Below are 56,406 nucleotides of genomic sequence, written 5' to 3'. Positions count from 1 at the left end.
TAAGAAATCAGAATATATTTTAGGGTTTAGACGTATTAAATTAGATTTTATTATTGGTAAGTCTAAGTTCAAATACTCTTTCGAAAGACTTTTACCTTCATATGTTCCCTTCTTGATATTATCATTAAATTCTGGGTAATATAATTCGGCTTGAGCAAAACTTAAGGAGATTATAAAGGACAGCTTTAGAATAAGAATTTTTCTTTTCATAATTATTGACAACGTATTTGTGTATGATTTTTTGCGGGAAAAGGACGCAAGTTCTTTTCCGTTGTTGCGGAAAGATAATTAATAAGATTGAATTTCCGGCGAGGTCCCGAAACTTCGGGACAGCCGCAATTAATTATACACGGTGTTGTACTTTCGTTATTTTAAAATAAAATAAAATTTTTAAAATACTTACAATGATTAAAAAAAGTGCTAGAGATATTTATAATTATCTTTACGCCAAGCCAAAGTAGATACAAATTAAAGCTATAGTGTTAAAAAAACCGTGTACGGCAATAACAAACCACAAATCGTATTTGCGTAAGTAGAATATCAGAGCTATAAGTGCTCCGGTAATCCAAGTAACAAGTTGTCCTGTAATGCCTTGTTGACTGTGCATAAAGCCGAAAAATCCAGTAACTAGGACAATATTAAACACTATGCTAATTTTGCTTTCTCCAAAGAATTTGACAAATTGTCGCATAAAAAAACCTCTAAAAATAATTTCTTCTCCAAATCCTGCTGTAGCCCATACTAATAATAACCAGACGATGGTGAGTTGAAGGTTCCCTTTCAATTGGCTCATACTCGAATAATCAATAGGAATTCCTGTTAACATCTCGATTCCAGGAACTATTGCAATGACATAAAAAACAAAGAGTACTATAGCTACCAATGGGGCAAAAATAAGAAGATTTTTTGCGTTGAATTTTGCACGTTGAAAACCAAGTGCTGAAAATGGTTTTCCTTTGTATTCTATATAATTAGCTATAATGATGATTATAGAGATAATTATATTTTCAAAAGGTGTTCTGTTGATTGGTCCAAAGTATATGAAATAAATAATCGCCATTGTGATTAATGGAATTAATGTTTGTTGTAAGGTAATTTTATTCATCATTTTTAATTTTAAATTCTAAGCGAAATAATGAACAAAATCTCTGATAATCCCTTTAAATACTTTTGTTTTTACTGAATGGTAGTAAATTTATAACTGAATAGTTGCTAGTTTTTGTTATGTTTTATTGAAACCAATTCATAAATGCTTTTCGTTTGTAACGACTGATATTGATTTCAGCAATCGCATCGTTTTCAATGGAAGCTTTTAATCGAATACGCAACTTGCTATTTTCGATTTTTTCAATTTGGGCTATAGCATCTTTGTGAATAATAATTTGCCTATTGGCTCTAAAAAACAATTGATCGTTTATTTTTTCTTCGAGCTCATTCAATGTAAAATCGGTGCTGATTGTTGTGCCATTATTTTGAACCGTATATACAATTTTGTTTTCGCTGTAAAAGCACGCAATATTTTCATAGGTAAGCTTCGTCATTTTCGCGCCGCTTTCAATAGTAATTTCAGCATCTTTTATGGATAACTTATATAAATTGTATATGTCTTGTGCATACCATAAACCTATGAAAATAAAACTCACCAATAAGGAGATTAGCAAACCGATTAATAAATAATAGAACTCTGTCTGTCCATCTGCAACTTTATTGAAAATAATATTTACAGGAATATACATGATTGTAATATATCCTAGAGTAGAAGCCATAAACCATACGATGGTTATAATTTCTATCTTTTTAGAGAAATATTTTTTCTTGTAAAATTTAAAATTAAGATAAGCTATGATTCCAATGAGAATAAATAAAACAATAGACGACAGAAAACCTTCTATAGGGAATCTATACGATTCACTATCTGGAAAACTATCGCGCGTTGCTAAATGATTTACCACTAAAGAGAAAACCATCAATATAATTGCTTTCTGAATCCAACTCCATGCAGAACTACTGATAAATTTATGCCATGCTGTTTTTACTTTATTTTTGGTTTGTTGTGTAGTAATCATGAATTAGAAACTCTTTTCTTGTAAGATTCAAAAGTAAATAATAATTTCTCCAAGAATATGTTTAAAATATTTTTAAATTTTACCCGAGTGAGTGTATTTTGTATAATTTTTCTAAAGAACTTCATTATTGGTTAGCAGTTTGTCATAATGAAGCACAACGTATTTGTGTATGATTTTTTGCGTGAAAGGACGCGAGTCGTTTTCCAATGTTGCGGAAAGATAATTAATAAGATTGAATTTCCGCTGAGGTCCCGAAGCTTCGGGACAGCAGCAATTAATTACACGCTTTGTTGTGCACAGTTATTTGTTTTTCTTTCAGTTTAATCAAATCTTTCATTTTGAAGTATCTGTTTTCAGTGTAATTTTCCTCACAATACTTTAAATATTTCTTTCCAATTCTTTTCTTTACTTTATTTTCTAACGCAGTTTTTGCAATAAAGTAATTAAAAGAAAGTTTATGTTCGGGTAATCTTTTTTTGCACTTTTCTAAAAATTTAATTGCTCCATTTGGGTTATTTAGATGTAAATAGGCGTCAATAGCTTTTGTAAAATTAAAATAAAATACACGAGGCGAAATATCTTTGAATTCATCTACAGTCTTATTCCAAAACTCAATTGTTTTAGGATATTCCTCCATATAAAAGTATTGATTGGCTCTATCTAAAGTGTTAGAAAAAAACACACCTTTTTTTGAAGTATAGTCTATTAAGTATTCATACATTTCTATGTCCTTGTCATCAATGATTTTTCCAAAAAAGAAATCAATGTCATTCTCATTTAGATTTGGGCTAAAACCATAATTTATATAAATATCATTCTGATAATTTTCTACATAATCTTTAAAATTTTGATAATTCAAGCAGTTTCGATAATCTTGAAAAACAAACAATAATCCATCTAACAGTGATTTTGAAGGTACATTTTGGTGGTCGGCATTATAGGTTTTTTTTTATAAACTTAATTCTTTCATTTTTACTTTTTAGAAACAACTTTTCAATTGATTTTCCTGCATCAATTCTATCTTGTGTGTCATATTCTGCATTAGCAATAAAATAATAAAGCTTCTCACCTTTATAGTCTTTAAAATAAGTTGAAATGTTATTACTAACATCATTGTAAAGATTCTCACTAATGTTTATAAATCCTCTAAAAGGATTATCTTTTTCCATCATTAATAAGTGATTGTATTCGGCTCCGTCTGAATGTCCAATTATTGTATTAAAACCTGATGTTGCATATTCGCTATTAATTAACGGAATAACTTCATTAAAGATGAAATTTTTGAATCTAATTCCATTTTTGCTCCAAAAAATATCAAGTTCATTTCCTCTATCTTTTTGAGGGATACCTACCAATATAGTTTTTGGTATAGAATTGAATTTTATAAGTTGTGTTAAATAACTTGATGCAATCTCAAAATTATAATTAGCATCTGTAATATAGACAACTGGATATTTATTTTCTTTAGAATAATCTGTTGGTAATAAAACTTTAATTTCTCTTTTCTCATTTAAAACTTTTGAGACAATGTTTTTTATATCTCCCGAATTTTGAGTTTGACTATTAATTATTTGAAAAAATAAAATTGTAATTATTAGATGTTTAAAACTCATTTTCTTGTTTTATTAAATTGTGCACAACGTATTTGTGTATGATTTTTTGCGGGAAAAGGACGCGAGTTCTTTTCCGATGTTGCGGAAAGATAATTAATAAGATTGAATTTCCGGTGAGGTCCCGAAGCTTCGGGACAGCCGCAATTAATTATACACCGTGTTGTGCTACGTTTTACCAAAACAAAGGTCTTTTACAATAATAACATTTATCGATTCCAGATGTATTTATTTTACTTGATAAATTTTCGTAAGAAAGAGTTTCTATTGTTTTTTTAAATTCAGAAAGAGTCTTTTTATTTAATGTTTGAAGAGTTATTGTCAGGTAATTATTTTTGTAAGCGATGTAATTATTACTGAAATACTTTTCTCCAATTCTAAAGTCGTGTCTAAAGATATAATTATCACCAATTTTTTTTGATAATTTCTTTAAGGAATTTGAGTTAAGAATTTCATGTTTCAGAATTTCACACTCTTCTTGGAAAAATTTATTTAAACTTTCAAAAGATTGTCTTCCTGTTATAAGTCCATAATTACAGATTTTAAACTCTAAAGAGCTTTTATTCTCTAAATCAGTAAAGGATTGAACATTACTACAGGAGTCTAGTGTTTTTTGAGTTAGTGATGACGGAATCTTAATCCTCATGTTATGAAATTCTATAACTCGTGTTTCGTTAGATTTGTCATTACAGGAAAGTAATGTGAAAATAAATAAGATAAATGATAATTTTCTCATTAATCGTTTTAATGTTGCACAACGTATTTGTATAACTGTTGTTACGGGATTAAAGTTACGTATTTTGTTTAAAAACTAGTGTTAGTAATTACTGAGTGGATTCGGACGTAGTCGAATCCGCCGTTATTGCGGTAAGTGATATTTACGTTTTCCATGATTTTTGGAAAGGATACATAAAAAGTGTATTTTTTCCTTTATAATTAGGGGTTTTAAAAGGTTTTTATTTTCTGTTTTGTTTTTCATTTCCTGTTTTTTTGGAAAACAAATATACTTTTACTTTCCCTTTTTCATTCCCTTTTTTTGTTTATATTTGAAAATGTAAAAAGAAAAAATATGTATTTTTATTTAAAAAAGCCCAACGAAGAAAAAGTAACGGGAATAGACTTGATTCATTATGTAAAGGATGAGCCAAGTAGTAACAAAAACTTCAAGTATAGTACAAAACAAAAAATACTTCCAAGTGAGTGGGATTTCGAGAATAGATATCCAAAATCAAAGAGAGGAACTTCAGGAAAGAAGAATAAACAAATCGCTTTAGAGTTAGATAAGTTCAAAAGGTTGTTAGAAAATACTATTACAGATTTTCAACGAAACGATAGACCGCTTACAAAGGCGGATTTGAGAATGATTTTCGATAGGAGATTCAAACATAATTATCAGAAAAAAGATTGTCCTATAGTTTTAAAAGATGCTATTCAATTTTATATCGATACCAAGACAAAGAATGATAAACCGTCTAAGGCTTGGCTTACTATTAATAATAATTTACGAAAGAAAGTAACCTTATATGATATCTACAGAGAAAGGACAACTTTGTTTGGAGATTTAAACCAAGATTGGTTGGAGGGGTATTGTGGTTTTCTTCGCAATTTTAACTCTTTAGTTGATAAGAAAAAAGCAAAGGAGTTAAATGCTCAAGTACAAAGCAATAATAATTATAATGACAATACGCTGTATGGTCATTTGAAAATATTGTTTGGGTTTTTAGACTGGGCAAAAGAAAATTATGAAATCAAGGTTAAGAAGTTGAAGAATACAATTAAAACTTATCCTACGGGAAGAGTGCATTTAACGGATGAAGAAGTAGAACTTTTAGAAAATGTAGAGTTGGAAGATACGTTTCAAGATACTGTAAGAGATTTATTTTTAATTGGTATTTATTCAGGACAGCGTTTTTCTGATTATTCGGTTTTTGAAAAGGAAGATGTTGTTAAAACTCCTGACGGTGATATGATAATTAAAAAGTCTCAAAAAACCGTTCGAGAAAGTTTTATACCAATAACGCCTGACTTAGATAGTTTATTAGAAAAATACAATTGGAAGCTTCCTTGTGTTCACAAGGACGATTTTAATATCGAGATTAAACAGATTTGTAAGAAAGCAGGTATAAACAGCTCTCAAAAGAAGATGCGCAAAAAAGGAAGTGAGAAAAAAGTTACTTACTACGAGAAGTGGGAGGGAATAAGTACCCATACCGCAAGAAGAACCTTTATAACCTTATCCGCAGAGCGAGGGATGCCCGACCATATCATAATGGCGGTAACAGGGATTAGTAAACCTGAAACTTTACAGAAATATAAAAAGACAAGCCAAGAGAGTGTAAGTCGTTATATGTTCAAAGCATGGTCTAAAAAGTCCGCTTAATGACTTTAAAGATTTGTAATATATCATCAAGCTGTAATTCAAAATCTACATATTCAGGGCTATCATTTCTACTACTGCAAATGATAGTCTTTTTTTCTTTATTAAACTGAGTAATATCTTTATGAAAAATATTTTTTTCTGTCAAAATCACCCAACCGCTATCACTCGGTCTAAAACCATCTTCCCAATGATGTTTTCCAAGTTCACGACCTAATAGAGAAGCTCCGCTCGGTGTATCATATAACATTCCGCCATTCATACTCATACTATAGGTTTTAAACCCAAGGTAATTTCCTTTTCCAAACTGGTCAACACAAAAAGTAGTCTCATCCCAATCATAGGTAAAAGAATCATCTTTTAGTGATCTGAGATAAGAGTTATATCTGTTAAAAGATAAATACCTTACGGTAACATCAAAACTACCATCTTTTTTTTCTGTGAACTTATTACCGTTGGTATTGATATATACATTATCGGGGATAGGTTCAGATTGGTTTTTCGTAAGTGTTCCTATTCCTGTTAACAGATAGGTGTAGTTAATATCCTTGAATATATCAGTTATCTGCTGTGCAATTTTTTGGGTAATGTTATTTTTTCCGTTTTTGATATTGTACAGGAAAGAATTTGTAGAGTATCCAAGTTCTTGGGATAATTTATTGGCACTCATTCCGATATGGTCTAAGAGTTCTTTAAAAATGACTGCACTCTCTTTTCTTTTGTTCATGGCTTCAATGGTTTTAACACATTTTATATAGGTTTTTATAATTCAAAAAACTATATTTGAAATGTATAAATGAGGTTAAATACTCATCAAAAATAGGTAAAATGTTTATTTTTTCCTAATTTTTATACAAAAAGGCACAAAAAAAGAAAAAGTAGTACCAATTAAAAATAGACAAGCTATGACAAAATCGGATTTTTTTAAAGCAAATATTGAGGCTTTGAACATTTTTAAAGAAAATGACACCATGTTAAGCGTTGAACAGTGTGGAGATTTTTTAAAAGCTCATCCAAATACCATTAAAAGCCGTATTGAAAAAGAACGGATAAAAGCAGTATTTCAAGGAGGCAAATATCATATTCCAAAGATTCAGTTTTTAGAAAAGTTAACAACAGATTTAGATATGAGTACTCCTGTTAAATTATTAGTCATTGATAATGTAAAGGCATTTACAGTTTTCAACGCAAATGCAACCATTTTTACTGTTGAAGGATGCGCAAATTATTTACAGGTACACGCAAGAACAATAAAGAACCGTATCAAAACAGATACGATTACTTCAATAACCAAATCGGGTAAATTTTATATTCCCAAACTTCAATTTTTAGAAAGTCTAACCTACAGCTTTGAACATGATATGTTAGAGGCTAGTTAAACATACCACGGGAATAAGTGCTACTTATTCAAACTAAAGTAACCCACGTGAAGGTCGTGGGTTACTAACTAAACTAATCATTGAATAATCCCCACTATTCTAATGATGCGCGAATGTAAGAATATTTAGAATCAAAATTCTTTTAAAAATATCTGAAAAATAAAAACCCCAGCCAACGAGAACTGACTAGGGAAAATTGCTATGAAAAAGAAACTACCCGTCGGTAGTCTTATGAAAGTACTAAGTTATGGAAAAAAAGCAAGAAAATATAGGGAAAAAGACGGTACTAACGGTAATAGGGCAGTATAATACAAAGGTTCGAGCGTACTTGGCTCAAAACAAACTAGATGCTATTACCCAGTACACTATTAAAATTTTTAAAGATACTGCACAACGCAAAAAGTATAGTGATGCGCAATACAATAAAGCTGTTGAAGAGTTTAATAGTACACATGGTTTATTGCTACTCAAACGAGGCGCAGAGCAAACGCAAGCAAACGCAACAAGCTATAATTATATCAATTTTCCATACCTAAATAGAGAGGGTATGAAAAGTGCTATGGATAAGTACCGCAGGTATGTATATGAATATAATACCGAAGTTCAGAAAGAGAATAAAGAAATCACTAGGTACAATAAAGCTGTTGAGCTACCTAAGTGTATTGAGCTCAGAGATCTTAAAAAGATTACCCAGGTATATGAGAATAAACAGGGGTTATTTGCAAGAGAGTACAACAAAGCGGTTGAGGCACTAAGTAAAGAGTTGCAAGTAAGCTATCTTCCTAAAAAACGTATTCAAAAGGTAAAATATACCAGTGAACTAGTCTTTAATGTGCTAGTAGGATTTTATATCTCACAGCTGAAATCGCGCAATACTTATTTACAAGCAGTCGGCAGACCAACCCGAGTGCTTAAAAATGACTTACCAAAATTAAAGATAGATAACCGCAAATTAGCAACTCATACCATTTTAGGAATACCTAGATTAGATTTTTGTAAGAAAACGGCTCAAAACCATATAAAAAGACTTCGTGAAGCTGGAGTGTTAATCAATTATCATTACACGAATCAATACAAGCCAATTTCAGTACATTTTAATACCACTATTGTACAAGTTTTAGAGGGAAAATCTCCAAAAAAACAAAATTCACAAAATCAATTAGTTACTAGAGAGTGCGAGAAAAAGTTACCTTATAATAGTGATAGTAGTATATATATAAAAAGAAAAGAAATAAAAGACTATGAAAATTTCATAGCCAGAGAAAAATGTGGTTTGGAATCCAAGGGGAGTGTGTGTCCTGCGGACGGCTACAAGAACACCACAGAAATAAGTACTGCAAAAAGGCAAACTAGGGCGCGCGAGCATCGAAGTATGATGCGCAAATTACTACCTGATTTTTTACAAACCACGCCCGAAAATTCAGGAACAAGCTCGGTACTAACACGAAATTTCTTATCAAAGCTAATGGATGATAGGGAACTAGCGCAAGAACTTACTACAGGCAAGTATAATAGCTATACAGGGCTTTCCTATCACTATTTGCGCAAAATAGAGCAGTACGGGAATGTAAGTACGGATGAGTTTAGGGCTGTTTTGATACAGGATGTTATTAAATCTTCTGCTAAGATATGGAAGCATCACAGCTCTGTTCATGTAGGAAGTTGGAAAAATGCTATCAATGAGTTAAACGAGGTGTTATTTAGTGGAATAACCCAAAAGGAAACACTTATAGAAAAGCTGAAAGAGTATCGTTTTAAACTGGAGTTTGCTCGTAAGTGGTTTTTAAAGCATAATCACAACGCATTATATCCGTCCTTGTATTTTGATGTGAATCGTAAAAGCTCTAGTGGAGTAGGCTTTTTTGGATTGCATTCTGTATGGGTTTCGCACCAAAAATATAAAAGCAAAAAATCGCAAGAGCAAAACGCAAGCAGGCGCAATGAAAGCGCAAGAGTACGCAAAGCTAGCGCAAAACGTAGGCTAGACAATGCAATCAGGGCATATAGAAAGGGAAAATACACAGCCAAACAGCTTTATGATTATGTACAAGACAACTTGCCTTATGAGTATGTAACAGAACTAACCAATACACTTGGAAATACAATGACCGCTTAAAAAACAATATGAAAAAGAGAACCAACAAAAAATGTATCTGCGGAAAAAACCGCTCCATTATTTGTGCTACTTGTAGCAGGATAAAAATGGTGATACTCCTTAAGAAAGGGAATACAGCCTATAAATACAAGAGCAGTACCAAAGGTTATTCAAACCCTGTATGGTATAGTCCTGTAAGTAAGAATAACAAACCTGTGCGGCTTGTAATAAATAGTATGTACAAACGCTTTGAGAAATCCATCTACAAAGGAATAACAAACAAAGTGATGTTTTATGATAATTATACCAAAGAGTTAATTATCAGTATGTAATTGTTAAATGAATTAAATAATTGGGAGGATGAGACAAGAAAATTTAGAGAAAAACTTAAAATGCTTTTTAACGGCAGAAGTAAAAGATGGACAGAGGGTGTTTAAGATTGTGGATGGAACACACTACTCGATGCGTAATGCTCATGTTTTTTATCAAGGGGTTACTGCTAATAAAGGGGAGACTATTAGTGCTTATATGGCTATGGGTAGGGCTATTGAAAAACTATATCGCAATTGGTATGCAAGGAATCAGAATGTTGTTGTAATGTACTACAGTAACAAGAAAAAGAACAAAAAATAGAATAGCCTATGAATACTTACGAAAAATGGCAGGAACTAGAGGAAGATAGAGCCTTTTGGGAGGCAAAAAGAGAAACGCAAGAAAGCGCAAAAAAACGCAAGAATAACGCAGTAAAACGCAAAATCATTAAAAAAGTGAGGTATGAAAATTAAACAAGAAGAGAACGGTAATATAGTAATAACAGGAGCTAACGGAGATATATTATACATCTTACCGAGTATGTATGTGCATCAACACAAGCGCAAGAAAAACGCAATTTTACTGAATAATTCTCCTTCCTATGGGAGTGAACTTTCGGGAATTTCGATTCTGGCAAATAATGTAAATAGTGTAGGAGATGTTCATTTTAACGGCGATGTTAAGCAGTTAAAAGAGTTACTAAGTACACAAATTGCGGTTAGTGGTATTGTGTCTAACAAACAAGAACCGCTAACAAAAGAGAATGATCCTAATTATGTAGCATACCTTCAAGCAAACACCTTTGAAAAGCTACTAGCCTTTGTAAAAGCTAATAAATCAAATATAGGAGGAGTAACTGTAAGAGACGGTAAAATAGTAGAAGAAGAATATTTATGTCAATTTGAGACTTTTATTATCAGGGTAACGCTTAATTATATCTACAGAGTAGATAAGCCGAATTTAGTTAATGAAGTTTTAATGTTTGGTAGTACAACCTATGTGTTAAAACCTGTCAAAGTATATCAGTATGATGTTAATGATGAGATTGTAGAATATCAGTATAGAGAAGTTTAAAAGTCAATTTAAAAGAAGAACTTATGAAAGGAATTTACACTAAGAAAAAGCTTTTTGAGAAGTACTATTATTTACCAGAAAGAGAAATAAGAGCAACTATTAATGAGATTATTGCAGAGACAAGGAGTTTGCCTTTAGAAATAGCTAAGTTTAAAAAAAATCTTCGCCCTAGTGAGGTGCGAAGATTTTTAGAGGTTTATGATTTGGATTAGAGATGATATGAATAAATTTTGTCATCTAACTTATCAACTGTCCTACTTTGTTAACCACTTTGTATTCCATTTCGTCAAATTCATTAAAGTGTGCTTTTCCGCATTTAATTTTCAGTCGTTCGTCACCAGTTAATTTAGTTAAATCAACTTCTGGTGTTCCTGTTTCTTTAGTTTCAGCAACAAAATAAATTTTCTTATCATCTTCAAATATTAAAGCCCAATCAGGATTGTAATTCCCTATTGGTGTTGGAATTTTAAACCAATTTGGGAGTTTAAAATAGAACTTAATTTGGTCACTTGATTCACAATCTTTTGCAAATTTACTTTCAACACCTGAATCTAAAGGTATAAATTCCTCATAAATAGTTTTGGATGTATCCGTGACTTTAAATGAAAAATCGTTTAAATAAACTTCTAACTCTTGAGCTTTAAAAAGAGTCATTTCGTAATCGGCTCCTCCAATTTTATGATACTTAATCCCGTCTATCATTAAATCATATAAAGTTCTTTTTATGGCTTGTGTGGTTAAGTCTAAAAACAATTGTGGGTTAATTAAAATATCTCCAATTCTGTCAGACTTGCTCAAAATTTCTTGAATGGTTGAACGAGTTAACTCTGTTTTACTTTGGATATAACCTAAAACGTCTGGAATTTTCCAAGAGTAATTGTCAAATGAATCTACCTTTTCTCCTTTATATTCTGCTTCAATACCTTCGTCAGACATATTAATAGATACCTTTGTCGAACGAATAGAAGGTGCTTTGATTTCGGGTAAATCTTTTACCGCTTTTGAAGCAAAAGTGATTAGCTCATCTGTTTTATAGTCCACTCGATAAGTCGTTTTCTTTTTCAGGTTTTCCCATATCTCCAAGAATTTTGGATCAGCTTCAAATCCTTTTCTGTATTTGATTGTAGTTCGCTCTCGTTTGTTTTTTATTCTACCTTTAAACTCTACACCACAATCGTCTTCGATTTCTTTTTGTAAAGTTTTTGCAAAGTCATCATACGATTCATTGGCGATAACTGTTAATCGGTTGATGTTTTGGTCATAAGTTCTTTCCAACTTTCCGTCATCTGTTTTCCTCACCGCTAATCGTAAACCTCTTCCAATTTCTTGACGTTTTTTTATGTCGGATTTAGTTTCATTTAAAGTACAAATCTGAAATACATTCGGATTATCCCAACCTTCTCGAAGTGCTGAATGCGAGAATATAAAACGAAGCGAGTTATCAATATCCAACAACTTTTCTTTGTCTTTCATTATCAGACTGTAAGTGTCGTCATCTGCTTTTGTTTCGCCTGAAGTGTCTTTGAATTTTCCTTTTTTGTCTTGTGAGAAATAGCCATTGTGAACTTCATTGACAGGAAACCTGTTTAATTCCTTAAATGCAGGTTTTGAAATGTATTCCTGGTAGATTTCTTCAAACCATTCTGCAAATTTTCCTTTGTGCGGATTTCCTGCTGAATCGTAATGTCTGTAGTTGGCAACCTTGTCGATGAAGAACAGCGAAAGCACTTTTATTCCTAATTTGTTTAGGCGTTTCTCTTTCTTTAAATGTTCTTCAACCGTTTTGCGAATTTGAAATTCCATCACTTCATCATTCAATCCACCTTGACTGTCTCCTTTGTACAAAAGATTTCCGTTTGAAATAGAAATACAATTGTTTGTTGCGTCTATCTCTTCAATGATATAGCCATCTGAGTAAATTTCTCGTTCGTTGGATAGTTTGTATAAATCGTCTCCAACTTTCACGGAAACAGATTTCTTTTTTACGCCTCCTTTGTCGTTTACATTGATTGAAACTTTTGCTGTAACCTTTGTTTTAGTCGCTTTGATAGAATCTACCTGTACAAAAGCATCATTATATGCGTTTTCTTCAACTATTGAATCTACTTCAATCTGTTTAACCAAACCTAAATCGTAGGCTTTTACAGGATTTAAGCTGTAAGTAAGGTTGTATTGATTTCTGTGTGTTGCCGAATAGCGAAGTGTACAAAGTCCATTTAGGTTTTCAATAGCCGAAATACGTTTTTCGGTTTCCATATTTTGTGGCTCGTCAACAATAACTATTGGATTTACAGACTGAATAAATTCAATGGGTTTTCTTCCGTTGGCTCTGTAATGTGGTTGGTTGATAATATTTTGGTCTTTGGCAAACGAATCAATGTTAATTACCAAAACTTCAATGTTGTTATTGGTTGCAAAACCTCTTAAAGTTGAAACTTTTGAGCTATCATACACCTGAAAATTAAGTGGAATATTGTCGTACAGGTTTTGGAAATGCTCGTGAGTTATTTCCAAGTTTTTTAAAACACCTTCTCGAATTGCCACAGACGGAACAACAATCACAAACTTTTTAAAGCCATAGGCTTTATTGAGTTCATAAATGCTTCGCAAGTACACATAGGTCTTTCCCGTTCCTGTTTCCATTTCAATAGAAAAGTGCATTCCGTCTAAATTCTTACTTTGCTCAATATCGTTTTGCTCTTGAACCGATTGCAAGTTTTTTAAGATTTGCTCTTCTGACAAGATTAGGTTGTTACTTACGCCATTTATTAGGTCTAAAGTACCTTCTTCCTTTAGGTTAAATTCCATTATGGAATCCTCTAAAGGTTGCCCTTCAAACAAGTCTGTTATGGACTTTATGGCGTCTTGCTGATATTGTAGGTTGGAATCGAATGTTAACTTCATATTCTATTCTTTGTATTTCCAAATTTCATCTGATTCATTTCCATCTTTTTTATTTAATTCAATTTTTTTTGAATAACTACAGATGTAATTTACCCTATCCTCTGGAAGATTATTATGGCTGGCTATAACTCTAGTTGAACGCCATTCTTTTGAATGGTTCGGTTTGGTATTCTTTTTTAGCCAATTTTCAACTCTTTTTGTGTCACAATATTTTAAAATCCATTTTCTGCAAAGGTCAGCTATCCAAATTACTAATCCAGCGATTGCACCACCTACAGCGCCAATAATTATGCCATCAGAAATTGTTTCTTCGCACATTTTAAATTGTTTTAAATTCTACACCTGCATCTTTCATTTGTAAAGAAGCATTAGTTTTTAGTTGGTCATTACCTTGAAATAACTTGTCTAATGCTATTACTTTTTGTGGCTTACTTGCAATAACTGAATCAATGATTTCTTGATTGGCTTTTTCCAAAATCAATACGAGTTCCGTTTCATTAATGGCATAAAAACCCTCTTTTGATTCAATAGTGCTGTTTAAGTCTTTGCCACTTTTGAGCAAGAGTTCATACACCATATTTTCGGTGGTGGCATTTTTTGCAACTGGGTCAACAAACAGTTTCATTTGCTCCTCTAAAGCCTGTTTGTCTTTGCCTGTAATTTGTTGCCATTGCTTAAAGTTACTGTCTGAAAGTTTTAGGACTTTAAATCCTAAATCTCCCTTAAATTCAGGATTTTCCTCTTGTATTTTTTTTCCAGCTCTTCTTATTCTTTCTTTCGCTATATCAGCTATAGTTTTATAACCTGCTTTATAGGCTTCGGAATCTTCATAACATTTTTCGGCTAACTGAACAGAGATACATTTTCTGTTTCCATCATCCTCAGTATTTATTTGCATAACTGCATCTGCGGTGGTTCCTGAACCTGAAAAGAAATCAAGGACTAGGAAGTCCTTTTCGTTGTGAAAAAGTTGCATTACTCGCTTAACGAGTTGAGACGGTTTTGGTGTATCGAAAATCGTCAGTTCCTCGAATAATTGCTTAATTTCTGCATTTGCCATTCTTGTAGTTCCATACAATTCTCCTTGCCACAAGTTTTCAGGCACTCTTCCTTCTTGATTTGCCAAGTATATTTTTCGAATTATCTTGGTTTCATCCGAATTGAAAACTATTTCACCTGATTCAATTTTCTCATTTATTGTTTCTTCTTTCCATCTCCAACCTTTTTCTGGTGGCGGAATTACATTTCCATTTGGTGTTTTAATATCGAAGCATAAAGTCTTTCTGAAATTTGGGCTTCTTACATCTCCACTTCGCCAATCACCATTTGGGTCATTATCAGGATTAGAGTAGTTTTTATTATCTTCTCCCGTTCTTGGAAACCTGAAATTTGGTGTGTCATCTGATTTTATATAAACCAATTGATAATTAAACTGCCTTGAAAAGAATCGTTCATCATTTTTGCTTTGCTCTGTGTGTTTCCAAACAACATTTCCGACAAAATTCTCCTCTCCGAAAATTTCATTCATCAAAAGCCTAAGGTTATGCACTTCATTATCGTCAATGGATATAAAAATGACTCCATCTTGTTTAAGTAAGTTTTTTGCTAAGTAAAGTCGAGGCATCATCATATTGAGCCAATTGCTATGGTATTGTCCATTTTCTTTACTATTCTTTTTGAACATACCATCTTTAGTCATGTAGCCCTCTTCGTCCTTATCGCCAACACGTTTTTCGTATTCTTCTTTGGTTTCAGAGAATTTGTCTGGATAAATAAACGAGTCGTTTCCTGTATTGTATGGTGGGTCTATGTAAATCATTTTCACCTTACCGAAGTAGCTTTTTTGAAGCACTTTCAGCACTTCCAAGTTTTCTCCCTCAATAAAAATATGTTCCGTATCGTCAAAATTTACGCTTTCGTCTTTAGCAGGCACGAGTGTTTTTGTCGTAGGTGCTTGTAATACTTTAAAGGCTTCACTTTTTCCTGCCCAGTTTAAAACATAACGTTCGTTAGAGAAATTAATATCTTCTCCAAGTGTAGCTTTAAGTTTTTCCCAATCTACTTTACCTTCGGTAAATACCTCTGGTAATACTTGTTTAAGAGTGTTTAATTTTTCTTGTTCAGGAGTAAGACTTGTTCCGTCCATAAGGTTAAAATGTTTAGGTCTTATTTTCTATAGCTTAATTAAGCTACTAAAGTAAAATAATTATTTCTATTCAATACAGAGGTGCTGTAAAAAGAAGATGTTTTATTACTCCTAAGTTTCAAATCCTCACAAAAACTAACGAACCTTTACTAAACTTCACTAAACCTTTCCAATCCTAAAAGCACTCTTTATCATCACCTTACTTTAGCAGTAAGAAAAAGAAAATGGTGAATAGTAAAGCAATCAATACCATATTATACCGTCCACTAAAAAAGGGAAGGAAATACGATGATTTAATTCCGTTTAGTGATTGTAGCAGTACTAAAATTGCGAGTGGCAATACCAAGGTTGCTATTGATAGTATGGCAATGTGGTCAAAGAGATATAAGCACCACACGGCGTTACTTTCCAAAAAAGAGTTTGCGAGCCTACCTCTTGATAAATTATGTAAGAAGTTACACGGCTTTTTGTACGAGCATCTACAATATAAAATAGATGAGTACGACCAGTTATTACGAAGTCCTGCCTGTGCTTGGACAACACGAGCAGAGGGCTTGGATTGTAAGAGCTATAGCATTTTCGCTAGCTGTGTTTTACAGAATTGCGGTGTTTCACATTACCTGCGCAGGGTGGTCACCAACGAGGGGGAGGGATTTAGTCATGTGTACGTTATTGTTCCTAAAAATCAACACACATACGATTTAGAAAAGGGATATTATACTATTGACGGCACATTAAAAACATTTAAGGAGCAACACATATACAAGTCTGATGATGTTTTTATTGCTGCAAACACTACTGGATTATCGGGAGGTGTTGGCTCGTCTATTACCGAGGGAGTAGGCAAACTTGTAAGCTATGCAGTTGATGAGTTTATAGCTGAGATGAACTCATGTAGTGGTTCGGTGTATGATGCTTCTGTAGTGGAGCTTAAAATTCGTCGTGACCTAAGAGACAAATTACAGGTTAAGATAGATGATTTAGGCGATGCTATTCTTTACAGCAACAGGGCTAGAATCCAGCACTTGTTCAACGAGATTTTTAAGGAAGTTGATTTAGGAATTGCCCATTTGCGCAATGAGACGGCTTATAGTTCTTTTGAGCATTGCGACGCAGAGACTTTAGCAAATGCCTTAGCCTTTGCCGAGAAGTTAAAAATCTTTATTGATAATTTTTACAAGGAGTTTAAAAAGGTAAATACAAGATATACTATAGAGGAGTTTACCAAGAGAGCCAATGTAAATAGTCGCACCTTGTATTTTGTTGTTCCTAATGATACCAACCCTATTGTAGCAGACTACCGTTTTATTGTTTTAAGAGAAGAAGAAAACACCAAAAAGGTAGCCCCAATATTTCCATTTGAAGCAAACATACATACTTGGCTTCAAGGAAATCTAACACGCTTAGCACAGCTATATACAGACGGCAGGGAAAAGGCGTATGAAAAAGAAATTACCCCAATTATTAACAAGATTATTGACCTTAGAGAAAAGGCAACTTTAGGAGGGGAAATGCTCTATTATTTTGAACAACCACTACAACGAGAATTGTATCGTATTTGGCTTGCATACGATACGGATTATGTAGAGCAACTCAAAGAAAAGGCACAAGGAGAACTCACAGCCAATGAGCTTGCATTAAGGGATTATGAGGCTCGATTTGCCCAGACCATTGCAGAGGATAAAAGCGCAAAAAAGCGCAAGGCTTTAAAGATGCAATTGGGTATTGGAGGTTTGGTATCGGCTTTATTGTATGTGTATTTTAAAAAAAGGTAACAGTTATGAATGAAGAATTTGACACAATTAACAAAAGCCCTACACGAGGGCTGAATGGTTGGTTTGACGGTTTTTGCCCCTCTAATGGGATTGCAGATAGATTGAACAATCAGGCTAAGGGAGTTTGGGCAGAGAAAGCGGAGTGGGATAGAAAAATGGAGGCTCTTAAAAATGGAAAACAAGCGGCAGAGTGGGAGTCTTTAAAGAAAGAAGTGAGACGCTTGGAAGAAGAGATTAAGAGTGAACAGATAAAACTCAATCAAGAACAAGGGATTGCAGATGCTTTAGGACTAGGTGCATGGTGTAATGGAGCGGTTTCAAAACGCAAGAAAGCAGAGGAGAGTTTGCGAAGTGCTGAAAAGTCACTAGGAGAAATCAAAGGAGCGTTTGAGACACTAGAAGAGCAGCAACGAGCGGGTATCACAACAGCCAATCAGGTAATTGCAAGCAATCGCACCAAGTTAGAGGCTATTAAGGGGCAGATAGTTGTGTTACGAGAGAAAATAGCACGCTATAAAGCCGAGCGAGACAATAAGGTAGTAGCAACGTCAACGGACAATCCTATTTCCTTACAAAACGCCAAAACAAAATCGATTATCGGTAAGCTTAAAGAAAATGCTTTGCCTATTGCAGGAGGATTAGCACTAGTAGGCGCACTTGTGTATGTGCAGATGCGTAAGCCAAAAAGGAAAAGAAGAGTAGTACAAGTGTAATTAAAAAAAGAGCTATGGATTTAGTAAAGACACATTTTTTGTTGGCTGAACAAAAGGAGCAAGAGATACGAAAAAAAGATAGGCGACAAGCCCTAAGTGGGCTTCATGGAGACGGTAGTTTTTGGGATGGGGCAAATCTGATGGGTATTTTAAATACTATCGGAGGTACATGGACACAGATTGAACAGGCAAAAAATGGGAAGCCCGTTTATGTTCAAAATGCCAGTGGAGGACAACAAAACATCGCTCCTGAATTACTCGCTAAGTTAGAACAGCAGGCTGCGGCAAATCAGACCTCGGTTGAAAATCTAATGCGTGTTATGGAACTACAATTTAAAAACCAATCGCCACCAAAAAAGGATAATACCTTATTGTATTTAGGGATTGGTACGGCAGGGGTAATAGCCTTTGGAACAATCATTTATTTAATCAGTAAAAAGTAACATTATGAAGAAAGAGAAAGTTGTAAACTCCCTTGTGAGTTTGGCTAGTTTGACTGCTGGAGCTGCGGGTTCACGTTTGGCAGTAGAGCATCTACCTGTAAAGAACACTTCTTTAAAAAGATGGGGTTTGGTCTTGGGAGGTATTGCAGGTGCATCGGTTTTAGACAGAAAAAGTAGAGGCAGAAAAATCGGGCAGGATATTGCCATTTCGGTAGCTGTAACTCAAGCAGGATATTTGTTAAAAGATTGGTTGGGTGATAAGTTCAAGGATAACAAAATCATGGCGCAGGCTTTAGGAAACCCAACGAGTTCTTATATGGGATTAGACAGTAGTGATTTTTTAGCAAGTTATACGCGTCCAAACTATGATTTTATTGCCGAAGATGTGGCGTATGAGGACGTACAAGAATTTGCAGAATAGAGAAAAAGAAAAACAGTAAACAATTAATTAAAAAAGAAAAAGAAAGATGAATTTTTTAAGAAACGAAGAGCCGTATTTGAGAATTACCGAGTATTTAAAGTATAAAAACTCGATGCGTAAGGAGAATGAGAAGTGGAACATTAGTGCTATGAAACCGATGCCAAGCTTTTTATATGCCAATAAAAAGGTAGATATCGGAGGTACGGTTTCCTTACTAACGGGTTCGTCGGTTGCCAAGCGAGGCGTGACCAACTTTGACGGAAATAGTCTTGTAAAGGGGCGTGTTTTTGTGGCAAGTGGTATTACGATGAAATATGCTATCGCTGATGCAAATACTGGAGAGCAAGATGTGGCGTATAGTTTGTCTCAAATGCCGAATGTTCTGATGCAATCTACTTTAGTGGTAAAGCAAAAGAATGAGATTTTAATCGAGCTACCTATTAGCGATATGTTAGCCTCTACCGAGAATGGCAATCATTACTTTAAGTTAGGCTCTTTTGCCTTATTGGAAGATGATACCATTACCGAGATTGAGATTCAATACCCAGAGGGAGCGAGATTGGATTTAGAGACAGGAAAGGCACTGTTTGCCTCTGCGAGATTATCAGGTTTTGTGACCTATCAAAAACGATAAGTAGCTCTAGTAGTAAACCAAAACTTTGCGCCGATATAGGCGCAAGGTTTTAAAACAACAAACGCATGAAAAGGATATTTAAACGCATACAGGTAAACAAGGAGTTATTAAAGCTAAACCCACTAGTAAAAGATTTTAGTGAGTATTTGGAAAATGAAATACACGATACCATTCCTTCAGGAAAAGTAAAAGGAGCGTATTTTATTTCATACTTACCTGATACAATACCTACACTCAGTTCGGGAGAAGGTGGTGTTATCAATCCAAATTTTTCACTTACCAGTATGCTCTCACATACTAATATTACTTTAAAAGACAGTAGAGGGCATTTGCTAACAGAACCAACCGATATAAAGGATTATGAGCATAAAAAGGGCGGTTATGGTTTAGGATTTAAGGAACTAGATTTTCAAAGTAGCAATGAGCGCATCAGTATTGCTTGGGAGACTATTACGGGCAAGCCCATTTTAGGAGAGTTTGTGTTTATCATCGAATCGGATAACTGCGGATGTTAATTATGAATGTAGGATATGCTATAGAAACGTTTACCGATGATTTTCAAATTGACTTTGCTAAGAAAGAGAAGTGTAGAGGCATTGTAAAGTTAGAGGTATTTGTGATAAGCCCAAGTATTCCGCTATTGGTAAAGGACGGTTCAGGAATGCGTATAGTAGCAGACGATACTCCTTTTGTTATTGAATCGAATTACCCAATTGTAAAAGGAATCATTCGATTTGAATTTTCAGAGAATAGTGAGCTACTAGATATAAACGAGAAACAGGAAAAGAAAGCACTAGTAAGGTATTTGTATAGTGAGAAATGAATTATTGAACATACTAACAGATCATTTAACAGCATCTAGCACTCATGTTGTCAAGATTGAAAAGGACGGTAGTAAGCTTGTTAAGACAGGCAGTAAAAGACGTTATGCTTTTAGTCTTGAAGATATTGTACAAAAGTATGGTTCAATTGCTCATTTTTTAGAGGCATTACCCGAGAAAGGTTTTGATAAACAGGTGGTATTTACCTTACAAAAGGTATATGGTAGTGCTACAAAAACTACCTATCACTTAGTAAATAGAATTACAGAAGATTTAATTGTAAACGATATGAATGAGCAGGAATATATAGGAAGTGCAGTACCAATGAATAACAATACTTCTAATTTTTTAGGTACTCCCGAACTAGTGGCAAAAATGGTTGAGGCTGAACGCTCGGCAGATTATAAAGAGCAGGTACAGGAGTTAAAAGAACGAGTAAAGGATTTACGCTCTAAAAATCGCAGTTTAGAGGAGAAAAACAACTCACTCACCTTAAAACTAGATACGGCTAAGGAGCGAGAGGAACTACGAGTGGAGCGAGAACTATTGAAGAAAAAAAGTTTTTTAGAAACACCTGCCTTTGAAAAGACAATGGAGACATTAGGCGGAATGATACCTAAAGTTTTGGAAGTTGCAGGAGCAAATGGAGTTATTGCACAAACAGGGCTTTCAAGTCCAAACATTTCACAGGTACATAAAGCATTTATTCAAAAGCTTTCTACTATGGGAGTAAGTGATGAGCAAATCCTGTTTTTTAATTATTTGCTAGATAATTGGAAAGAAGATTTGATAGCCTATACTGCAAATTATATCGAAGAAAAAGAAAATAATTATGAAGATACAGAATAAACAAGAAGCCTTAAAGGTGTTGGGGAATTTGCCTGAGAAAGTACTGATTAGAATGGCAGAGCTTTCACAAAATGAAAAAGCAAAAAGTTATTTCACTTGTCCTATCAAATACGGAGCAGTTAAAGGCTTTTTAAAATAAAAGGAGCTATGAAAAAGAAAAAGGAAATCTCTAAAAGTGTTGGGAAGATTGTTAGTAAAGAGACTACTAAAAAGATAGGTTCAACAGCGCATAGTGTTAGTGATTTTATCCTTGAGTATAAAAAACCACTACTGATGGCAGGCGGTATTTTTTTAGGTTGGTATATCATTCGTAGTACGCGAAAAGGAATAGAGAAAGCCTTTGAGGACAAGTCAGAGCAGGTTACTATCAATCTACCTATCAATACTCAAAACACTACGATTACCAAAACACAATCACAGCAATTTGCCCAACAACTTTTAGATGCAAGTAATCAAATGGAACCGCTATGGGGAACAGATGAAGAGACGGTAAAAAAAGTGTTTTTACAGCTCAAGACTGCGGAGGATTTTAAACTGGTATATGAGGCTTTTGGATATAAAAATTATAACGGTTGGAACTCTCCACCTGTAGGCATTTTTAGGTATTTGGATACTTATGAGCCGAGAGATTTGGTGTACTGGTTAAAGAGTGAGATTAAGCCTTCCGATGGAGAGGTGTATGATATTGTCAAGGCTCGTATTGAGAGTGCGGGTTGGGTATTTTAAAAGAACAGAAAAAAAGAAAAAGGATTATGGAAGCGGATTTACCAATTTATGGCTTAGCCTGTCCTGAACTAAGACAAGCGCAAAGCGAATTTGATACACAAGAAACACAAAATTGCAGATGTATGAAAAGCACTAAAAAACCACCGATACTTTTATTACAGGGTATAATTACCGATTCAAAAACCAAAGCTCCCTTTGAGGCAGGACTAGTTAATGTATATAATGTTACCAGAGGTACAGGAACGCTCCCTGATGCAAAAGGAATGTATGAGTTACAGGCATCTTATAACGATGAGATTCGCATTTCTTTTGTAGGGTATAAAACAGTTACGCTCAAAGCTTCTGAGTTACCCAAAGCAATTGAACTGCAAGAACAAACCGAGAGTTTAGATGAAGTGATTATCACAGGAAAGAAAAAGAACTACATGGTAGCAGGATTAGGGCTTACGGCAATACTACTTATGTATGTTGTAGCGGAGGATGATAAAGGGAAAAAGAAAAAAGTTACAACCTGATGCGTATGGAGTTTATAATGGAACATTGGGAGAAGTTAGCAGGAGCAGTTGGGGTGGTGGTTTCTTTTTTAGCAGGGCTTAAAATGCGAAATGTGCAATTACAGCAAGCTAAAGAAGAAGCCTTAGAGAAGCGTTACAATGCAGAGCTTCAAAAACTGGAGAACTACAAACGAGCTTTTGAGATTAACTCAGAAATGATTGAGAGTGTAAAGAGTGATTTTTTGGCTCGTATTCAATCCTTGAGTGCTTATATCGAGCAGTTAGAACAGATGAACAAGAAACTACATCAGATAATTGCCGAACAACAAGAACGACTAGATAAGTACAGTAGTAAATATGGTGTAGATATTTAAAAATACTTGATATGAAAAACAGCACATTAATAGGTTTGGGAGTAGGTATGGTGGTGGTTTCATTAGTTGGGTTTGTGAGTTATAAGAAAATGCAACTAGAGGATTTAGTAAAGCAGTTAGAATTTAAGGTATCTAACATCAGTAACTTTAATTTAACCTTTAAGGATATTGCAATGGATCTGCATTTAAAAGCTTTAAACCCTACTAGCGAAACACTCTATATCAATACTGGTTTTATAAAAGCTAAAATACTAAGGGTATATCATAAGAAAACAAATAAACTATTAGCCTTTACAAATTTAGATACCAATACCATTGATATTCCAAGTGGCGGGGTATATAATTTCACGCCCATACATATAAAAATACCGCTACTTACATCAGGGGAGTTGTTACTCAATCAATTAATTACAAAAAGCGAATTGCAAAAGGATTTTACAAAGGATTTAGCCTTTGAGTTAGAGGTAACGGGATTAGGAAAAAGAAGTGTTATAAAATTTTAAAAAGAAAGAGAAAATGGCAAGCTATGAATTATTTAAACCCACTTTAGAAAGGGCAGAGGGAGGGTATCAAAATTTGGTAAATGACAAAGGGAATTACAACTCTAAAAAAGAACGAGTAGGAACAAAGTACGGTATTTCAGCAAAGTTTTATGAAAAGGTAATAGGCAGACCGCCAAGTGCGGAAGACATGAAAGGAATTACACGCTTTGAGGCTCATGTTTTATTTAAAAATGAGTTTTGGGATAAAATAAAGGCAGACCAAATACAAAGCCAAGGAGTTGCCGAAATGATTGCCGACCAAGCGATAAATGCCAATCCTAGTGTAGCTACTAAGATTGTGCAAACGAGTTTAAACAAACATTTTGGAAAACAGTTAGTAGTTGACGGAGTTGTAGGGGTAAAAACTATTGAAGCCATCAACTCGGTACACTGGGAGCAGTTGTTTATAAAAGTAGGGCAAGAACGATTGGAATATTATGAGAATTTAGAGGATTATAAATACTTCGCTAAGAGTTGGGATAGTCGTGTTTTTACTTTAGGTAGAAAGTTTGGTGTGATGATTAAAAAAAAAAGAAAGCGACGATGCTTTTAGGAGCAGTTGGAGCTGTACTGGTTAGTTATTGGTTGTATAAAGATTGGAAAAAGAAAAGAACATGATTAAAGAATTTAACGCCTTAAATGGCAAAGATGTTAGCAGAGAGGAGCTACAAAAAATGATTGCGAAAGCGAAGAAGAAAAACAACACAGAGGTTGTGTACCGATTGTCTAAAATCTTATTGGATAATCCGCAGTTTGACACTTTTACCATTAGTGTAAAAAAATATCCAACGGCTTTAAATGCTCCATATCATGTGGGGGCATATAAGGAAGCACTTACCGAGAATGGAAAACTTCGCAAGGGTTGGCGATTTGTAAAAGGGCGAATAGTAAAAACCGCTAAAATTCCAAAGCCATCTAAGAAAGAGGGGTTACAAAAAAGTGGAAGATTAAAAAAAGGCTATAAATATGCAAAGGGAGGTAAGATTGTAAAGATTACCTCAAAAAAAAAAGACTAGCTAGCCCGATAAAAACAAGTAAGGAGGCTTTAAATGATTTTCCAATAGAATTTTTAGCAGGATTAGATTATATAGAGGGAGATGTTCCTACAGGAAAAGGATTAGGTAAACCACAGCTATCTCCTAAAGAAATTTATGAGCATATCACCGATAAAATGGTTACGGCGGTTAAAAACGCTAAAGATGACTTTAAGGAGGTATGGGATGAGAACTATAGGAGTAAAGCAGGCTATTTAATCCCAAGAAATTTTAAAGGAGGCAATAGTTATCGAGGTGTAAATACCTTACTACTCAAAGGCGGAAATCTATTTCACATTTTCGACAATCCTTATTTCTTAACAGAAAAACAGATTGAGGACTTAAAAGGAAGTTTAAAGAAAGGTGCTAAAGGAGTGCTAGTTGTGTATTTCACAAGTTTATACAAATTCAACGGCAAAGCCAAAGATGAACCATTTACAAGTTATAGAAAAGAAGAAATGCTTGCACATTTAAAATCCATAGGCTATACAGCGCAACATTTTGATATACTAGTAAAGACCATACCGATTTTAAAACAGCATTTAGTGTTTAATGGTAGTGATATTAATGGTATCGATTTTAAGCTAGATAAATTAACTAAAGAGCAAAAGGCACGATTAGGTTATGTTGCTCCAAGTGATCCAAAGAACAAGGATGCTAAAAACCCTATTGCCGAGCTAATTATTAAAAACTTTCCAAAGGATAGTGCTAAGATAGTTCACGGACATAAAGGAGCGAGTTACAATATTATTAAGGATATTGTAAAGATGCCCGATTTTAAAGCCTTTGTTTCTTCAGAGGATTATTACAGCACTTTATTTCACGAAATGATTCATAGTACTGCTCATAACTCTAGGCTTAAAAGAACATTTGGACAACAATTTGGAGATTTGGATTACGCTAAGGAAGAACTTATAGCAGAGTTTGGAGCGGTTTTTTTATCAGCACAAGCAGGGATTTTATGGAAAACACAGAAAACTCATGCAGCGTATTTAAAGAATTGGCAACTCGCTACACAGCTGATGGGAGAGGATAGTAAGCTACTCATGCGAAGTGCTACAGAAGCACAAAAAGCAGTTGATTATCTCCTTCAAGTAAATGAAGATAAAGAGCCAAAGTTTTACGAGGATTTTAAAAAGGCTACAAAGGCTAATTTTAATGTTGAAGTAGAAAAAGTTAAGCCAAAAAGAAAGTCATTAGTTCCTGTTTCACTCTCAAGACCACAGGTGCAGAAAATTATCAAAGTACCAGGAGAAACGGTAGATAAAAATTCAGCAGCCTTTTTAAAGAAACAGCGTAAACACAAAGTTGTAAAGCGTTATGAAATAGCAGATAAAGACCTAGCCATATTCTTAGGAAACCTAGAGATAAAACCAAAGGAAAGTTTAGTGGCGACCATTGCAGGGAAACAAGGAAGCGGAAAAACACGATTTGCTTTTCGTTTTATTGATGCCCTTGCAAAGAGCTATAAAGTAGCGCATATTACAATGGAAGAACACAAAGACAGTGATTTGTATTGGGAGAAAGCAGATATGTATTTTAAAGGAGCAAATACCCTGCAAAATACCAATATCTTTAGTATGGAGAATATCTCAGAGCTTGATACCATAATAAAAACGCATGATGTTATTGTGATTGATAGTTTTGCTAAGCTGAAAGAACTGGATAGTAAACTTGAAATAGACACACATCTTAGAAAGAAATACGACGGAAAGCTGTTTTTAATTGTATTTCAACAAACCGCAGACGGGAAAATGAGAGGCGGTTCTAAAAGTGCTTTTGACGGAGACTGTATTTTTTACGTAGAGAAGTCTCCAGACTTTAAAAAGCATTATGTATATACCGATAAAAACCGTTATCAAAATAGGAATTTAGAAGAGCTACAGTATAATATTTATTCGGGGAAGTTAAACCAAATAGCTACAGAGAAGCAACCTAATTTACAAGAAGTGGAATTTTAAAGCTCCACTTATGGAGTATTATTTTAAATTAGCTAGATAAAATTAAAAAAAATATGAAGAAATTAGAAAGTTTAATAAAGTTTTTCCCACTTCTCTTACTATTGACAACGATTATGGGGTATTTAAGTTTACATACTTATTATGACTATTTTAATATTAGAATTTTAGATTATTTAATGTTGTCCGAAATTCCACTCTTATTCTTTGATAAAATAGTTATTGTAGGTGGGCTTATCCTATTTTTAATGATTGTTATGTTTTTTTTTGAATCTAGCTTAAAACTACCTGTATTTGAGGTGAATTTCAGAGTTGGTGAAAAAGAAAGAGTAAAAGTTTTAAGGGATAGAATACAAAAAGATGAAAAGAGTATTTCACAGAATAATAAACTATACATAGGTACTATGTTATTTTTAGTTGTATTCGATGTTATGACTGCATTTTTTACTGATAGAAAATTTTATTTTCCACCAGTATTATTCCTGTTTTTTGGGATAATTGTATATTACATGATAATTAAGATTATCACCGTAAATTTAATAAAAAAGGAAAGCGCCATTTCTGTAATTAGTAAATTACAACCAGTAATTACGATTCTTATTGTTTTTACAGTAGATACTTACAGTGCATCGTACAGAAAAGTTCAAAAAATAAAAAATGACAATGCTATAATTAAAGAAGTTTCTTTTAAATACAATAAAGAAAATATAAAAACAGATAGTCTTTTAGTTTATTTAGGAGAAACAAATCAGGCTTTATTTTTATATAGAAAGGATTCGATAAAGACCAAAATCTATAAAAAAAGTAATATTGATTATTTACAAATCAATTAGGAAGTTAGCGTTTTAATTATCTGCTTTAATTTGTACAATAGTTGAAATGTTTAAGAAATATACAATTATAATTTTCAATTTTTTTTTATAATAATAGGCTCTTCTAATGTTGAAATAAGAAGTTTATTTTCATTCATTCTGTTTACTAATTTCTCACTAAAATAAATCTCCTTTTCAGAATTATCAATATTGAAAATATCGTACTTAGGAAAGTCTTTTTTAAATACTAAGGTTTTAAAAGAGATTTCCTTTTTTAAGAATACTTCTTGGTTTTCATGTTGCTTTTGTAATTTCGATTTCTCCGTATCAACATAATCCCAAAAATCAAGCATCCAATGAAGCCAATAATATTGAATAATTTGCTCACCTTTTAAAACAGGAATAGGGTAGAACTGGTAAGCAGGAAGATGATGTTTTTTTAAGATGTTTTTTAGCTTGTTGCTTACCACATAACCAAACGGTAATTCTTTCAAAAACATAAGGTTTGGAACGCCTTTAGTTTCGTGTATTCGGATGCCATACTTAGCTTTTATATATCCGATTTCTTTGTTGTAAAAGAGAGTTATAGGTGTGCTTAGTGCTTCCAAATCTGAAATTTCAGATGGAATAACTTTATAGTATTTCATAGCTAGTGTTTTAGAAAATAGAAAGCCCATATTTAGACCTATTAAAGGGCTTTCTTTTATTCAACTAATTGTTATGAGAAATAATTAATTGATATTTAATGTTTTTAAGTAATGTTTAATCAAAAAAAGTTTATTAATTGAATAAATAATTTCATTAGCTTTTATTTTTAAAATAAGTACTGTAGCGAGAAATCCAACCGTTTTCAATTATTGGTTCAGCTTTCAACATTTCACTAATTTCTGTTAAGTCAATTTGATTATTTTTTTCTTTAAAAATAATTTTAAACCCATCATTTTCTTCAAAGATTCTTAAAATGTCAAATAAAAAACCTTTTAGAATTTCCGAAGTATAGTGTTCTATTTCGGTTTTTTGAGTTTCAGACATATTTTTAAATAAGTTCATATATCCCTCTGTCAAAGCTAAATCTTTAATATCATTCTTAATAAAGCTTAATTGATTATCGAAAGCTTCCTTAACAATTAACTTACCAAAAGTATCTAGTATTTCTTTATTTGATTTCATTTGTTTTTTATAAGAAGTTCAAAAAATCATTTAAGTTCATAGCTAATAAAAATAATATTATCAAAGGAAAAAGAAGGTTGAGAACTAAGCTCAAAATAAACTTAGTTATAGTAACTAAGTTCTTTTCTTTAAAAGAATAAAATAGTCCGAACGAACTCAAAATTAATCCTGTGAAAACGGATAGGGACAAAAAAGTTAATTTGATAAAACTCTCATTATGATTAAAAGAGAATAATAGTAAAAAGCTGATTAAAATGAGAGTTGCATTTGCAACTCCCATTTTTAATGATATATTTTTCATTCTATTACCAATTAACGGTGTATAAAATCATAAATAAATTATGTTTATAATAATCTAATTTATAATCTTTAGAGTTCATTTTTGAAAATGTATTGCGTAAAACTTCTTGGAATAACTTTTCAGGATCTTCCACATTGCTCAAATCTTTAGTTTCTTCATATTCCTCTTTATCAAAGAACCTAAGAAAATAATGTGCATAACTCTCATCGCGCATAGATTTATTAAAACATTTTTCATTTATAGGTAATATATTTATCTCTAAAGTATTTATAGAATCAATATAACTATATTTATAACTAGAGGGATATTTTTTTCCCTCAGTTAAAGTTCTAAACAACTCTAAATAGCTTTCTCCTTTTGAATTTTTAAGAATTTCAAGAGAAATCAAATGCTTTTCAAAACCATGAATATACCTTTTTAATCTTTCTCCTTTGTTAGGTAGAGATTCATAAACACAATCTTGATAATTTTTTTCAAATCTTAACTCTTGAGATTTTGCTTGTTTAATTATTACAAAAAAAATAACCAAAATTAAACCTAAAGGTTTTTGAGAAATTGATTTTATCATAATGGAGATTTCATAGGTGAGAGATAACCAAATTCGTATTTAATTATTTTGGCTTCCACTAAAAGTTTACAAAACTCTTTCGAAATGAGAATTCTCTTATAACCATTATCAAATTCTTCTTGTGTATAACAAATATTAAATTCAAAATTATTTTCAAAAGGAGGGAAAAAATCTAAAGTTTTACCAGAGTATTGTTTAACTCCACAATTAGGTTCATAAATATCAAATGCTGTACCATCAATAAGCAATTTACTTTTAGCTGTGGGTATATCTAGTTGAATTGTACATTCTAAAGGTTTTCCAGTCTTATGATCTAATACATCAATACATTTTAACCCTTGTGGAGCGAAGATCTCTTCATAAACTTCTCTTTTAAAAAACAAAATATCATGTTCCCAATGCAATGAAAAACTAAGTTGGTTTTTTTTCCATTTTGGCTTTTTGATTCTAAAGGGAGCTTTTTGTTTTCTTTTATTTCTAATAAAATTACATTCTTTAAAATCAAATACTTGTTTAGCATAACCCTGTTCAGGTTGAGGATATCCAATTGGGTCACCAACAGAATATAGTACATAATATTTAGCGTTGTCAATTTCTTCTTGTGTAAAAGTAACTCCAGTAAATATTACTTGAAATTCTTTTGGTTTTATTGACCTAAAAATATTTTTTTTATTATATCTCATCATAATTAGGTCATGCGTTTTTTCATCAACTGTAAAACCTTTAAAACCCTCTTGAATATTTCGACTTAATTTAAACTGTTTTAAGAATTCAACATCCTCTTTTCTCCAATATGCTGAAAATAAATATCTTTTTTCCATGTCACTAATTTAACCCTATTGCTTGTAAAAATTCTGGATAATCTGCATAAATTTCTTTTGCTGCAATTTTGATTTGTTCTAATGTAACATTATTTGTATTAGCCCCAGTCCAACCAGCACCATTTCCATAAGCGATTGCCTCTTTCCATAATTTTGTAAATTTTAAATAATGTTCATTACCTGAACCAGGTACAGAGCTTACGACTATACTTTTCCAATTGTTTGTATTAGAACCTAGCCATTGGGCAACTCCGGGTCTAGATAGAAACCTCTGTTCAATTAAGTGGTGAATTTGCATATAATTCTCAGTTCTATTAATCCCTAAGTTTCTTAAATGTAACTCGAGCTGAGAATAGGTTTGTATTCCATATTTACTTGCATGTAATAAAGATTTATATGCAGCAGAAAAAGTTGAGTTGGCAGCTGGTAAAAATACTGGGCTTAATCTAGTTAAGACTAAAGATAACTCTGTACTTACATATATAGTAGGAATAGATTGAAGTATCCTTACAGTTGCACCTCCGCCAACTGCAATAAGTGATGCTTGGATTACAGGTTTAAAACTTTCTACAGCAGTAAAAAGGATTGCTAAAACATAATCAAACTTTGCATTGAAATATTGTTGTCTAACTACTTTGTATAAATCCAGAACTTCTCCATATTTAAGATTTATTAATTGATCAGCAACATCTTCTACGAATTGCCCAAAAATTTTTTTATCCAAACTTCCAGCTCGTTTTAAGTATGATGACATTCTCAAAAATTCAGCTTTGTAGTCTAGAATATTATCTGAGTTTATTTCTGGTTCTGAATCGTTAATCAAATTATTAATTAAAGTAATTCTTTGTTCTTCAGTTATTAATGGGTTGCTGGCATGTGCTATTAAATTTTTAAATAAATCACTACTAATAACAGTTAATTCTACTTCAAACCTTGAGACATTTTTCGTATTCTGATACATCCATTTTTTCTGATTTATATCAGTAATATTCAGCTCTTTAATTAAACTAACTATTCTACCTCCATAATCAATTTCATTATTTATCTCATTTTTTTCAGTATTGTAATTTTCTCCAACTACAGAAATTATTTCATCGTCAGGAATAGGTTCAGAGTTTTCTTGTGCATCAAGAGCTTTTGCATCTGCAAGTCTAATTATGAATTCATCGGCTTTTTCAGGATTAGCATTTAACCATTCGTATTGGTTTTTATCTCTTATTTGAAATTGCTGAACAATTTTATCAACATTAAGTGATGCACCCATAGGTGTTCGGCTTTTCAGTCTATTTAATTCAGCATTCATTAATGCTTGATGCTCAGCCTTAGCTACAGAAGTATAAAATGGACTGTTATTGTATTTATCTTTTAAAATAATTTTCCAATGGTCAGCATGGAATAAATTGTATTCTGTGTAATTCTTTTCGACCTCATTTTCAATAAAATTTGGAGTTGCTATTTCTATTGTATTATGAAACTTTTCAAATACACCATCAGGAAGAAAATGTGGGTAGTTAACGTACTGAGTATGATCTTGAAAATAAAGTTGAAGTTGTATCATGTTTAATCTATCCCAATAATTATATCCATGATATAAACTGTTCTTTTTATTAAAAGCTAAATTTTCTAACTCGCTGTAGTTAGATGATGAAATCATTGAGTTGATTTCATTTAACATTGCATAGTATTGGTCAGATTGCCAAAGTCCTTTAACAGTCGAAGTATTAACTGTGGCTCTAATGTTATTTAATTCACTAATGGTGCGAATATCTTTTAGCGGAACACCATTAACTTTAAAGTCAGCATATAATGAATTGTCCAAATTGCCCTTATTAATTTCGCCTTCTCGATATGAAAGAGCTTTTAGTCCTTTTAATCCTGTTTTTTCAGCATTGTTAGCATTATAGTAAGTTGAAGCTATTTTTTGTTTAGCAGATGGTGCATTATTTCTAATATAACTGTTTTCAGTTTTTCTGTAGAAATAGTTTCTTGCTTCGTCATAAGTGCTAAAAGTCTTGTTGTTTTTATAACCGATATAGTCTTTCATTAAATCGGTTTGATGGTTATACCAGTCACTAGCCTGTCTTTTAGCCGCTTCAATAACTGCTCTGTCATTCGCTATTGCATTTAAAAAATCACTACTAAATGAGAAATTAAAATTAGGAATATCACTGTTTACACAATTACATTCTCCGCCTGTAAGAGGTTGTTTTCCTAAATACTCATCATTTGTTGTACCATCTACATTTTTTAATTGAGCGTTCAATGTTGCTGTTAACGAAAACAACATTATTGCTAGGATTTTATATATACTTTTCATCTTTTTCACTTTATTTTTTTACAATAATTCTTGTTTTTCTTTCATTATCTACTAAAACAGTAACGATGTATAAACCTTTGTTAAAAGAGCTTCCATCGAAGTAATAATGATATTCTCCTGCCTTTTGAAAAGTACTTGGTTTAATGATCTGTTCATTGCCTCCGTTAATACTTGCTATTTTTACTGTTGTAGTTGCTTTTTTATCTAAAGCATAAGAAATGATTAAATCGTTTTGAAATGGGTTAGGATATAGTTTTACAAACTGTGCTTCTTGTTGTGTAAGAGCCTCTAAAGCATCATCTGACAATTCAATATCTGTGTTTTCAAAAGTTGTCTTCTTTTGAAGTACTAGTTTAATAGGAGCAGCAGGCTCGTTCCAATTATTAATAAAACTCTCAATAGTTCCTATTAAATAATTTTTTTCTCCAATCGTATTTTTAGAAAACTCAACTGAAAGTATTGAGTGATTTAATTCATTAGCAATACTTTCTTTAAAAGAAGTATGTGGAAGTTTAATCTGTAAATCATCATAATACAATGAATTATCTATTCTTGTAAAGTCAAGGTTTTTGTTTTCATCGTTTACATTCCATAACACAGAAAAGTTGTTTCCTTCTTCATCGTAGTTTATTTCAAGTTCAAAAGGAAGTTTTTGCTCAATGTTTTCTCCTGACCAATCAAACACCAACAAATGACCTTTCCACACACCATTTAAGCTAGTATCTTCTCCTAAACTTAAATTTTGAGTACTAGCATTACTAGAATTTGTGAAGGAAGCTTCAATGTCAGAGCTTTCAGTTTCAGAAGTATTTTCATCAGTAGCTACTTCATTTGTAACGGAAAAATCAGTGCCTAATAATTCATTAGCCTTTGCAATATCTTTAGCTACTCCATAGCCATAATAATAACAAACACCTAACCAATACTTAGCCATTGGATGCTTACTTTTTTCAAACCACTCAATTGCCTTTGTGTAATCTTGTTTGATATTTCCATATCCTTTTAGATATAAGTACCCAAGACTATAACTTGCTGTGCTGTTTCCATTTTCACTAGCTATCTCAAACCAATGTCTTGCTTTGTTAAAGTTGAGTTTACAACCTTTTCCGTATTTATACAACACCCCAAGGTCGGCAGCAGCAATTGGGTTGCCTTTTTTAGCAATAGGTTCTAATAATTCAAAAGCTTCTTTGTGTTTGTTTTCATCCTCAGAGTTCATATAAACTCTACCTAAAAGTATTTGTGAAGTAGTATCTCCATTTTTAGCACATGGAGTTAAAAATTCGATACTTTTTTGAATATCCTCCTCAGATAGTTCTTCTTTTTGTAGTAATTGTAATGCACTGCTTAAATTAGCATTACAATCGATTTCTTCTTCTTGTTGTGCATTCATTTTAGGAATGAAGAAACACAACGCGATACACGCGATTTTAATTGTTTTCATTTATGTTAGTATTTGATTCTATTTAATGGCGAAATTACCTATTGGTAATAAGATTGAGGTATGGTTTTCCCTTACTTTTAGTATGTTAAAACCGTACTTTTATATTTAACTATATACTGGTTAATTTAATCCAGAAATGTTACCCAATTTTTAAGAAAAATATTGATTTCTTTTAAGGTGAGTTTATCCGTTTTCTTTCTCGTTTCATTTTTATTGTTTTTAATTTAATTGTAATAATCAACCTAAGTTGTATTTCAAACTTAGGTCGATATAATCCTAGGGAAAACAGGATTGTAGTTTATTGGAGAGAAGAGAGTCCCCCGAAACCAAAAACTCCAAAAACTACTTTCTGTTTAACTACTTTAAGGAACATTTTGATCTGGTCGCAGAAAACTTACATTATGCTATATTCATTTTAGTATTAATTTTAAAATAGAAATTTGTAGTTTTCTGCTTTAGCAAATTTTAATTCTAATTATTTAAACTTTATCTTACTTATATGCAATATCTTAACCTTTAACTAGACTTATCTATTATAGTTAGTAACTTAATTTGTCTATATTTGAAAGTATAGATAGTTCAAATATACACCCAAATTTCGTATAAACAAAAAAAATACACTCTTTTTTCGTTTTTTAAACTATGAATCTAAAAATTGATGGAGAATTTGTTAAGTGGCTAAGAAAAGAACTTAACCTAAAACAACAAGAGTTGGCAGATAAGCTTGGTGTATCGTCACGAACTATTCAAAATTGGGAAGGAGATAAAAGAAATATTCCAGAGTTGGCTCAAAATGTTTTAAAGAATATGGCTATTAGGAGTAACTTAGTTACTGTAGAACAATCAGAGGGGAGTGAAGAATTGACAGAAGATGAGATTAATTTCCTATCCGATATAATCTTACTTAAAGAGGAAAAGGTTTTACAATTGCCTTTTTTTCAAAAATGGCTTAAAGAAAAAGTTTTAGCGGCTCAAATTGAGGCTATAAATAAATATAAAAAAAGTTAACCTAAAAACTTTCTTTTAAATATAGGCTATTCAAAATGTGTTCTAGTTCTTCAATATTTTTATCTATTTTTTTAATTTTTTGAAGTTTATATATAGAGTTTTTAAAGTTATTGATTAAAAGTGCAAACTTTTGATTTTTAGTTTTATTTAAAACACTATAATCTTGTAATAATTTTTCAAAAGATATTAAACTCTCCTCAAGAGATAATCTGTCCTGCTCTAAATCAATAAATAGCTTGCTTATATCTTTTTCTAATTCAAAAATTGTTTTCATAGTTTTAATTTACATATTTCTTATTCAATAAATTCAGTATTTCAAATCCTTGATTTAAAAAGCTGTTATTAGCTGTTTGTTGTTGTTCTCTTTTAAATTCCTCATGTTGAATTAACTTAATAATTAACTTAATAATAACTACTGATGCTAAACTTAGAACACCAATTGAGATATAATACCAATGTTTTGGAAAATCAGCTCTATACCATAAAGCCCATATAAGAAAGTAAAAGGAAACAGCACTAGAACAGATTGAAATAATGTTGATTATTTTTCGTAAGAGAATCTTTTCTAGCTTAGAAGCAACATATAGTAATAAAGCAGAAACATAAGATAAAAGGAGTGGCATACCGATAGCATACCACAACATCCTTTTAGATCGATAACCAAAATAAGTATGTTCTTTTCTGATTACCTCATATTCAGACTTTGATATTTCTTTATTTTTAAACTTATCCTTTGCATCTAAATACACTTCACTTACATCATTGGATGCAACCATGTGTAACATAGGAGCAGTTAAAAAGAATAAGGTTACAATGAAAACGAGAAATAGTCCTAAAACTCTAATCCCTGTCGTCAGGGTGCTGAATATCGTCTTTTTCTGTTTGTTTAATGTCTCCATCAATTAGCTTTTCGTTTTGTGGTGTACAGCTTGAAAAAATTAAAACAGTCACTAAACACATTAAAATAAACAATGTTTTTTTCATAATTACTCTATTTAAAATTAATACTTGAGTAAATATAACAACAGCTTATTTTATGCTAGCGTGATTGTATATAAAAAATTTAGATAGATAACTATTAAATAATTAGAAGTAAAAAGTTCTAAATTATTTGGTTTTATTTCAGGGGTGAATCTAAATACCTAAATTTACTTTGTAAATATAAATAAAATCTTTTTTTGAAAAGATGAGTTTGTTTTTTTAGGAAGAAAATTAAAATAAAGTTGTAGTTTGCTTTACGATTTAAAAGCTCTTTAAAATCACACCTAAAAACGGATAAAAAAAGGTTTACTTTCCCTTATAGCTTCCCTTAAGTTTTTTAAATACCTGTAAAACAAAAATTTAGTTATTTATAAGTCTATACCGCCGTAATTGCGGTTATACTTTGTTGTACGTAGTTTTTATTCATTCACATTTTTATATTTTTCCAAAACTTTTCTCAAGTGAATTCCGAATTCTTGATTGAAGGAATGATGGTTGTAGGTCAAATTATTTTGATTGCAATATTTGACAAATTCCTTATATCTTTCGGAATTAAATTTAGAAATTTGATAAAAACCAGGTAAAGTATCTATCTTTTGATTCAGTATTTTATTGTTTCTAAAAGTGTAGATAATTTTAAATTTCCGACTTTTCCTTTTTAGAGCCACATCAAGATAATTAGTGTTTTCCTCTATTGTAATAATTTTATTGCCATCAGAATTCATACTCAATAATTTAATCTTAGAGTCAAGTTCCTTTCCCCATAAAATTCCATCTATCAATTGAGTTTTATTTTCTATTTCTTTACTTCCATCAATAAACGTTTCACTATAATCATTTTCAATTAAAGAACTCACTTTTTCAATGTTGTAGTTATTTCTAGCATTGATAAAAGAGTTAACTATTTCTTTATTTTTTGAGTTATTAATTTTTGTCGAAGAGCAACTAATAATAATCAAAAAAACTGTTAGTAAAGTTTGTCTTAAAAAACTGTTTGTCATTCTATGGTTAAATTACGTACAACGTATTTGTGTATGATTTTTTGCGGGAAAAGGACGCGAGTCATTTTCCGATGTTGCGGAAAGATAATTAATAAGATTGAATTTCCGATGAGGAAATTCAGCCGCAATTAATTATACACCTTGTTGGGTTTAGTACTATTTTATTCTATTCTTATTAATTCATATTTTTCAGATATTCCAGATAGATTCTTTTCTGAAATTATAATTTCCATAGGAAAAGTGTTTGATACAAGTTTGGTTAGATTTACAACAGAATGAATAGGTAATTCAATTCGGTTAGTAACATACATTTTGTAAATTGTATTTCCTATATCGCTATTGATATCTTTTTTAATCAAAGTTAGTTTGTAACAATCATATCCATTTATTTTTTTTCTGTCTTTTCTGTTTTCAATTATCTCATATTTTTGGTTTTTAGCAAATAAATCATACTTTTTATAATTCACTGTTTTTGATTTGTCATAATAGTTTAAAATTCCATTACTTTTTTGAACCATTAAATAATCCCCAATCATTTTTCCGTTGAGTGCGATATGACGCCAAATAGAATCATTTTTTATTTCAATATGAATTTCCGTCTCTGGTGTTTGAGTAAGGAATTCAGATTTTTGTAATTTCTTAGTTTCTTTATTTGTTAAAGAATCCGTTTTTGGTTTAAATTCAATAGTTCGGTTTATCGAGAAAAACATAGATTTCTTGAAGACAAATTTTGTAGGTCGAGAATTTACTTCAGTCAGTTTTTTTGAAGTAGAACAACTTGTTAAAATCAGTAATAATAAAATATAGTTAATATGTTTCATTCGTATTAAACCCAACGTATTTGTGTATGAAAAGTTGCGATAATTTTAGTAGCAATTTTTCATTGATTTTTCATGATTTAAAATTAGTTATAATTTTTGATTTATAGATAATGCAGCTATTTTTTATACACCATGTTAGCTAATGTTGGAGAACACTAGTCAAAGTAAAAGCGATTTGAAAATTTTATACTGAAAGCAAACGAGACAGAATGCAAATACGAGCTTTTACAAAAAGGAACAATTTTCAGCCAGAAGTGAATAAGTAATTACAAGCCTTAATTGCATTTAGTTTGCGTGATTTGAGTTTTGTATAAAGCCTTTTTTTAGAATAAGAACGGGACAGAACGTTAAGCGATCATTTTCTATAAACTCAAAAAGGTTCTTTCTAGAAGTTAAAAATAAGCGGAGTTATCGGAAAAAGCCAGAGACTTTTCAAATACAAAATAAGAACCGACAATCAAATAGGAGAGAAGCAGGCAAATTAGCCGACAGATAAAACGTTTAGTTCTCTAAAAAAAGGATAAAACTGGAATTACTATTAAAAACCAAAATTTTAAAACTGACTTTTATTAATCAAAAAGAAAGTCTCACATTATTTTCGACAGTGTTTGCTAACGGTCTGGCTATGAGCAGTTGGGGATTTTTTACCCTAATTTTTCAGTTTAGCACTCACCTTTATTTTATTTACTTTCTGTTCATTTAATCACCTAAACCCCAATTGCTTATAGCCTTTGTTGTGTTTTCGTACTTTTTATTCAATTTCTTTTATTCCGATTTCTTTCAAATATTCGAATGTCTGATCGTAAAATTTCTTTGGTCGAGTTTGATCAATTTCACTGCTTTTAGGAATGTATAATACCATACCTTGTCTAGCTCGGGTAAGAAGAACTCGATAAGTGTTTTTCAAATATTCTTTATCTAACTCTTTGTTCATGTTTTGCCATTTAGTCCCTTTGAAACTCTGGTATTTCCAAGACTTACTATTCATATAAAAATTGCCTCCCCATGCCACACAAGCCCAATCAATTTCAAGACCTTGAATATCAAACTCTGTCGCTACCTCTTCCAAAAAATAAGAAGAACGGATATCTTGATTATTGTTTAAAAACCAATTAGGTGCAGATATTTCATTTTTGACATCAATGCCAATTGGTCTAAGTCTTCTGGCACCTGATGAACTAATCAAACCTATTCGTTCACTACCTTTCGCTTGTTGTCGTAACCAACTTTTTGCCTTTTCTAGTTCTCTAGTCAAAACGATTGGATATGAGTTTTTTATTTCTGAATAAATCTGTTTAGAGTTGTCTATGTTGACATTTAATAACTCATGAATAAAGTTTGACAATTTTTCAGATCGAAAAGATCTAACTGAAACTGCAAGATGTAAATCAGGTTCACTAATTCCGTTGTTAACTAGCCATTGTTTGGACTCTTGGGATTTTAAATAATTATCACTATCTAAAATTGAGTTTGAATAGTGTACATTCCAATCTGTAAAATGATTTCGTAAAGAATTTATCCATTCTTCCAAGCCTGCTTCACCTGTATTAATTTCCTGGCCTCCACCAATTAAACAGACAATAGTGCACCAATCAAAATGGCGGTTCATAACCTCAATTAAAAATTCAGGTTCCGACATGTTAAAATCATCTATTCCTTTTTTTCTTCGCATAAAGGAACTTGCTTGTTCTTTTGTCCAAGCCCTTTGTGCTTCGTCAAATACTACAACTTTCTCGATTGGTGCTTTGTCTGAAAGTAAGTTGTCGTCTCGAAAGTGGTGGATGTTTTGAATGAAAGCGTTTGCTTTAATAGCTGCTTGTTTCTTAGTGATTTTATTTCCGTTTTGCTTTGCTGTAAAATATTCATCTCTGGTGAGCGCTTCTCTAAGTACATCAACTAAAGGTCCATTTCCTGATAGAAAAACAGCATGTTCATCTTCATCTGCTTTCATTCTTTCAACTGCTATATTCAATCCCGCTAAGGTTTTACCTGCTCCTGGTACTCCGGTTACAAAACAAATTGATTTTATTTTTTCTCGTTTAGATTTCTCAATAGTTGCGTTTATACTATTTGCCGTCTTTGAAAGATTTATGGCTCCTGAGTCAGATCGTGTGATATCCTGCACATTATGTCCTTTGTACAAGGCTTGCGCTGCTTCCACTATTGTCGGAGTAGGTTTGTAAATAGACTTTTCCCAATATTCTATATCAATTGGTATATTATCGCTATTAACGAAAATTTGAATAGTGTCTGAAAGATTGTCTTTGTTGGTTTTTGCGGCCGTCTTATAATTTAATATATCACTGTTTGTTTGATTTATAATTGACGCATTAGTAGCTACTAAAATAGGTATGAGTTTTGTATGATGACTGCCTTCGTGAAAATTTTTAAGGTCAATTGTATAGTCAATCACTTGTTCAATGGCGTGTTTTTCATATCCACCTTCTCCTACTTTGAATTCAACAACAAAAATTACATCATTAACTATTATGATATTATCTACTCGCTTACCCATTCTGGGTATGGCAAATTCAAAATATATTTTCCCCTTTAAGTCCTTGAGCTGATTCTTGAGTACCTCAATCTGCTTTCTCCAAGCATTTATTTGTAATTCTTCAAGAGTTCGATTGCTATGATTAGCAGTTAATTCACCTAAAATACTCGAATCATTGTCAAGTATAAATTTTTGTATGCTATTCGAGTAATAGGATCTTTTCATTGATGATTTTCTTTTTTCACTGCTGTTCTAGTATGAAACACAACGTATTTGTGTATGATTTTTTGCGGGAAAAGGACGCGAGTCATTTTCCGTTGTTGCGGAAAGATAATTAATAAGATTGAATTTCCGCCGAGGAAATTCAGCCGCAATTAATTATACACCTTGTTGTGCAACGTATTTTTATTCAACATATTGATTGTCAGATCCGAAAAAATAATCATTTGTTTGTACATTATTAAACTCCGTAATTTCTCCATTATTTGCATTCATTTTAAAGTGATATTTCACTTCTGGAAAACAACTTGGTCCCATTATACTTCCTTCTCGAATTAATGTACTCGTTGACCAAACAAACGATTCAGTTCTTTTGTCAAACCACAAATCAATATTCAGTTTTTTATATGGGATCTTTCTACGAATTAATTCTGAGTGTACAGAATCTATTGGTATTAATTTGTCTCTAAATTCAGCTTTGGGAAAATCAATATCCTTAATTGTTTTTCCATTTGTATCTAGCATTAAATTTAGTCCGAGTTTTTCAATTCCGATTTCAGGTAATTTTAATTCATAAATCATTGAGTAAACAGGAAAATCAATAATTGAATCGCAATTGGATTTTTCTTTGTTTTGTCCCAAAATTGCTAAAAATTCACTCTCGCTATTCGTTCTCTCTATATCAATTGGTTCGTCTGATAGAGCATAGCCATTCTTAAATTCCAGTTTTTGGAAGTCATTTTTTCCCAATCTATTTTTCAGATAAGAGGTAAATTGATTCTGTATATCAATTGGAATTTTATTGATGTTATCAAACTCGGCAGAATAACAACTGTTTACATATTTATAACTTTCAGTTTTAGTAGCAAATTGGGGATATTTTTCACGAGAATATTTATTACAAGATACAAGCGATATAATTATTAATAAACTTAATATTGTCTTTTTCATCTATTCTTCATGTATTGTTGCGTTATGTTGCACAACGTTTATGTATAAGAATAGTTGCGGGTTTGTATGCGAGGAATTTCCATCGGAAATTCAGAAGTTACAAACACGCAAGGACCTTTGATTAAGCACTAAACCGCAATTATTTTTATACGGTGTTAGGTGTAGTTTTTATTATCCGCCACCATTCATTTGATTAATTAATGTTCCGTGCATGATTAGAAATGCTGGGTAGTATGAATAAATAATTAATTCATTTAAATCAATCATTTCCTCTGGTTGTTTTATGATTTTACAGTTTATTTCAAAAATTGAAAAATCACCTTTAGTCTTTTTGTACTTTAATAAATGAATTTTATTGTCATCATACAGATTGAATTCCTGCTTAAAAGTATTTATTTTTAATATGTATTTTTTTTCTAGTCCTTTTTGATTAATCGTTATTATACTATCAAGAAGCCAATTAAAATTGATAGAGCCAATAGTTTTTGAATTCTTAATTATAGAATATTGATATCTTTCCCACCATTTATCTTTTGTTTTAAACTCAATAGAATCTCCTAAATAATTTGTTTTTCCGATTGAGTTAGAATCAGACGTTAATTTGCAAATTGAGTTTCCATTTTCAATAATTTCAAAATAGTATTTGTTAAAGTCTGTTTTTATATTCATAAATATTTGTTTTACTATTTGAAGAAAATAATAATGAATTGTTACATTTTTATGTAATTATTTTTTCAATGTGCAGTTCCGCTCTGCAATTACACCTAACGTTGTTGTATATGGTTTGTTGCGTGGTTTAAGCACCTAATTTAGTAAATAATTACCAACCAAGAAAGTCCGCGAGGACTTTCGTAAGTAGGCGAGAAGCCAGCAATAAATTATATACGGTGTTGTGCATAGTGTTTTTATTCAGCTTTAATTTCGTATGGTTTTTCTGGGAAACCAAATAGAACTGCCTTTTTCTCGTCAATTTCCTTTATTCCAATTAGTTTTTCTCGTTCATTGTTATCATAAATCGAAGCAAAATAGGTTCCTTGTAAATTTTCCAATACCAGTTTTCGTCCGCTTCTTTTCATTCTTTTGTTTATTTCTTGGATAACTGAACTGTCCAAAACCGTGTTGAATTTAAAGGGTATTTTTTCATTTTTCCATTCTGCTTTGAATTCTAGCGTTTCAATTTTTTCAGATTCAAGCTCCGTTTTGGTTGGTTCGATTCTTTCGTAGTCAGTCGAAAATTCAGTGTCCTCTGTTTTAGATTCAGTTTCGCTCAACACAGTGTGAGTTTTTCCCATTCTGAATATTCGTATTCGATTGTCATTTACGAATTCAAATTTTGATTCGGAAAGTTTTTCGCTCCATTCAGTTCGGACTTTTGATAATTCGTTTCCAGTTTTTAATTCAATTTCAAAATGGATGATTTGGTCATTAGTAAATTCAATAAATTCTGGCCGACAATAGTCGTCTCCTGTTTTAATTTTTAACCAAGTTCCATTCAGGTTTTTCATTGATTTCTGCGGTTTTGGGACATTATGCACAACGTATTTGTGTATGAAAAGTTGCGATAATTTTAGTAGCAATTTTTCATTGATTTTTCATGATTTAAAATTAGTTATAATTTTTGATTTATAGATAATGCAGCTATTTTTTATACACCATGTTAGCTAATGTTGGAGAACACTAGTCAAAGTAAAAGCGATTTGAAAATTTTATACTGAAAGCAAACGAGACAGAATGCAAATACGAGCTTTTACAAAAAGGAACAATTTTCAGCCAGAAGTGAATAAGTAATTACAAGCCTTAATTGCATTTAGTTTGCGTGATTTGAGTTTTGTATAAAGCCTTTTTTTAGAATAAGAACGGGACAGAACGTTAAGCGATCATTTTCTATAAACTCAAAAAGGTTCTTTCTAGAAGTTAAAAATAAGCGGAGTTATCGGAATCAAACAAAAACGTTTCAGACAGAAACTAAGAACCGACAATCAAATAGGAGAGAAGCGGGCAAAAAAGCCAACACATAAAACGTTTAGTTCTCTAAAAAAAGGATAAAACTAGAATTACTATTAAAAACTAAAATTTTTAAACTGACATTTATTAATCAACAAGAAAACTATACATCATTTTCGACAGTGTTTGCTAACGTATTTGTGTATGATTTTTTGCGGGAAAAGGACGCGAGTAGTTTTCCGATGTTGCGGAAAGATAATTAATAAGATTGAATTTCCGCCGAGGAAATTCAGCCGCAATTAATTATACACGGTGTTGTAAAACGTTTTTTTAGTTTAAATATTCAACATCAGATCGAACTTTCTTACGCCATATTTTTCCATACTTTTCATCCATGAGTTCAAATATTCGCTTGTTATATATTTTTATGCACTCCTCAGTTGGAGGTGTACAACCAAAGTCAAAATATTCTATTCCATATTTTTTCTCAAACCTTGTATCAGATAGAGAGTTTGCTCTTGGCGCAATCGATCCAACTAAAAGTAATTTTGCCCTATTATTATTCCAGTCTTCGTCTGCTTGTTCTTTGTTATATTCACAGTGAGCTTCTATGATTAGAGTCGTTTTGGTAATTCCGTCGTTGGTTTTTATTTTAAAAACTTGATTATCATATCCAAAAACTGAAAGTTGAACTTCATAAAGTTTATATGGTTTCAGATTTTTAATTCGAAAAAAACCTAAACTGTCTGCTATTGTCATTCTCTCCAAAAGAGGCTTTTTGCTGTTAAGTAGTTCAACATAAATTTCTGAAATTGGTTTTACACGTGTAATAGAAGATTTTACATATCCGTTAATCTCAACTTGAGAATATGAAATTCCATAAACTAATATAAAGGTCAGTTTGAGAAGTGTTTTCAATATATTGGTTTTCATGAGCAATGTTTTACAACGTATTTGTGTATGATTTTTTGCGGGAAAAGGACGCGAGTCATTTTCCGATGTTGCGGAAAGATAATTAATAAGATTGAATTTCCGTTGAGGAAATTCAGCCGCAATTAATTATACACTTGGTTGTAAGCTGTTTTATTTCTTACTTATTAAATAATTAACAAAAGCAGAACAAGTAATCAACATAAATCGAGCTTCTTCCATGTCAATTTTTACGTTTTTTTCAAGCAATGAATGTCTTATTCCACCTTCATCAGAGGTATAGCCATAGAGAGAGCTAAATGCGCTCTTAAGGCTTTTGGGAATATTATGTTTCTTCTCGATAATTTTTAATGCTTGACCTAATGTCGTTTTATTGTTTTGAACAATTATTTTAGATAATGACTCCACAGCGGAAATTGATTCCTTTATCGAATTTCGATAATCAGGATTCTTTTTGTCCGCATAAAGCTCAATTGCTCTTTTCAAATGGGTTTTTACAGAATTGAATTTCCCAGAGTTTTTAATTGCAGTTTCAATTTCAACAACTTCCTCTTTAGAATTAATTTCTACTAAACTTCCATCCACAAATCTATAGGCTGACATTTCTCTTTTTAGAATTGAATTGAACTGATCTGAATACATATTGGCGTCATAATTCACACAAAACTCAACAAAGTCTAAGGCTAAATCCCATTCAACTCCATAAAACCATTTTCTGATTTCATATTGAGCTTGTAAATATTCAACTTGTCCATAATAAATATCATGACTTATTGGAAGATTGTCAATCGGTCTTTTGAAAAAATGTATCCAAATACTCCTAAAAAAATTACTTCTTGGTGTCCATTTTTCTCTTTTAAATCTATCAGTATCTTCATTTTTGGATTCGATTACTAATTCAATAATCAATGTCCATAGAGAGTTTCTAAGCTCAGTACTTAGCTTTTCCTTTTCAAGTTCAACTTTTATTGGTCTTTTTCCTATTCTTTGTGAAAATCTCATTTCTAGGTTCTAATGGCTTACAACGTGATTATATATGGTTTGTTGCGTGGTTAAGCACCTAATTTAGTAAATAAAAACTGACAAAGAAAATCCGCGAGGATTTTCGCAAGTAAGCAATTTGCCAGCAATAAATTATATATGGTGTTGGGCATAGTTTTTATTTCGTTTCGTACCAGTTTTTATATTCCAAATGTTCATTAAATTCCTTTTCATTCTTTTTAAACAGAATTTTTGAGAAATTCCAACTTTCTGCGATATTCTTTTCTTGAAAAAAATCAGTTATCATAAAGTGAATGAATGGATTCTCAATATCTGCCATTTTTAAAGTTGAATACCTTTTTCGGGATTTAGGATATTGTTTCCAAAATCGCTTATAATCACTATAAATTCTGTCTGTTACTTTTAAAATTATTTCATTTAGTAATTCCAATGGGATTTGATTTTCAGCAATTCCAATATAATACTCTTTAATCTTTGAGTAAAATTCTTGTTTGGGTTCAATTCTATTTTTAGTTTTCCAGAATAGCATTTATGTTAATTGTAATTCTATATTTTCGTGTTCTTTTATTATTTCTATTATTCTGTCAAAATATTTCAATTCCGATTTACTTTTTTCGCTTCTATGCCATTTTAAAATATATTTTTCGTTCACTTCGTGAACTCCAAATCCGCCAGACAAAACGTCATTAAAAGCATCTAAATTTCGACCAATTTTCCAATTTAAACCTGAAGTCATTTTTGATTCCACTTCTCGATAAAAACCTTTTTGATTTGAAAATTTGTTCCCATTTATCTCGATAATTCTCATTCGTTTTTAATTATGCCCAACGTATTTGTGTATGAAAAGTTGCGGAAATATTAGTAGCAATTTTTCATTCATTTTTCATGATTTAAAATTAGTTATAATTTTTGATTTATAGATAATGTAGCTATTTTTTATACACCATGTTAGCTAATGTTGGAGAACACTAGCCAAAGTTAAAAGCGATTTGAAAATTTTATACGTTAAGCAAACGAGACAGAATGCAAATCCTAGCGTTTGTAAACAAGAACAACTTTCAGCCAAAAGTGAATAAGTAATTACAAGCCTTAATTGCATTTAGTTTGCGTGATTAGAGTTTTGTATAAAGCCTTTTTTTAGAAAAAGAACGGGACAGAACGTTAAGCGATAATTGGCTAAAAACTCAAAAAGGTTCTTTCAGGAAGTTAAAAAATAAGCGGAGTTATCGGAAAAAGCCAGAGACTTTTCAAATACAAAATAAGAACCGACACTCAAATAGGAGAGAAGTTGGCAAAAAAGCCAACACATAAAAACGTTTAGTTCTCTAAAAAAAGGATAAAACTGGAATTACTAATAAAAACCAAAATTTTGAAACTGACTTTTATTAATAAACAAGAAAACTAAACATCATTTTCGACAGTGTTTGCTAACGTGATTGTGTATGGTTAGTTGCGTGTTTAAGCAACTAATTTAGTAAACAAAAACGAACGCGAGAAAATTCCGAAGGAATTTTCCAAATAAGCAACGACCAAAGCAATTAATTATACACGGTGTTAGCACACGTATATTATTCCGTGTCTTCCTCTTAATTCCGCATTATCAGTAAAAGGAATGCCTAAAGTCCTCTCAAAATATTTGAACGAAAGATAAATTGAGTTATAGCAATACTGAAATCCTTCCTCAATTTTTAGAAGATTTATGGGATTCGGATTAGTTTCAAGATAAAATGAAGAGTTTGAATAATGTACAAATGATGAAAACTCTTTCCATAAATAAAAGGCTCTATCTTTAAATATCTCTATTTCTCTTGAGTGAGTGATGTTATCAGCGACCTGAGAAAGAGGAATAAAATTTTTAAATCTAAACTGAGGTTTATCGCTAAAATATTTATCGTTTTCCGCTTTTCCTGTAAAAGTATCTTTTAGCGCCTGAAATTGTTCATTGTTCAGATAAAACGTGTAGGCTCCATTAAAGTGATTGTGGTTAGATGCTGTTAAATCCTCGAGTGATTTGAATGATTGTTTATGAGTTTTTGCATTGATTTTTACTATTTCTTCTTCACTATCTGCGTGAAGTTCTAAATATAATAAATGCAAAAAATCATCCATTAGACTTCTAAGTAATATAAATGGTGTTGTTATCAATTCGGGATTTCTGTTATTCAGAATTTTTTCCATATCCAACAATAAAATCGCTTGTCTGCGAAGAATTCCTAAATAGTAATCTTGAACCTCTATTTTGTTTGGACAACGTCCTGCTAAATTTCCTAAATTTGAATTAGCCAATTCTGCTAATAATCTTGCTTCGTTTGTTAAATGTGCGATTGTTGTCATATGTGTGCTAACGTTTAGTATATGAAAAGTAGGCGATTTCGAAGCACTGAACTTTCGGTTAAGCAGGAAGTTTGATACGAGCCAAAAGCCTTGATTTTACTACTGTATCGCCTATTTTTTATATACATTGTTACCTACCGTTTTTTCTTGTTCAATCATTTGTGTTACAATCGATATTTTTTCTGCATAGTCTTTATTTATTTCGTCTGCTTTAAAGAATTCAATTTCTAATTTATCCAAAAGCTCAGGCTGATTTAGTAAATTCATGAACTCTTTATTATAAATCTTGTCTTTGATTTTCAGTCCTTTGTTTATTATTTCAGTTCCATTATAATAGAAGAATGCCACGAAATTTTTCAAGCTATTTTCATTTATAGTCAAGTCCCAAATACTCAAAAGGTCTTCTGGCTTAAAAAAGAAGGAATAATATTCAATATCATCTGTCCCAATTTCAGAGTGCTGTTTGTTAATAAAGCTATTCCAATCAGCAAAAATGAAGTCTTTAATAGCTTTAATTTCATTGCTATCCCAATTTTCCCATTCTGCGTATTCTAATTTTGAAGTAATTTCAAAAAGTCCAATAAGTCCTTTTCCGTTCTTTTCGTTATGAACTTCTAAAATTCTTGGTAAGAAATGCTTATAATGTTCAATATCACCCCAAGTATAAAGTGCACTTCCGTGATATGAACTAAAGTCGTCTTCTTCAAGTTCTCGCAGTTTCTTTGATGCCAATTTTTTTACGTCATTTTCGTCTATACAGCCACAGTCACAATAATGCATATCAGAGGTCGTGTATTTTGAAAATACTTTATACAAATTTTCTATGGCTTCTTCTATCTTCATTTAAATGGTAGGTAACGTATTTGTGTATGAAAAGTTGCGATAATTTTAGCAGCAATTTTTCATTCATTTTTCATGATTTAAAATTAGTTATAATTTTTGATTTATAGATAATGCAGCTATTTTTTATACACCATGTTAGCTAATGTTGGAGAACACTAGCCAAAGTTAAAAGCGATTTGAAAATAAAAAGTGTTAAGCAAACGAGACAGAATGCAAATCCTAGCATTCATAAACAAGAACAACTTTCAGCCAAAAGTGAATAAGTAATTACAAGCCTTAATTGCATTTAGTTTGCGTGATTTGAGTTTTGTATAAAGCCTTTTTTTAGAAAAAGAACGGGACAGAACGTTAAGCGATAATTTGCTAAAAACTCAAAAAGGTTCTATCAAAAAGTTAAAAAAAAAGCGGAGTTATCGGAATCAAACAAAAACGTTTCAGACAGAAACTAAGAACCGACAATCAAATAGGAGAGAAGCGGGCAAAAAAGCCAACACATAAAACGTTTAGTTCTCTAAAAAAAGGATAAAACTAGAATTACTATTAAAAACTAAAATTTTTAAACTGACATTTATTAATCAACAAGAAAACTATACATCATTTTCGACAGTGTTTGCTAACGTATTTGTGTATGAAAAGTTGCGATAATTTTAGTAGCAATTTTTCATTGATTTTTCATGATTTAAAATTAGTTATAATTTTTGATTTATAGATAATACAGCTATTTTTTATACACCATGTTAGCTAATGTTGGAGAACACTAGCCAAAGTTTAAAGCGGTTAGAAAATTTTATACTGAAAGCAAACGAGTCAGAATGCAAATACTAGCTTTTACAAAAAGGAACAATTTTCAGCCAATGGATTATAAGTAATTACAAGCCTCAATTGCATTTAGTTTGCGTGATTTGAGTTTTGTATAAAGCTTTTTTTTAGAAAAAGAACGGGACAGAACGTTAAGCGATCATTTTCTATAAACTCAAAGAGGTTCTTTCAAAAAGGTAAAAATAAGCGGAGTTATCGGAATCAAACAAAAGCGTATCAAACAGAAACTAAGAACCGACAATCAAGTAGGAGAGAAGCAGGCAAAAAAGCCAACACATAAAACGTTTAGTTCTCTAAAAAAAGGATAAAACTGGAATTACTAATAAAAACCAAAATTTTGAAACTGACTTTTATTAATAAACAAGAAAACTAAACATCATTTTCGACAGTGTTTGCTAACGTATTTGTGTATGATTTTTTGCGGGAAAAGGACGCGAGTCATTTTCCGTTGTTTCAGAAAGATAATTAATAAGATTGAATTTCCGCCGAGGAAATTCAGCCGCAATTAATTATACACCTTGTTAGGCACTGGTTTTTATTTTATAGTTATCCAATCTGCTTTTATATCCATATTTTTCAATTCTGACGGATTTTCTAAATCGGGGTAGTCTCCAACAGTTTTTTCGTTAGTCATAAATACAAAGTCCCAATTATTTGAAGTGTCACTTATTTCTTCCCAACTGTTCATTAAGTTTTGATATACCTTAACTTTAGGATATTGTTTAGATATCTCCTTAACCGTTGAATTTGGGTTGAGTCCATTTATTGTAGTCAAGCGTGGTGAAGCGACAATTATGAATAAAAGGATTTCCGTATCAAGAGCGGGAATTAGTCCAAATACCACGTCGTCTTTATCGTAATACAAATAAGCTGGACTGCCTCCACCAAAGCCAAAGTCAGTGGCTTGTCCAACTTCTTTTCTAAGTCCATCGAATTTTTGTTCCGCTTCTGATATGGTCATTCCGATTTTGATTTCACCTAGTTGGCCTTTCTTGATTTCAAATTTGTCATAATCGAAAGACAAGTCATTTGTGTGTTCTACAGATGTTGATTGCGATTTCGTCTGTGTGGGCTTTCCTTCTTTTTGACTTTTATTGTCAGTAGGTTGCTTACAAGACCAAAGTACTATCAAAAACATGAAATATATTAGATGTCGTATCATTATTTTAACTTGTGCCTAACGTATTTGTGTATGAAAAGTTGCGATAATTTTAGTAGCAATTTTTCATTGATTTTTCATGATTTAAAATTAGTTATAATTTTTGATTTATAGATAATGCAGCTATTTTTTATACACCATGTTAGCTAATGTTGGAGAACACTAGCCAAAGTTTAAAGCGATTAGAAAATTTTATGCTGAAAGCAAACGAGTCAGAATGCAAATACTTGCGTTTACAAAAAGGAGCAATTTTCAGCCAATAGATTAGAAATAATTACAAGCCTTAATTGCATTTAGTTTGCGTGATTAGAGTTTTTTATTAAGCCTTTTTTTAGAAAAAGAACGGGACAGAACGTTAAGCGAGAATTGGCTAAAACTCAAAGAGGTTCTTTCATAAAGTTAAAAATAAGCGGAGTTATCGGAATCAAACAAAAACGTTTCAAACAGAAACTAAGAACCGACAATCAAGTTGGAGAGAAGTTGGCAAAAAAGCCGACACATAAAACGTTTAGTTCTCTAAAAAAAGGATAGAACTGGAATTATTATTAGAAACCAAAATTTTGAAACTGACTTTTATTAATCAAAAAGAAAGCTTCACATCATTTTCGACAGTATTTGCTAACGGATTAGTGTATGATTTTTTGCGGGAAAAGGACGCGGGTTCTTTTCCGATGTTGCGGAAAGATAATTAATAAGATTGAATTTCCGCTGAGGAAATTCAGCCGCAATTAATTATACACGCTGTTGTAGCATGTTTTATTCACATTTATTTAATTCAGAATAGTATTTAATAGGATTACGATTTTTGTGTTTTATTTTACTCAATGAGTTGCAAAATTTTTCTTTGTCCGAATTTATGATTAATTCCAAATATTCTAAAAATTCCTCTGCATATTCTCCGTCTGCATAACTTGCGAGATTCAGACTAGGTAAGTAAAATTGCGGAATTTTTTCCGAAGTTACTTTTTCAAAAATCAGTCTTGTAGTTTCATAGAAAAAGTCTGTTTCACCCATTTTATGATCAGGTCCAGTTGTAGCATAATATGCTCCGAATTCACTATCATTTTCTGGAACTAACTTTATTAAAATAGATTTTGGAATTTTCTTTTTTTCTAAATATAATTCAGATGCAATATTTAAGTTTTTTTCATATTCCGTTTTATCCTGAGCTTTTAACTCTGATGAATTTCCAAAATTCAGAAAAGAAAGGAATATTAAAATTGATAATGTCAGAATCTTATTCATAGTTTTTTCTCAAATATGCTACAACGGTCTCGGCTATAAGTAGTTGCGTGGTTAGCACTTAACTTTGCAAGTACGCACCAAACTGAAAATCCGCGAGGTTTTTCAGAAGTGGGCGAGAACAAGCAATTACTTATAGCCATTGTTGTGCCCAGTATTTTTATTTCGTTATAGTTTTCAATTTATAATTTCCTAGTTTTAAAAATGCGCAAATCAGTAGCCACATAATTGCAGCAGAATAATCTTTTGATTTAAAAAAGCAATGAGCAATATTGTTCCTTAAATTCATTCCTTCTGAAGTGAACATAAATTTAAATAAAGCGATATCATCTTCTGGCACCAATTCTTTAAACTTTTCGTTTTCTAATAATTTTTCAAAGGAAATTCTTTCCTGTGTTCCGTTTTCCTTAATATCAATTGTTTGTGCTCCATTATATCTAGAAAACTCTCTTAATATACCTTCAAATTTTAAAACTAAAGAATCAATAGATAAAATATAACCAGATGAACTGTTTGTATTTGTTTTAATGTCGATTTCTGATTGCTTGAAATAACTATCTAGTGCAGGTGTTAAAAGTTGTAACCAATTATAAGTTTCTGTTTTACCTGCTGGATTTTTTATTGAAAATTCAACTCCATACCAAGTATTGTTTTTTAAAAAATCTTTTAATGAATCAAAACTGATTTTTCCGTTTTTCAATCCTTTAGAAAATACTAACCAAAGATGGCGTAATGTAAAATTTTGAATATGTATGTAGTATGAGTTAATTCCACCTTTATTGCCACTCACATTTCTATTAATATCAAAACTCATTGTACTCACTAAATCCATCATTACGGAATTAATTTTCTCATCGAGGACTTTAGCTTTCGGAAAAATTTTGTCAGAACACATTAAGTACTCGTAGATATCTTTGCTTTCTCCTTTTTCAACTAGGTTTGTCGTCATTTCATTTAGCGCGTCGTACCACTTTTGTAATTCAGGACTAGAATGTTCAGTCTTAATTGATTTAAAATTTAGATTATCTTTTGCTTTCTCAATTAGAACGGTTACTTCTTCAATCTTTTTTTTATTTCCAGCTTTTTGATATTCCTTAAGTGCTTTTAGATAAAAATCGTGTACTACAAAACTTTCTTTATGTTTTGAAGAATCAGCAATATGACAATCGCCCAATTTGTTATGAAAGTCTCTTTGTGATTTTCCTAGTTTTTTTGATATATCAATTAATAGTTGAAGATACTCCTTATTTAAATCTGTATATAAATCCTTTTCTATCACTTCTTTTGAATACGCAAAGAATCGATTAGTATACACTTTATCCAGTTTTTTACTATTCTTTGTGATAAAATCCATTAACAAGTATTTTTGAAAACCATTAATATCTTCTGTATCTAGCTTGTCAATTAGAAATTTTATTGAATCATCTTTTTTGTAATTTATTGTTTGTGACAACACAAACAGATTCTTAAACATTTCAGAAAATCCTCTGTTTGATAAATTGTTGTCTTTAGGTAAAAGAGCAGATTTAATAAATTTGAAATAATAATCTATTGCTTTTTTTGCGTAATCAATGTGTTTGTGAGAACTGTCCCAAAGTAAATGGTTATACTTCGCTAAATATTTTGGACTTATAGAATCATTTAAACCTGCTCGATATTTAATATATTCAAAATCTTCAAATAAAGATTGTGAAGGATAACTACTTTCACTATTTGAAAATAGAGGTACATAATTTCCTTGTTTAAAATTAAAATCTGAAAAGTAAATTTCGAAGGTGCATTTTTTCTTTTCATCAATATCTTCAATGCTATCTCGTAAAGAAGTTAAATTACTTGAAATTCCGAATTTTTGGTCAAAACCATTATCGTTTTTTAAGTAATCGTAATAGTCATTTAAACTCTTAAACATTCTTTGATTGACGGATTTTTATATTGGGCACAACGTATTTGTATAACTGTTGTTACGGGATTAAAGTTACATATTTTGTTTAAAAACTAGTGTTAGTAATTACCGAGAGGATTCAGACGAAGTCGAATCCGCCGTAATTGAGGTTATACATTGTTACCACACGTTTTTATCCGATTAAGTTTATAATTTCATACCTTAATAAATATAAAACTGTCAATATTAAAGCGGAAATTAAGTTCGCTTTTACTTTATCAAATTCTTTGTCTTTATAACGTTTGAATGTCTTAAACGATATAATACTCAAAATGATAAATAAAGGTAAATATTCTAAAATTAAACTAACATACCATAAATCTGCTATTCTCCCAGATTCAGTTCCTTCTCCATACATAAACCAAAAAATAAAGACTTGTAATATAACAAGTAGAAAGGCTAGGGCAGAAAATAGCAATATGTTCAGTATTATATTCTTTGTCATATTTCTGCTTTTATCTTTTCAGTTACAATATTAGTCAGCTCAATATATTCCTGTTCAGTGATTGACTTACTCGGAATTAGATAATTTTCTTTTTCGGATAATAGATAGATAAACAAGTCATTAATTTCGGAAGATTTAAAGTCAGTCCACTTTTCAATTGTCTTTTCATGTTCTTGTATTATTTCGAACGAAGTATCAGTTAATATTAATCTATGACTCTTAATTTTTTCTACACCATCTAAATATTTTTTTACTTTACTTCTTCTTTTAAAAATTTCATAAGCTTTAATCAAAAACAGAGTTATATTATAAACAAAAAAGATTCCAAGAACAATAGTTAAAATATGTCTAGAATTTTCTGTTATAGTATTATATAATAAGAGAGAAAATATAAGTCCAGAAATCAAACTATTTTGAAATGGTTTTTTCGTGGTCTGACTTTTGAAATAGTTCGCTTGATTTCCACTGAAATAGATCTCTTCAAAATCTTTTCTAACAAATGTTAATTCTATTTCGATTGGTTTTTTCAAATGTGTGGTAACGTATTTGTGTATGATTTTTTGCGGGAAAAGGACGCGAGTTCTTTTCCGATGTTGCGGAAAGATAATTAATAAGATTGAATTTCCGGAGAGGAAATTCAGCCGCAATTAATTATACACCATGTTGTAAGCTGTTTTATTGTTCTTGTTTTTTTAATAATCTTTCTTCAATTCTAAAAATTAAATTGAATACGTAATCAAAATAGTATTCTGCATTTTCATTTGCATAATCTTGCATTTGTAAAGCCTGCATGAATGGAATAATCTTTTGATTAATTTTCACTTCTTGAATATCTGAAGTGTTATCAAGAGTTGCTTGATGCATAATTGAATCGTCAGGAAGTCCAGCTAAGATTTCGGTAGAATCCGCGTGAGAGAATCCATTACGCATTAGAACTCTAATATGGTCAAACAGCATGATTTTTTCTTTTTCCGTTATTAGTTTCTTTTTTTTACAGAGTTCTATTGAATTTCCGAGTTTTATTTGGTTGTACTTTTTATTTGGCTCGGAAAATATATCATTCCAACTCTCAATAGGTTTTGGTCCAATACCAACTTCGTCATAAATGAGAGCTAGTTTCAATAATCGCTCTAGTAGGTTATTTGTCAAAGTAATTCCAGCTCGATTAAATTCTAACAATAGACATTTATTGATTTCAAAAAGCAGAGTGTTCAGTTCGTTAAACGCTTTTAAATTAAAATCAAAATATTTTGAGAATTTTGGGAAATTTTTATTCAATTTATCTGCAAATGCTTTTTCAAATATTTCCTTTTCCATTATTTCTTAATTGCTTACAACGTATTTGTGTATGATTTTTTGCGGGAAAAGGACGCGAGTACTTTTCCGATGTTTCGGAAAGATAATTAATAAGATTGAATTTCCGTTGAGGAAATTCAGCCGCAATTAATTATACACTTTGTTGTGCATAGTTTTAAATCAGATTTATTTCACAACCTGATAATTCAGATTTAATTTTTTCACTCTTGAAGAACCAAATTGAATGTTTAAGACTTTTTATTCCGTAAACGTTCCCCATGTTCCTTTTTTTAGCGTTAGTTTCAATACTCTTTAATTCAATAAAATTAGTGAATTCAGTAATGTTTGAACCATAAATGATTAGTTCTCCTTTAAACAGTTCCTTAGGTGAAAAATCGAATGATTCTTTTTTAAAATTGATTGTAATGTTATTGATTTTAAAAGTTTCAGGCTTTACATAAACCATAAAACCTAGCTTATCATAAGTCCATATGATATTATGTTTTAAAGTTATTCTGTCTGGTTTTCCGAACACTTTTTTTAATTCATCTGGAGTTAAATCCAAAGTCACTTTTTTTCCATTATAAGTTAGAATGTTTGTAGAATCAACTTCTATTTTTTGGGCGTTAGAAAAACTTATAACTAATAATAAAGTTAGGGTAAATAATATTCTTTTCATTCGTTTTTTTTGATTATGCACAACGTATTTGTGTATGAAAAGTTGCGATAATTTTAGCAGCAATTTTTCATTCATTTTTCATGATTTAAAATTAGTTATAATTTTTGATTTATAGA

General features: G+C 31.5%; 61 protein-coding genes. 25 read left to right on the top strand and 36 right to left on the bottom strand.

The annotated features are described in order from the left end of the window. Window positions 1–442: 442 nt before the first annotated feature. From EV195_RS15680 to EV195_RS15660, 5 genes are all read right to left on the bottom strand, one after another. Window positions 443–1,105: a CPBP family intramembrane glutamic endopeptidase gene (locus EV195_RS15680; RefSeq protein ID WP_132795923.1), complete on the bottom strand. Its 663-nt coding sequence runs from the start codon at window positions 1,103–1,105 to the stop codon at window positions 443–445. Between the two features lie 124 nt (window positions 1,106–1,229). After that, window positions 1,230–2,066 carry a LytR/AlgR family response regulator transcription factor gene (locus EV195_RS15675; RefSeq protein ID WP_132795922.1) on the bottom strand — a complete coding sequence of 279 codons (837 nt, stop codon included), beginning with the start codon at window positions 2,064–2,066 and terminating at the stop codon, window positions 1,230–1,232. 274 nt (window positions 2,067–2,340) lie between these two features. Then, on the bottom strand, window positions 2,341–2,925 hold the full coding sequence (locus EV195_RS15670) for a hypothetical protein (protein ID WP_132795921.1): 585 nt from the start codon (window positions 2,923–2,925) through the stop codon (window positions 2,341–2,343). A gap of 76 nt (window positions 2,926–3,001) precedes the next feature. Continuing rightward, window positions 3,002–3,679 carry an alpha/beta hydrolase-fold protein gene (locus EV195_RS15665; protein ID WP_132795920.1) on the bottom strand — a complete coding sequence of 226 codons (678 nt, stop codon included), beginning with the start codon at window positions 3,677–3,679 and terminating at the stop codon, window positions 3,002–3,004. Window positions 3,680–3,851: 172 nt separating this feature from the next. After that, entirely contained in the window at window positions 3,852–4,412 is a 561-nt protein-coding gene (locus EV195_RS15660) for a hypothetical protein (RefSeq protein WP_132795919.1), read from the bottom strand. A 333-nt stretch (window positions 4,413–4,745) separates the two neighbouring features. On the opposite strand from EV195_RS15660, the gene EV195_RS15655 reads away from it, so the two are divergent. After that, window positions 4,746–6,056, top strand: coding sequence for a tyrosine-type recombinase/integrase (locus EV195_RS15655; protein ID WP_132795918.1), 1,311 nt, complete (start codon window positions 4,746–4,748; stop codon window positions 6,054–6,056). On the opposite strand, the gene EV195_RS15650 is transcribed toward EV195_RS15655, so the two are convergent. Beyond that, window positions 6,040–6,723 (bottom strand): hypothetical protein, encoded by a 684-nt coding sequence (locus EV195_RS15650; RefSeq protein WP_132795917.1) that lies wholly within the window; start codon window positions 6,721–6,723, stop codon window positions 6,040–6,042. The two genes, EV195_RS15655 and EV195_RS15650, sit on opposite strands and share 17 nt — an antisense overlap. 235 nt (window positions 6,724–6,958) lie before the next feature. On the opposite strand from EV195_RS15650, the gene EV195_RS15645 reads away from it, so the two are divergent. From EV195_RS15645 to EV195_RS15620, 6 genes are all read left to right on the top strand, one after another. Further along, window positions 6,959–7,432: a MerR family transcriptional regulator gene (locus EV195_RS15645; RefSeq protein WP_132795916.1), complete on the top strand. Its 474-nt coding sequence runs from the start codon at window positions 6,959–6,961 to the stop codon at window positions 7,430–7,432. Window positions 7,433–7,760: 328 nt separating this feature from the next. Next, complete coding sequence (locus EV195_RS15640; protein WP_165915754.1) at window positions 7,761–9,548, top strand: hypothetical protein; 1,788 nt, start codon at window positions 7,761–7,763, stop codon at window positions 9,546–9,548. A 339-nt stretch (window positions 9,549–9,887) separates the two neighbouring features. Next, on the top strand, window positions 9,888–10,160 hold the full coding sequence (locus EV195_RS15630) for a hypothetical protein (RefSeq protein ID WP_132795913.1): 273 nt from the start codon (window positions 9,888–9,890) through the stop codon (window positions 10,158–10,160). A gap of 8 nt (window positions 10,161–10,168) precedes the next feature. Continuing rightward, a complete protein-coding gene (locus EV195_RS16770; RefSeq protein WP_165915753.1) occupies window positions 10,169–10,312 on the top strand; it encodes a hypothetical protein in 144 nt (47 codons plus the stop codon). After that, a complete protein-coding gene (locus tag EV195_RS15625) occupies window positions 10,302–10,913 on the top strand; it encodes a hypothetical protein (RefSeq protein ID WP_132795912.1) in 612 nt (203 codons plus the stop codon). Before EV195_RS16770 ends, EV195_RS15625 begins: the two co-directional genes overlap by 11 nt. A gap of 23 nt (window positions 10,914–10,936) precedes the next feature. Then, the gene (locus EV195_RS15620) at window positions 10,937–11,125 is read left to right on the top strand and encodes a hypothetical protein (protein ID WP_132795911.1); all 189 of its coding nucleotides are present in this window, start codon (window positions 10,937–10,939) and stop codon (window positions 11,123–11,125) included. A 25-nt stretch (window positions 11,126–11,150) separates the two neighbouring features. Here EV195_RS15620 and EV195_RS15615 read toward each other — a convergent pair whose 3' ends face one another. From EV195_RS15615 to EV195_RS15605, 3 genes are read right to left on the bottom strand one after another with little or no spacing between them, the layout of a single operon-like run. After that, window positions 11,151–13,817, bottom strand: a complete 2,667-nt coding sequence (locus tag EV195_RS15615) for a restriction endonuclease (RefSeq protein WP_132795910.1) — start codon at window positions 13,815–13,817, stop codon at window positions 11,151–11,153. Window positions 13,818–13,820: 3 nt separating this feature from the next. After that, window positions 13,821–14,135: a hypothetical protein gene (locus EV195_RS15610; protein ID WP_132795909.1), complete on the bottom strand. Its 315-nt coding sequence runs from the start codon at window positions 14,133–14,135 to the stop codon at window positions 13,821–13,823. A gap of 1 nt (window position 14,136) precedes the next feature. Further along, window positions 14,137–15,963, bottom strand: coding sequence for a site-specific DNA-methyltransferase (locus EV195_RS15605; protein WP_132795908.1), 1,827 nt, complete (start codon window positions 15,961–15,963; stop codon window positions 14,137–14,139). 629 nt (window positions 15,964–16,592) lie between these two features. Here EV195_RS15605 and EV195_RS15600 point away from each other — a divergent pair. The 17 genes from EV195_RS15600 to EV195_RS15525 all read left to right on the top strand — a co-directional run bounded on the left by EV195_RS15600 (window position 16,593) and on the right by EV195_RS15525 (window position 27,580). Next, window positions 16,593–17,738 (top strand): hypothetical protein, encoded by a 1,146-nt coding sequence (locus EV195_RS15600; RefSeq protein WP_132795907.1) that lies wholly within the window; start codon window positions 16,593–16,595, stop codon window positions 17,736–17,738. A 5-nt stretch (window positions 17,739–17,743) separates the two neighbouring features. Then, a complete protein-coding gene (locus EV195_RS15595; protein WP_132795906.1) occupies window positions 17,744–18,451 on the top strand; it encodes a hypothetical protein in 708 nt (235 codons plus the stop codon). Window positions 18,452–18,465: 14 nt separating this feature from the next. Next, complete coding sequence (locus EV195_RS15590) at window positions 18,466–18,894, top strand: hypothetical protein (RefSeq protein ID WP_132795905.1); 429 nt, start codon at window positions 18,466–18,468, stop codon at window positions 18,892–18,894. A gap of 4 nt (window positions 18,895–18,898) precedes the next feature. Beyond that, the gene (locus tag EV195_RS15585; RefSeq protein WP_132795904.1) at window positions 18,899–19,315 is read left to right on the top strand and encodes a hypothetical protein; all 417 of its coding nucleotides are present in this window, start codon (window positions 18,899–18,901) and stop codon (window positions 19,313–19,315) included. A 46-nt stretch (window positions 19,316–19,361) separates the two neighbouring features. Further along, on the top strand, window positions 19,362–19,949 hold the full coding sequence (locus EV195_RS15580; RefSeq protein ID WP_165915752.1) for a hypothetical protein: 588 nt from the start codon (window positions 19,362–19,364) through the stop codon (window positions 19,947–19,949). A gap of 65 nt (window positions 19,950–20,014) precedes the next feature. Then, window positions 20,015–20,464 carry a hypothetical protein gene (locus tag EV195_RS15575; protein WP_132795902.1) on the top strand — a complete coding sequence of 150 codons (450 nt, stop codon included), beginning with the start codon at window positions 20,015–20,017 and terminating at the stop codon, window positions 20,462–20,464. Between the two features lie 2 nt (window positions 20,465–20,466). Beyond that, a complete protein-coding gene (locus tag EV195_RS15570; RefSeq protein WP_132795901.1) occupies window positions 20,467–20,772 on the top strand; it encodes a hypothetical protein in 306 nt (101 codons plus the stop codon). A gap of 4 nt (window positions 20,773–20,776) precedes the next feature. After that, window positions 20,777–21,619: a bZIP transcription factor gene (locus EV195_RS15565; RefSeq protein ID WP_132795900.1), complete on the top strand. Its 843-nt coding sequence runs from the start codon at window positions 20,777–20,779 to the stop codon at window positions 21,617–21,619. After that, the gene (locus EV195_RS16765; RefSeq protein WP_165915751.1) at window positions 21,603–21,758 is read left to right on the top strand and encodes a hypothetical protein; all 156 of its coding nucleotides are present in this window, start codon (window positions 21,603–21,605) and stop codon (window positions 21,756–21,758) included. Before EV195_RS15565 ends, EV195_RS16765 begins: the two co-directional genes overlap by 17 nt. An 8-nt stretch (window positions 21,759–21,766) precedes the next feature. Continuing rightward, window positions 21,767–22,345 (top strand): hypothetical protein, encoded by a 579-nt coding sequence (locus tag EV195_RS15560; protein WP_132795899.1) that lies wholly within the window; start codon window positions 21,767–21,769, stop codon window positions 22,343–22,345. A 26-nt stretch (window positions 22,346–22,371) separates the two neighbouring features. Then, entirely contained in the window at window positions 22,372–22,860 is a 489-nt protein-coding gene (locus EV195_RS15555) for a carboxypeptidase-like regulatory domain-containing protein (RefSeq protein WP_132795898.1), read from the top strand. Between the two features lie 5 nt (window positions 22,861–22,865). Continuing rightward, the gene (locus tag EV195_RS15550; RefSeq protein ID WP_132795897.1) at window positions 22,866–23,213 is read left to right on the top strand and encodes a hypothetical protein; all 348 of its coding nucleotides are present in this window, start codon (window positions 22,866–22,868) and stop codon (window positions 23,211–23,213) included. A gap of 11 nt (window positions 23,214–23,224) precedes the next feature. Continuing rightward, window positions 23,225–23,716, top strand: a complete 492-nt coding sequence (locus EV195_RS15545) for a hypothetical protein (RefSeq protein ID WP_132795896.1) — start codon at window positions 23,225–23,227, stop codon at window positions 23,714–23,716. Window positions 23,717–23,729: 13 nt separating this feature from the next. Continuing rightward, window positions 23,730–24,308, top strand: coding sequence for a glycoside hydrolase family 108 protein (locus tag EV195_RS15540; protein ID WP_132795895.1), 579 nt, complete (start codon window positions 23,730–23,732; stop codon window positions 24,306–24,308). A gap of 61 nt (window positions 24,309–24,369) precedes the next feature. Beyond that, window positions 24,370–24,771: a hypothetical protein gene (locus EV195_RS15535; RefSeq protein ID WP_132795894.1), complete on the top strand. Its 402-nt coding sequence runs from the start codon at window positions 24,370–24,372 to the stop codon at window positions 24,769–24,771. An 8-nt stretch (window positions 24,772–24,779) separates the two neighbouring features. Next, on the top strand, window positions 24,780–26,750 hold the full coding sequence (locus tag EV195_RS15530; protein WP_317128237.1) for a zincin-like metallopeptidase domain-containing protein: 1,971 nt from the start codon (window positions 24,780–24,782) through the stop codon (window positions 26,748–26,750). A 53-nt stretch (window positions 26,751–26,803) separates the two neighbouring features. Beyond that, window positions 26,804–27,580, top strand: a complete 777-nt coding sequence (locus EV195_RS15525) for a hypothetical protein (protein WP_132795892.1) — start codon at window positions 26,804–26,806, stop codon at window positions 27,578–27,580. 74 nt (window positions 27,581–27,654) lie between these two features. Here the strand turns inward: EV195_RS15525 and EV195_RS15520 are convergent, their stop codons facing one another. The 6 genes from EV195_RS15520 to EV195_RS15495 all read right to left on the bottom strand — a co-directional run bounded on the left by EV195_RS15520 (window position 27,655) and on the right by EV195_RS15495 (window position 34,180). Beyond that, a complete protein-coding gene (locus tag EV195_RS15520; protein WP_132795891.1) occupies window positions 27,655–28,206 on the bottom strand; it encodes an imm11 family protein in 552 nt (183 codons plus the stop codon). Window positions 28,207–28,360: 154 nt separating this feature from the next. Then, window positions 28,361–28,729, bottom strand: coding sequence for a hypothetical protein (locus tag EV195_RS15515; protein ID WP_132795890.1), 369 nt, complete (start codon window positions 28,727–28,729; stop codon window positions 28,361–28,363). Window positions 28,730–29,034: 305 nt separating this feature from the next. Continuing rightward, entirely contained in the window at window positions 29,035–29,598 is a 564-nt protein-coding gene (locus tag EV195_RS15510; RefSeq protein ID WP_132795889.1) for a hypothetical protein, read from the bottom strand. Beyond that, window positions 29,595–30,419: a hypothetical protein gene (locus tag EV195_RS15505; protein WP_132795888.1), complete on the bottom strand. Its 825-nt coding sequence runs from the start codon at window positions 30,417–30,419 to the stop codon at window positions 29,595–29,597. Before EV195_RS15505 ends, EV195_RS15510 begins: the two co-directional genes overlap by 4 nt. 4 nt (window positions 30,420–30,423) lie before the next feature. Then, a complete protein-coding gene (locus EV195_RS15500; RefSeq protein WP_132795887.1) occupies window positions 30,424–32,736 on the bottom strand; it encodes a hypothetical protein in 2,313 nt (770 codons plus the stop codon). Between the two features lie 10 nt (window positions 32,737–32,746). Continuing rightward, entirely contained in the window at window positions 32,747–34,180 is a 1,434-nt protein-coding gene (locus tag EV195_RS15495; RefSeq protein ID WP_132795886.1) for a T9SS type A sorting domain-containing protein, read from the bottom strand. 642 nt (window positions 34,181–34,822) lie between these two features. On the opposite strand from EV195_RS15495, the gene EV195_RS15490 reads away from it, so the two are divergent. Beyond that, a complete protein-coding gene (locus EV195_RS15490) occupies window positions 34,823–35,188 on the top strand; it encodes a helix-turn-helix domain-containing protein (protein WP_132795885.1) in 366 nt (121 codons plus the stop codon). A 1-nt stretch (window position 35,189) separates the two neighbouring features. On the opposite strand, the gene EV195_RS15485 is transcribed toward EV195_RS15490, so the two are convergent. From EV195_RS15485 to EV195_RS15385, 21 genes are all read right to left on the bottom strand, one after another. Continuing rightward, entirely contained in the window at window positions 35,190–35,462 is a 273-nt protein-coding gene (locus EV195_RS15485) for a hypothetical protein (protein ID WP_132795884.1), read from the bottom strand. Between the two features lie 4 nt (window positions 35,463–35,466). Next, a complete protein-coding gene (locus EV195_RS15480) occupies window positions 35,467–36,087 on the bottom strand; it encodes a hypothetical protein (RefSeq protein WP_132795883.1) in 621 nt (206 codons plus the stop codon). Window positions 36,088–36,588: 501 nt separating this feature from the next. Beyond that, a complete protein-coding gene (locus EV195_RS15475; RefSeq protein WP_132795882.1) occupies window positions 36,589–37,128 on the bottom strand; it encodes a hypothetical protein in 540 nt (179 codons plus the stop codon). Window positions 37,129–37,331: 203 nt separating this feature from the next. Further along, window positions 37,332–37,991: a hypothetical protein gene (locus EV195_RS15470; RefSeq protein ID WP_132795881.1), complete on the bottom strand. Its 660-nt coding sequence runs from the start codon at window positions 37,989–37,991 to the stop codon at window positions 37,332–37,334. A gap of 751 nt (window positions 37,992–38,742) precedes the next feature. Further along, window positions 38,743–40,710 (bottom strand): DUF2075 domain-containing protein, encoded by a 1,968-nt coding sequence (locus EV195_RS15465; RefSeq protein WP_132795880.1) that lies wholly within the window; start codon window positions 40,708–40,710, stop codon window positions 38,743–38,745. A gap of 180 nt (window positions 40,711–40,890) precedes the next feature. Continuing rightward, window positions 40,891–41,655 (bottom strand): hypothetical protein, encoded by a 765-nt coding sequence (locus tag EV195_RS15460; protein ID WP_132795879.1) that lies wholly within the window; start codon window positions 41,653–41,655, stop codon window positions 40,891–40,893. Window positions 41,656–41,826: 171 nt separating this feature from the next. Then, window positions 41,827–42,324, bottom strand: a complete 498-nt coding sequence (locus EV195_RS15455) for a hypothetical protein (protein WP_132795878.1) — start codon at window positions 42,322–42,324, stop codon at window positions 41,827–41,829. Between the two features lie 236 nt (window positions 42,325–42,560). Continuing rightward, complete coding sequence (locus EV195_RS15450) at window positions 42,561–43,160, bottom strand: hypothetical protein (protein ID WP_132795877.1); 600 nt, start codon at window positions 43,158–43,160, stop codon at window positions 42,561–42,563. 769 nt (window positions 43,161–43,929) lie between these two features. After that, the gene (locus EV195_RS15445; RefSeq protein ID WP_132795876.1) at window positions 43,930–44,532 is read right to left on the bottom strand and encodes an FEKKY domain-containing protein; all 603 of its coding nucleotides are present in this window, start codon (window positions 44,530–44,532) and stop codon (window positions 43,930–43,932) included. 150 nt (window positions 44,533–44,682) lie between these two features. Next, complete coding sequence (locus tag EV195_RS15440; protein ID WP_132795875.1) at window positions 44,683–45,531, bottom strand: AbiJ-NTD4 domain-containing protein; 849 nt, start codon at window positions 45,529–45,531, stop codon at window positions 44,683–44,685. A 157-nt stretch (window positions 45,532–45,688) separates the two neighbouring features. After that, window positions 45,689–46,060: a hypothetical protein gene (locus EV195_RS15435; RefSeq protein WP_132795874.1), complete on the bottom strand. Its 372-nt coding sequence runs from the start codon at window positions 46,058–46,060 to the stop codon at window positions 45,689–45,691. Further along, window positions 46,061–46,339, bottom strand: a complete 279-nt coding sequence (locus EV195_RS15430; protein WP_132795873.1) for a barstar family protein — start codon at window positions 46,337–46,339, stop codon at window positions 46,061–46,063. It abuts the gene before it with no gap. A 746-nt stretch (window positions 46,340–47,085) separates the two neighbouring features. After that, window positions 47,086–47,865 carry a DUF5677 domain-containing protein gene (locus EV195_RS15425; RefSeq protein WP_132795872.1) on the bottom strand — a complete coding sequence of 260 codons (780 nt, stop codon included), beginning with the start codon at window positions 47,863–47,865 and terminating at the stop codon, window positions 47,086–47,088. Between the two features lie 111 nt (window positions 47,866–47,976). Beyond that, window positions 47,977–48,708 (bottom strand): hypothetical protein, encoded by a 732-nt coding sequence (locus EV195_RS15420; RefSeq protein WP_132795871.1) that lies wholly within the window; start codon window positions 48,706–48,708, stop codon window positions 47,977–47,979. Between the two features lie 1,354 nt (window positions 48,709–50,062). Continuing rightward, a complete protein-coding gene (locus EV195_RS15415; RefSeq protein ID WP_132795870.1) occupies window positions 50,063–50,689 on the bottom strand; it encodes a hypothetical protein in 627 nt (208 codons plus the stop codon). Between the two features lie 753 nt (window positions 50,690–51,442). After that, entirely contained in the window at window positions 51,443–51,931 is a 489-nt protein-coding gene (locus EV195_RS15410) for a hypothetical protein (RefSeq protein ID WP_132795869.1), read from the bottom strand. Window positions 51,932–52,088: 157 nt separating this feature from the next. Then, window positions 52,089–53,837 (bottom strand): DUF4209 domain-containing protein, encoded by a 1,749-nt coding sequence (locus EV195_RS15405; RefSeq protein ID WP_132795868.1) that lies wholly within the window; start codon window positions 53,835–53,837, stop codon window positions 52,089–52,091. A 166-nt stretch (window positions 53,838–54,003) separates the two neighbouring features. After that, window positions 54,004–54,315, bottom strand: coding sequence for a hypothetical protein (locus tag EV195_RS15400; RefSeq protein ID WP_132795867.1), 312 nt, complete (start codon window positions 54,313–54,315; stop codon window positions 54,004–54,006). Next, window positions 54,312–54,845, bottom strand: a complete 534-nt coding sequence (locus EV195_RS15395; protein WP_132795866.1) for a hypothetical protein — start codon at window positions 54,843–54,845, stop codon at window positions 54,312–54,314. Before EV195_RS15395 ends, EV195_RS15400 begins: the two co-directional genes overlap by 4 nt. Before the next feature lie 145 nt (window positions 54,846–54,990). Next, complete coding sequence (locus EV195_RS15390; protein ID WP_132795865.1) at window positions 54,991–55,632, bottom strand: hypothetical protein; 642 nt, start codon at window positions 55,630–55,632, stop codon at window positions 54,991–54,993. A 154-nt stretch (window positions 55,633–55,786) separates the two neighbouring features. Continuing rightward, a complete protein-coding gene (locus EV195_RS15385; protein WP_132795864.1) occupies window positions 55,787–56,290 on the bottom strand; it encodes a DUF7738 domain-containing protein in 504 nt (167 codons plus the stop codon). Window positions 56,291–56,406 lie beyond the last annotated feature (116 nt).

The sequence above is a fragment of the Tenacibaculum skagerrakense genome (assembly GCF_004345825.1).
In the GTDB taxonomy this organism is placed as follows: domain Bacteria; phylum Bacteroidota; class Bacteroidia; order Flavobacteriales; family Flavobacteriaceae; genus Polaribacter; species Polaribacter skagerrakensis.
Note: the sequence above shows the minus strand (reverse complement) of the source record. Positions and strands in the feature narration are given on the sequence as shown.

Bases quoted from the DNA above. Each gene is read 5' to 3' on its own strand.
- EV195_RS15680 (WP_132795923.1), bottom strand. From the start codon at position 1,105: ATGAATAAAATTACCTTACAACAAACATTAATTCCATTAATCACAATG.
- EV195_RS15675 (WP_132795922.1), bottom strand. From the start codon at position 2,066: ATGATTACTACACAACAAACCAAAAATAAAGTAAAAACAGCATGGCAT.
- EV195_RS15665 (WP_132795920.1), bottom strand. From the start codon at position 3,679: ATGAGTTTTAAACATCTAATAATTACAATTTTATTTTTTCAAATAATT.
- EV195_RS15660 (WP_132795919.1), bottom strand. From the start codon at position 4,412: ATGAGAAAATTATCATTTATCTTATTTATTTTCACATTACTTTCCTGT.
- EV195_RS15655 (WP_132795918.1), top strand. From the start codon at position 4,746: ATGTATTTTTATTTAAAAAAGCCCAACGAAGAAAAAGTAACGGGAATA.
- EV195_RS15650 (WP_132795917.1), bottom strand. From the start codon at position 6,723: ATGAGTGCCAATAAATTATCCCAAGAACTTGGATACTCTACAAATTCT.
- EV195_RS15645 (WP_132795916.1), top strand. From the start codon at position 6,959: ATGACAAAATCGGATTTTTTTAAAGCAAATATTGAGGCTTTGAACATT.
- EV195_RS15630 (WP_132795913.1), top strand. From the start codon at position 9,888: ATGAGACAAGAAAATTTAGAGAAAAACTTAAAATGCTTTTTAACGGCA.
- EV195_RS16770 (WP_165915753.1), top strand. From the start codon at position 10,169: ATGAATACTTACGAAAAATGGCAGGAACTAGAGGAAGATAGAGCCTTT.
- EV195_RS15625 (WP_132795912.1), top strand. From the start codon at position 10,302: ATGAAAATTAAACAAGAAGAGAACGGTAATATAGTAATAACAGGAGCT.
- EV195_RS15620 (WP_132795911.1), top strand. From the start codon at position 10,937: ATGAAAGGAATTTACACTAAGAAAAAGCTTTTTGAGAAGTACTATTAT.
- EV195_RS15615 (WP_132795910.1), bottom strand. From the start codon at position 13,817: ATGAAGTTAACATTCGATTCCAACCTACAATATCAGCAAGACGCCATA.
- EV195_RS15610 (WP_132795909.1), bottom strand. From the start codon at position 14,135: ATGTGCGAAGAAACAATTTCTGATGGCATAATTATTGGCGCTGTAGGT.
- EV195_RS15605 (WP_132795908.1), bottom strand. From the start codon at position 15,963: ATGGACGGAACAAGTCTTACTCCTGAACAAGAAAAATTAAACACTCTT.
- EV195_RS15595 (WP_132795906.1), top strand. From the start codon at position 17,744: ATGAATGAAGAATTTGACACAATTAACAAAAGCCCTACACGAGGGCTG.
- EV195_RS15590 (WP_132795905.1), top strand. From the start codon at position 18,466: ATGGATTTAGTAAAGACACATTTTTTGTTGGCTGAACAAAAGGAGCAA.
- EV195_RS15585 (WP_132795904.1), top strand. From the start codon at position 18,899: ATGAAGAAAGAGAAAGTTGTAAACTCCCTTGTGAGTTTGGCTAGTTTG.
- EV195_RS15580 (WP_165915752.1), top strand. From the start codon at position 19,362: ATGAATTTTTTAAGAAACGAAGAGCCGTATTTGAGAATTACCGAGTAT.
- EV195_RS15575 (WP_132795902.1), top strand. From the start codon at position 20,015: ATGAAAAGGATATTTAAACGCATACAGGTAAACAAGGAGTTATTAAAG.
- EV195_RS15570 (WP_132795901.1), top strand. From the start codon at position 20,467: ATGAATGTAGGATATGCTATAGAAACGTTTACCGATGATTTTCAAATT.
- EV195_RS16765 (WP_165915751.1), top strand. From the start codon at position 21,603: ATGAAGATACAGAATAAACAAGAAGCCTTAAAGGTGTTGGGGAATTTG.
- EV195_RS15560 (WP_132795899.1), top strand. From the start codon at position 21,767: ATGAAAAAGAAAAAGGAAATCTCTAAAAGTGTTGGGAAGATTGTTAGT.
- EV195_RS15555 (WP_132795898.1), top strand. From the start codon at position 22,372: ATGGAAGCGGATTTACCAATTTATGGCTTAGCCTGTCCTGAACTAAGA.
- EV195_RS15550 (WP_132795897.1), top strand. From the start codon at position 22,866: ATGGAGTTTATAATGGAACATTGGGAGAAGTTAGCAGGAGCAGTTGGG.
- EV195_RS15545 (WP_132795896.1), top strand. From the start codon at position 23,225: ATGAAAAACAGCACATTAATAGGTTTGGGAGTAGGTATGGTGGTGGTT.
- EV195_RS15540 (WP_132795895.1), top strand. From the start codon at position 23,730: ATGGCAAGCTATGAATTATTTAAACCCACTTTAGAAAGGGCAGAGGGA.
- EV195_RS15535 (WP_132795894.1), top strand. From the start codon at position 24,370: ATGATTAAAGAATTTAACGCCTTAAATGGCAAAGATGTTAGCAGAGAG.
- EV195_RS15525 (WP_132795892.1), top strand. From the start codon at position 26,804: ATGAAGAAATTAGAAAGTTTAATAAAGTTTTTCCCACTTCTCTTACTA.
- EV195_RS15520 (WP_132795891.1), bottom strand. From the start codon at position 28,206: ATGAAATACTATAAAGTTATTCCATCTGAAATTTCAGATTTGGAAGCA.
- EV195_RS15515 (WP_132795890.1), bottom strand. From the start codon at position 28,729: ATGAAATCAAATAAAGAAATACTAGATACTTTTGGTAAGTTAATTGTT.
- EV195_RS15510 (WP_132795889.1), bottom strand. From the start codon at position 29,598: ATGATAAAATCAATTTCTCAAAAACCTTTAGGTTTAATTTTGGTTATT.
- EV195_RS15505 (WP_132795888.1), bottom strand. From the start codon at position 30,419: ATGGAAAAAAGATATTTATTTTCAGCATATTGGAGAAAAGAGGATGTT.
- EV195_RS15500 (WP_132795887.1), bottom strand. From the start codon at position 32,736: ATGAAAAGTATATATAAAATCCTAGCAATAATGTTGTTTTCGTTAACA.
- EV195_RS15495 (WP_132795886.1), bottom strand. From the start codon at position 34,180: ATGAAAACAATTAAAATCGCGTGTATCGCGTTGTGTTTCTTCATTCCT.
- EV195_RS15490 (WP_132795885.1), top strand. From the start codon at position 34,823: ATGAATCTAAAAATTGATGGAGAATTTGTTAAGTGGCTAAGAAAAGAA.
- EV195_RS15485 (WP_132795884.1), bottom strand. From the start codon at position 35,462: ATGAAAACAATTTTTGAATTAGAAAAAGATATAAGCAAGCTATTTATT.
- EV195_RS15480 (WP_132795883.1), bottom strand. From the start codon at position 36,087: ATGGAGACATTAAACAAACAGAAAAAGACGATATTCAGCACCCTGACG.
- EV195_RS15470 (WP_132795881.1), bottom strand. From the start codon at position 37,991: ATGAAACATATTAACTATATTTTATTATTACTGATTTTAACAAGTTGT.
- EV195_RS15465 (WP_132795880.1), bottom strand. From the start codon at position 40,710: ATGAAAAGATCCTATTACTCGAATAGCATACAAAAATTTATACTTGAC.
- EV195_RS15460 (WP_132795879.1), bottom strand. From the start codon at position 41,655: ATGAAAAAGACAATATTAAGTTTATTAATAATTATATCGCTTGTATCT.
- EV195_RS15455 (WP_132795878.1), bottom strand. From the start codon at position 42,324: ATGAATATAAAAACAGACTTTAACAAATACTATTTTGAAATTATTGAA.
- EV195_RS15450 (WP_132795877.1), bottom strand. From the start codon at position 43,160: ATGAAAAACCTGAATGGAACTTGGTTAAAAATTAAAACAGGAGACGAC.
- EV195_RS15445 (WP_132795876.1), bottom strand. From the start codon at position 44,532: ATGAAAACCAATATATTGAAAACACTTCTCAAACTGACCTTTATATTA.
- EV195_RS15440 (WP_132795875.1), bottom strand. From the start codon at position 45,531: ATGAGATTTTCACAAAGAATAGGAAAAAGACCAATAAAAGTTGAACTT.
- EV195_RS15435 (WP_132795874.1), bottom strand. From the start codon at position 46,060: ATGCTATTCTGGAAAACTAAAAATAGAATTGAACCCAAACAAGAATTT.
- EV195_RS15430 (WP_132795873.1), bottom strand. From the start codon at position 46,339: ATGAGAATTATCGAGATAAATGGGAACAAATTTTCAAATCAAAAAGGT.
- EV195_RS15425 (WP_132795872.1), bottom strand. From the start codon at position 47,865: ATGACAACAATCGCACATTTAACAAACGAAGCAAGATTATTAGCAGAA.
- EV195_RS15420 (WP_132795871.1), bottom strand. From the start codon at position 48,708: ATGAAGATAGAAGAAGCCATAGAAAATTTGTATAAAGTATTTTCAAAA.
- EV195_RS15415 (WP_132795870.1), bottom strand. From the start codon at position 50,689: ATGATACGACATCTAATATATTTCATGTTTTTGATAGTACTTTGGTCT.
- EV195_RS15410 (WP_132795869.1), bottom strand. From the start codon at position 51,931: ATGAATAAGATTCTGACATTATCAATTTTAATATTCCTTTCTTTTCTG.
- EV195_RS15405 (WP_132795868.1), bottom strand. From the start codon at position 53,837: ATGTTTAAGAGTTTAAATGACTATTACGATTACTTAAAAAACGATAAT.
- EV195_RS15400 (WP_132795867.1), bottom strand. From the start codon at position 54,315: ATGACAAAGAATATAATACTGAACATATTGCTATTTTCTGCCCTAGCC.
- EV195_RS15390 (WP_132795865.1), bottom strand. From the start codon at position 55,632: ATGGAAAAGGAAATATTTGAAAAAGCATTTGCAGATAAATTGAATAAA.
- EV195_RS15385 (WP_132795864.1), bottom strand. From the start codon at position 56,290: ATGAAAAGAATATTATTTACCCTAACTTTATTATTAGTTATAAGTTTT.